General features: G+C 60.8%; 51 protein-coding genes and 3 pseudogenes (1 of these 54 running past the window's edge). 24 read left to right on the top strand and 30 right to left on the bottom strand.

All coding sequences use genetic code 11. The features are described from left to right. Nucleotides 1–715, top strand: the 3' portion of a protein-coding gene (locus AB4Y34_RS01030; RefSeq protein WP_368714970.1) for an IclR family transcriptional regulator. It extends 98 nt beyond the left edge of the window; 715 of the gene's 813 nt are visible here — the last part of the coding sequence; the start codon falls outside the window, past its left edge; it ends in the stop codon at nt 713–715. An 87-nt stretch (nt 716–802) separates the two neighbouring features. On the opposite strand, the gene AB4Y34_RS01035 is transcribed toward AB4Y34_RS01030, so the two are convergent. From AB4Y34_RS01035 to AB4Y34_RS01060, 6 genes and pseudogenes are all read right to left on the bottom strand, one after another. Further along, entirely contained in the window at nt 803–1018 is a 216-nt protein-coding gene (locus AB4Y34_RS01035; protein ID WP_368714971.1) for an Arm DNA-binding domain-containing protein, read from the bottom strand. A gap of 31 nt (nt 1019–1049) precedes the next feature. Further along, nucleotides 1050–1383, bottom strand: a pseudogene (locus AB4Y34_RS01040) (fatty acid desaturase); the annotation flags it as partial. A gap of 242 nt (nt 1384–1625) precedes the next feature. Beyond that, nucleotides 1626–2819: a porin gene (locus tag AB4Y34_RS01045; protein ID WP_368715161.1), complete on the bottom strand. Its 1194-nt coding sequence runs from the start codon at nt 2817–2819 to the stop codon at nt 1626–1628. Nucleotides 2820–2943: 124 nt separating this feature from the next. Then, a complete protein-coding gene (locus AB4Y34_RS01050; protein WP_368715162.1) occupies nt 2944–4236 on the bottom strand; it encodes a c-type cytochrome in 1293 nt (430 codons plus the stop codon). Between the two features lie 133 nt (nt 4237–4369). Beyond that, the gene (locus AB4Y34_RS01055; RefSeq protein ID WP_368714972.1) at nt 4370–6145 is read right to left on the bottom strand and encodes a GMC family oxidoreductase; all 1776 of its coding nucleotides are present in this window, start codon (nt 6143–6145) and stop codon (nt 4370–4372) included. Beyond that, nucleotides 6146–6901 (bottom strand): gluconate 2-dehydrogenase subunit 3 family protein, encoded by a 756-nt coding sequence (locus AB4Y34_RS01060; RefSeq protein ID WP_176379571.1) that lies wholly within the window; start codon nt 6899–6901, stop codon nt 6146–6148. It abuts the gene before it with no gap. Nucleotides 6902–7814: 913 nt separating this feature from the next. Here AB4Y34_RS01060 and AB4Y34_RS01065 point away from each other — a divergent pair. Together AB4Y34_RS01065 and AB4Y34_RS01070 are read left to right on the top strand one after the other, a co-directional pair. Next, nucleotides 7815–8150: a DUF3331 domain-containing protein gene (locus AB4Y34_RS01065; RefSeq protein WP_176379478.1), complete on the top strand. Its 336-nt coding sequence runs from the start codon at nt 7815–7817 to the stop codon at nt 8148–8150. Between the two features lie 242 nt (nt 8151–8392). Beyond that, complete coding sequence (locus AB4Y34_RS01070) at nt 8393–8830, top strand: hypothetical protein (RefSeq protein WP_368714973.1); 438 nt, start codon at nt 8393–8395, stop codon at nt 8828–8830. 271 nt (nt 8831–9101) lie between these two features. Here AB4Y34_RS01070 and AB4Y34_RS01075 read toward each other — a convergent pair whose 3' ends face one another. Both AB4Y34_RS01075 and AB4Y34_RS01080 read right to left on the bottom strand, forming a co-directional pair. Then, nucleotides 9102–10877 carry a winged helix-turn-helix domain-containing protein gene (locus tag AB4Y34_RS01075; protein ID WP_368714974.1) on the bottom strand — a complete coding sequence of 592 codons (1776 nt, stop codon included), beginning with the start codon at nt 10875–10877 and terminating at the stop codon, nt 9102–9104. Between the two features lie 348 nt (nt 10878–11225). After that, the gene (locus AB4Y34_RS01080) at nt 11226–11585 is read right to left on the bottom strand and encodes a hypothetical protein (protein ID WP_368714975.1); all 360 of its coding nucleotides are present in this window, start codon (nt 11583–11585) and stop codon (nt 11226–11228) included. 419 nt (nt 11586–12004) lie between these two features. On the opposite strand from AB4Y34_RS01080, the gene AB4Y34_RS01085 reads away from it, so the two are divergent. Continuing rightward, nucleotides 12005–12760: a response regulator transcription factor gene (locus tag AB4Y34_RS01085; protein ID WP_368714976.1), complete on the top strand. Its 756-nt coding sequence runs from the start codon at nt 12005–12007 to the stop codon at nt 12758–12760. Between the two features lie 4 nt (nt 12761–12764). On the opposite strand, the gene AB4Y34_RS01090 is transcribed toward AB4Y34_RS01085, so the two are convergent. Continuing rightward, nucleotides 12765–14576: a winged helix-turn-helix domain-containing protein gene (locus AB4Y34_RS01090; protein ID WP_368714977.1), complete on the bottom strand. Its 1812-nt coding sequence runs from the start codon at nt 14574–14576 to the stop codon at nt 12765–12767. Between the two features lie 89 nt (nt 14577–14665). Here AB4Y34_RS01090 and AB4Y34_RS01095 point away from each other — a divergent pair, with 89 nt between their 5' ends. The 4 genes from AB4Y34_RS01095 to AB4Y34_RS01110 all read left to right on the top strand — a co-directional run bounded on the left by AB4Y34_RS01095 (nt 14666) and on the right by AB4Y34_RS01110 (nt 19139). Further along, nucleotides 14666–14944, top strand: a complete 279-nt coding sequence (locus AB4Y34_RS01095) for a hypothetical protein (RefSeq protein ID WP_368714978.1) — start codon at nt 14666–14668, stop codon at nt 14942–14944. A gap of 220 nt (nt 14945–15164) precedes the next feature. Beyond that, nucleotides 15165–18047 (top strand): PAS domain S-box protein, encoded by a 2883-nt coding sequence (locus tag AB4Y34_RS01100; protein ID WP_368714979.1) that lies wholly within the window; start codon nt 15165–15167, stop codon nt 18045–18047. Then, entirely contained in the window at nt 18047–18418 is a 372-nt protein-coding gene (locus tag AB4Y34_RS01105; RefSeq protein WP_368715163.1) for a response regulator, read from the top strand. The genes AB4Y34_RS01100 and AB4Y34_RS01105 overlap by 1 nt, the downstream gene beginning before the upstream one ends. A 31-nt stretch (nt 18419–18449) precedes the next feature. Then, on the top strand, nt 18450–19139 hold the full coding sequence (locus AB4Y34_RS01110; protein WP_368714980.1) for a response regulator transcription factor: 690 nt from the start codon (nt 18450–18452) through the stop codon (nt 19137–19139). 249 nt (nt 19140–19388) lie between these two features. On the opposite strand, the gene AB4Y34_RS01115 is transcribed toward AB4Y34_RS01110, so the two are convergent. After that, on the bottom strand, nt 19389–19853 hold the full coding sequence (locus tag AB4Y34_RS01115) for a hypothetical protein (RefSeq protein ID WP_368714981.1): 465 nt from the start codon (nt 19851–19853) through the stop codon (nt 19389–19391). A 564-nt stretch (nt 19854–20417) separates the two neighbouring features. Here AB4Y34_RS01115 and cyoA point away from each other — a divergent pair. Genes cyoA through cyoE form a run of 5 tightly spaced genes read left to right on the top strand, consistent with a single transcriptional unit; the run spans nt 20418 to nt 25194 of the window. Further along, on the top strand, nt 20418–21323 hold the full coding sequence (cyoA, locus tag AB4Y34_RS01120) for a ubiquinol oxidase subunit II (protein ID WP_176379486.1): 906 nt from the start codon (nt 20418–20420) through the stop codon (nt 21321–21323). A 7-nt stretch (nt 21324–21330) separates the two neighbouring features. After that, nucleotides 21331–23328, top strand: a complete 1998-nt coding sequence (cyoB, locus tag AB4Y34_RS01125; RefSeq protein ID WP_368714982.1) for a cytochrome o ubiquinol oxidase subunit I — start codon at nt 21331–21333, stop codon at nt 23326–23328. Then, the gene (cyoC, locus tag AB4Y34_RS01130) at nt 23306–23926 is read left to right on the top strand and encodes a cytochrome o ubiquinol oxidase subunit III (protein ID WP_176379488.1); all 621 of its coding nucleotides are present in this window, start codon (nt 23306–23308) and stop codon (nt 23924–23926) included. The genes cyoB and cyoC overlap by 23 nt, the downstream gene beginning before the upstream one ends. Before the next feature lie 2 nt (nt 23927–23928). Continuing rightward, nucleotides 23929–24261, top strand: a complete 333-nt coding sequence (gene cyoD, locus AB4Y34_RS01135; protein WP_176379489.1) for a cytochrome o ubiquinol oxidase subunit IV — start codon at nt 23929–23931, stop codon at nt 24259–24261. 36 nt (nt 24262–24297) lie between these two features. Beyond that, nucleotides 24298–25194, top strand: coding sequence for a heme o synthase (gene cyoE / locus AB4Y34_RS01140; protein ID WP_176379490.1), 897 nt, complete (start codon nt 24298–24300; stop codon nt 25192–25194). Here the strand turns inward: cyoE and AB4Y34_RS01145 are convergent. From AB4Y34_RS01145 to AB4Y34_RS01195, 11 genes and pseudogenes are all read right to left on the bottom strand, one after another. Then, on the bottom strand, nt 25191–25808 hold the full coding sequence (locus AB4Y34_RS01145; RefSeq protein ID WP_368714983.1) for an SCO family protein: 618 nt from the start codon (nt 25806–25808) through the stop codon (nt 25191–25193). The genes cyoE and AB4Y34_RS01145 overlap by 4 nt on opposite strands. 85 nt (nt 25809–25893) lie before the next feature. After that, nucleotides 25894–26535: a DUF6436 domain-containing protein gene (locus AB4Y34_RS01150; RefSeq protein WP_368714984.1), complete on the bottom strand. Its 642-nt coding sequence runs from the start codon at nt 26533–26535 to the stop codon at nt 25894–25896. A 101-nt stretch (nt 26536–26636) separates the two neighbouring features. Continuing rightward, the gene (locus AB4Y34_RS01155) at nt 26637–26969 is read right to left on the bottom strand and encodes a hypothetical protein (protein WP_176379493.1); all 333 of its coding nucleotides are present in this window, start codon (nt 26967–26969) and stop codon (nt 26637–26639) included. A 461-nt stretch (nt 26970–27430) separates the two neighbouring features. After that, entirely contained in the window at nt 27431–27628 is a 198-nt protein-coding gene (locus tag AB4Y34_RS01160; protein WP_368714985.1) for a hypothetical protein, read from the bottom strand. A 109-nt stretch (nt 27629–27737) separates the two neighbouring features. Then, on the bottom strand, nt 27738–28463 hold the full coding sequence (locus AB4Y34_RS01165; RefSeq protein ID WP_368714986.1) for a hypothetical protein: 726 nt from the start codon (nt 28461–28463) through the stop codon (nt 27738–27740). A gap of 242 nt (nt 28464–28705) precedes the next feature. After that, nucleotides 28706–29506: an SDR family oxidoreductase gene (locus tag AB4Y34_RS01170; protein WP_176379496.1), complete on the bottom strand. Its 801-nt coding sequence runs from the start codon at nt 29504–29506 to the stop codon at nt 28706–28708. Nucleotides 29507–29689: 183 nt separating this feature from the next. Next, nucleotides 29690–31246, bottom strand: a complete 1557-nt coding sequence (locus AB4Y34_RS01175; protein WP_368714987.1) for a DHA2 family efflux MFS transporter permease subunit — start codon at nt 31244–31246, stop codon at nt 29690–29692. 76 nt (nt 31247–31322) lie between these two features. Then, nucleotides 31323–32483, bottom strand: a complete 1161-nt coding sequence (locus AB4Y34_RS01180; protein WP_368714988.1) for an HlyD family efflux transporter periplasmic adaptor subunit — start codon at nt 32481–32483, stop codon at nt 31323–31325. A gap of 64 nt (nt 32484–32547) precedes the next feature. Beyond that, a complete protein-coding gene (locus AB4Y34_RS01185; RefSeq protein WP_368714989.1) occupies nt 32548–34059 on the bottom strand; it encodes an efflux transporter outer membrane subunit in 1512 nt (503 codons plus the stop codon). A 126-nt stretch (nt 34060–34185) separates the two neighbouring features. Then, nucleotides 34186–34620 carry a MarR family winged helix-turn-helix transcriptional regulator gene (locus AB4Y34_RS01190; RefSeq protein WP_368714990.1) on the bottom strand — a complete coding sequence of 145 codons (435 nt, stop codon included), beginning with the start codon at nt 34618–34620 and terminating at the stop codon, nt 34186–34188. Between the two features lie 235 nt (nt 34621–34855). Beyond that, a pseudogene (locus tag AB4Y34_RS01195) lies at nt 34856–35284 on the bottom strand ((2Fe-2S)-binding protein); the annotation flags it as partial. 477 nt (nt 35285–35761) lie between these two features. On the opposite strand from AB4Y34_RS01195, the gene AB4Y34_RS01200 reads away from it, so the two are divergent. Next, entirely contained in the window at nt 35762–36748 is a 987-nt protein-coding gene (locus AB4Y34_RS01200) for a GlxA family transcriptional regulator (RefSeq protein WP_368714991.1), read from the top strand. An 80-nt stretch (nt 36749–36828) separates the two neighbouring features. Here the strand turns inward: AB4Y34_RS01200 and AB4Y34_RS01205 are convergent, their stop codons facing one another. Beyond that, complete coding sequence (locus AB4Y34_RS01205; RefSeq protein WP_176379501.1) at nt 36829–37287, bottom strand: MarR family winged helix-turn-helix transcriptional regulator; 459 nt, start codon at nt 37285–37287, stop codon at nt 36829–36831. A 227-nt stretch (nt 37288–37514) separates the two neighbouring features. Between AB4Y34_RS01205 and AB4Y34_RS01210 the strand changes: the two genes are divergently transcribed. Continuing rightward, nucleotides 37515–38864, top strand: coding sequence for an MATE family efflux transporter (locus tag AB4Y34_RS01210; RefSeq protein WP_368714992.1), 1350 nt, complete (start codon nt 37515–37517; stop codon nt 38862–38864). Between the two features lie 466 nt (nt 38865–39330). Then, nucleotides 39331–39627: pseudogene (locus tag AB4Y34_RS01215) on the top strand (lipoprotein-releasing system transmembrane subunit LolC); the annotation flags it as partial. Between the two features lie 40 nt (nt 39628–39667). Here AB4Y34_RS01215 and AB4Y34_RS01220 read toward each other — a convergent pair. From AB4Y34_RS01220 to AB4Y34_RS01245, 6 genes are all read right to left on the bottom strand, one after another. Next, the gene (locus tag AB4Y34_RS01220; protein WP_176379503.1) at nt 39668–40744 is read right to left on the bottom strand and encodes a porin; all 1077 of its coding nucleotides are present in this window, start codon (nt 40742–40744) and stop codon (nt 39668–39670) included. Nucleotides 40745–40831: 87 nt separating this feature from the next. Beyond that, complete coding sequence (locus AB4Y34_RS01225; RefSeq protein ID WP_368714993.1) at nt 40832–41992, bottom strand: branched-chain amino acid ABC transporter permease; 1161 nt, start codon at nt 41990–41992, stop codon at nt 40832–40834. 183 nt (nt 41993–42175) lie between these two features. Then, nucleotides 42176–43126: a branched-chain amino acid ABC transporter permease gene (locus tag AB4Y34_RS01230; protein WP_368714994.1), complete on the bottom strand. Its 951-nt coding sequence runs from the start codon at nt 43124–43126 to the stop codon at nt 42176–42178. A 60-nt stretch (nt 43127–43186) separates the two neighbouring features. Beyond that, nucleotides 43187–44326: an ABC transporter substrate-binding protein gene (locus AB4Y34_RS01235; protein ID WP_368714995.1), complete on the bottom strand. Its 1140-nt coding sequence runs from the start codon at nt 44324–44326 to the stop codon at nt 43187–43189. A gap of 154 nt (nt 44327–44480) precedes the next feature. Further along, a complete protein-coding gene (locus AB4Y34_RS01240) occupies nt 44481–45254 on the bottom strand; it encodes an ABC transporter ATP-binding protein (RefSeq protein ID WP_368714996.1) in 774 nt (257 codons plus the stop codon). A gap of 19 nt (nt 45255–45273) precedes the next feature. Then, on the bottom strand, nt 45274–46068 hold the full coding sequence (locus AB4Y34_RS01245; protein ID WP_176379508.1) for an ABC transporter ATP-binding protein: 795 nt from the start codon (nt 46066–46068) through the stop codon (nt 45274–45276). A gap of 343 nt (nt 46069–46411) precedes the next feature. Between AB4Y34_RS01245 and AB4Y34_RS01250 the strand changes: the two genes are divergently transcribed. The 4 genes from AB4Y34_RS01250 (at nt 46412) to AB4Y34_RS01265 (ending at nt 51059) form a co-directional block, all read left to right on the top strand. Continuing rightward, complete coding sequence (locus tag AB4Y34_RS01250) at nt 46412–47110, top strand: TetR/AcrR family transcriptional regulator (protein WP_176120388.1); 699 nt, start codon at nt 46412–46414, stop codon at nt 47108–47110. Nucleotides 47111–47426: 316 nt separating this feature from the next. Then, nucleotides 47427–47897: a MaoC family dehydratase gene (locus tag AB4Y34_RS01255; RefSeq protein ID WP_176368113.1), complete on the top strand. Its 471-nt coding sequence runs from the start codon at nt 47427–47429 to the stop codon at nt 47895–47897. Nucleotides 47898–47965: 68 nt separating this feature from the next. After that, nucleotides 47966–49102 carry an acetyl-CoA C-acyltransferase gene (locus AB4Y34_RS01260; RefSeq protein ID WP_368714997.1) on the top strand — a complete coding sequence of 379 codons (1137 nt, stop codon included), beginning with the start codon at nt 47966–47968 and terminating at the stop codon, nt 49100–49102. After that, nucleotides 49044–51059, top strand: coding sequence for an AMP-binding protein (locus tag AB4Y34_RS01265; protein WP_368714998.1), 2016 nt, complete (start codon nt 49044–49046; stop codon nt 51057–51059). The genes AB4Y34_RS01260 and AB4Y34_RS01265 overlap by 59 nt, the downstream gene beginning before the upstream one ends. A 141-nt stretch (nt 51060–51200) precedes the next feature. Here the strand turns inward: AB4Y34_RS01265 and AB4Y34_RS01270 are convergent, their stop codons facing one another. Continuing rightward, a complete protein-coding gene (locus tag AB4Y34_RS01270) occupies nt 51201–52076 on the bottom strand; it encodes an SDR family oxidoreductase (RefSeq protein ID WP_368621764.1) in 876 nt (291 codons plus the stop codon). 269 nt (nt 52077–52345) lie between these two features. On the opposite strand from AB4Y34_RS01270, the gene AB4Y34_RS01275 reads away from it, so the two are divergent. The 4 genes from AB4Y34_RS01275 to AB4Y34_RS01290 are packed head-to-tail and all read left to right on the top strand — an operon-like array spanning nt 52346 to nt 56220. Continuing rightward, on the top strand, nt 52346–53278 hold the full coding sequence (locus AB4Y34_RS01275; RefSeq protein ID WP_368714999.1) for an NAD(P)H-binding protein: 933 nt from the start codon (nt 52346–52348) through the stop codon (nt 53276–53278). Nucleotides 53279–53283: 5 nt separating this feature from the next. Further along, nucleotides 53284–54426, top strand: coding sequence for a Re/Si-specific NAD(P)(+) transhydrogenase subunit alpha (locus tag AB4Y34_RS01280; RefSeq protein WP_368715164.1), 1143 nt, complete (start codon nt 53284–53286; stop codon nt 54424–54426). A 10-nt stretch (nt 54427–54436) separates the two neighbouring features. Next, nucleotides 54437–54757, top strand: coding sequence for an NAD(P) transhydrogenase subunit alpha (locus AB4Y34_RS01285; RefSeq protein WP_176120393.1), 321 nt, complete (start codon nt 54437–54439; stop codon nt 54755–54757). A 14-nt stretch (nt 54758–54771) separates the two neighbouring features. Then, entirely contained in the window at nt 54772–56220 is a 1449-nt protein-coding gene (locus AB4Y34_RS01290) for an NAD(P)(+) transhydrogenase (Re/Si-specific) subunit beta (protein WP_368715165.1), read from the top strand. Between the two features lie 183 nt (nt 56221–56403). Here the strand turns inward: AB4Y34_RS01290 and AB4Y34_RS01295 are convergent, their stop codons facing one another. Continuing rightward, nucleotides 56404–57624, bottom strand: a complete 1221-nt coding sequence (locus tag AB4Y34_RS01295; RefSeq protein WP_368715166.1) for a CaiB/BaiF CoA transferase family protein — start codon at nt 57622–57624, stop codon at nt 56404–56406. Nucleotides 57625–57671: the final 47 nt, after the last annotated feature.

Below are 57671 nucleotides of genomic sequence, written 5' to 3' on the forward strand. Positions count from 1 at the left end.
GGCTCCGACGGCCTATCGCTACGTGCGTGAGCTCGTGGATGCTGGCCTGCTCGTCCGGTTTACAGGTGGAGATTACGGTCTCGGTCCTCGCATCATCAGGCTGGATTACCACCTGCGCGCGTCGGATCCATTGCTTGCGGTCGGCCAGCCAATCATGCACGAGTTGGTTGAGCATTCCGGCTTCGATGTAGTGATGTCGCGCTGGTACGGAAACGAGCTTGTTGACACACATAGGGAGACGCACGACGCGGCTCTTGACCTCCGGTACGGTCGAGGCCGTCCGAGGCCTCTGTTTCTCGGAGCCGCTCCTAAAGCGATCCTTTCCAGCTTTCCGAAGGCCAAGCTCGCGACCCTGTTCGAACAGTATCCCGAAGACATTGCGCAAAGCGGCCTTGGGACGACGCTCGAAGAGTTTCGGGCGTCATTGCTCAAAATCCGACGCGCGGGTTTTTATCTTTCAAGAGACGAGCTGGAACATGGAGTTTCGGCACTAGCGTCGCCACTGTTCACGGACGACTCCGGTGAAGCGGTCGGATCGTTGGCATTGATCATTCCGACCCAACGACTCGAGTTCGCAAATCTCGAGCGTCTCGTCGAAACGCTAAGGGAAGCAGCGGGGCGAATTTCACAGCGCACGCGGGCGGCTATCGAAAGCCGGGCGACTGCGACAACTGCGTCGTCGCAGACCGTATCGCCAGTAAAGCGCTCAGCGTAGTTCACTGTCATCTGCTCCCAGGAGCAGCGGTGCAGTTCGATCGCTTTCGAAGACTCAATCCGTTGTCGCCATAACTCGCATTAGCCTTCAGGGAACAGTGTTTCCGAGGGCCGTTTCAAAACCGACTCGAGACGTCTCGTATGCCTTCGGATGGATGCCAGACGCGACCAGCTTGGCAGCAGCGTTGCGAAGTTGACGGGCGTCCGCTATCGAAAGATCGGGGAATCGGCCGAGAGTGTAGCTGCAGTCCTTGCCATCCAACCGGTAGTCAACTTCCCAGACTTTCGAGCCCGAGACCGACACCCGCAACTACATGGAATCGCGATCACGAGGTTTATAGGGCTTGCTCCGCGGTTTGGCGTTCTGCAGGAGTGGGAAGGTGAGCTTCATGGAGTTTTCCTTGGCGGACAACTACCATAAGTTTTACCCGCAAAACCGGCGGGAGCAGGCGGATTTCGTCGGCCTGAGTCGGACGTGCCGATTGCCACTGGATGCGCCACCGCAGCGAACCCATAGCGTCTGACCCATTCGCTGTAACCCTTGACCAGAAAGGCTCCTGAGCGTTCTATGTACTGCTGGCGGGACGTTTGATAGACCGTCCGAAGCGCAAACCACGGCACCTGCGGCAAGTCATGATGAACCAGATGATAGTTATTGTTCAGGAGCAACTTAGGGCGCGCAGATCCTTATTGGTTGGAGATCGGCGGTTGCTTCTTGAATGGAGGCGTGAACTTTTGCCTGCAATTTGCCTGCAGGAAGCGACTGCTGGCTCAGATACAGCCCGACAATGTCGCTTATTCTGTCGCACGCCGCCAGGGCGAATAGGAGCGCCGCACCGAGCATACGGCGGCGGTGTGGCGACGGCACGTTTTGAGACGGTCGGCCCAAATGCCGACGGACATGCCAACAGCTAGAACCGTTGACGGAATCCAAAGCTCACAATCGCCTGCGACTGCGTCGCCGCCGAGTGGCCGTTGCCCTTGTCCGAGACCGAAGCCGTGGCCGGCACCGGGTTGCCGTGTGCATCGAGCGTCATGCCCGAAGCGTGCTGGTAGCCGCCCAGCAGATACACCGTCGAGCGCTTCGAGAGGTCATACAGCGCGCCCAGTGAGACGTTGTGGTATTGCGCCTCGTCTTCGATGCCGTCCACATGGCTGCCGCGCGTGTAGCTATAGCCTGCGAACAGATGCATGTGAGGTTGCACTTTCCACATGCCGAATAGGCCGGCAATATTGAACGTCGCAGTGCCCGAATAGAGCGAGTTCGCACCGGCCTTGTATTGTACGTTGCTGTAGTTCGCGCCCACGGTCGCCGGGCCGAAGTCCCAGGTCACGCCAGCAGCCGCGACCTGCTGCGACTGCGCGCTCGCGAAGCCTTCGTTGATCGACGAATTGAATGTCCCGTCATAGGTGCCTTGCCACTTGCCGGATGTCGGGTCTTGGGGGCCGGTCTTGCTGTTATCCGCGTGTTCATAGCCCACGCCCATTTGTAGAGGGCCGTGCGCATAGCTGCCGCCCACGCTCCACGTGTTCTGGCTCTTGAGACTGCCGGCCTGGCCGCCGAAGCCGTACAGCGCGCCGAACGTAAAGCCCGCATAGTTCGCGCTGGTGTACTTGATCGAATTGTCGACGCGCGTGGTCTGGTCGAGATCGTCGATATCGCCCGGATGCGCGCCGAAGCCGCCGATCGCGCTGACCGGAGCGACAGGGCCGACGAAGTCGTCGAGCGAAGTGTACTGGCGACCCATCGTGAGCGAGCCGTACTGCTTATCGGCGAGGCCCACGAATGCCTGGCGGCCAAACAGGCGGCCGCCCTGGCCCTCGGTGCCGTTGGTGATGTCGAAACCGTCTTCGAGTACGAAGATCGCGGCGAGCCCGTTGCCGAGTTCCTCCTTTCCCCTGAGCCCCCAGCGGCTGCCTGAGAGGTTGCCGCTCGTCACTGCCACATTCGAATGGCCTTGGCTCGTACCGGTGTTGCTGGTGCGTTCGTTGCTGCGGTAGGTAATACCTGCATCGACGATGCCGTAAAGCGCGACGGCGCTTTGCGCCGCCGCTGTTTCCGCTACCGACAAGAGAATTGGTGCAGAAATCAGAAGCTTTTTGATCATGTGCTATCTCGACCGTTAACAATGGACCGTTACACGAGTGGAACGGCCGAGCCGGCCAGCGGCAGGCGCTGGAAGAAAACGCGATTGAAAGCGCCAGCGAGTTACCGCATTGGCGTTAGCGTTAGTGCTTGAACGAGGCGCCCGGCGGCAGTTCGGGCGCGTTGCCGGCCACCATCTTGCGGACCTTGGCGACGTCGTCGGCGATGACCGGCGCGCCGGTGTTGCCCCAGTTGACGCGCACGAAGGTGGCCACATCGGCTACGTCCTGATCGGACAGGCGCCAGCCGAACGCCGGCATCGTGAACGGCGAGGGCGCCGATTTCGTGCCTTCGAGCGTGTTGCCGCTGAGCAGTACATGAATCAACGATGTGGGATCTTTGCCCTGCACCACCGGATTGCCGCCGAGCGCCGGGAACACGCGCGTGTAGCCGCGCCCGTCGCTGCGGTGGCAGGCCATGCAGTTGTCGCGATAGACGGCTGCGCCGCGTGCGCTCGCGTCGCCGCTTTGCAGCGCGTTCGCGGCGATGGCGTTATAGGCGTAAGGCGTTTCCTTCGGGTCGTTCGAGGGCAGTGTCTTGAGGTACCGAGCCATCGCGAGCAGGTCCGCATCGGTCATGTGCTGCATGCTGTGCTGAACCACGTCGGTCATGCCGCCGAAAGCGGCCGTGTGCAGATTGCGGCCCGACTTGAGGAACTGCACGATGTCGTCCTCGGACCACGCGCCGATGCCCGTGCGCGCGTTGCCGCGCAGGTTCGACGGCACCCAGCCGTCGATCGGTCCGCCGCCCGCGAGGAAGGCGTCGCCTTCGAGGTCAGTGAGCGCGAGTTCCTGCATCGTGCGCGCCCGTGGTGTGTGGCACGCGCCGCAATGGCCCAGGCCCTGCACGAGATATGCGCCGCGCGCGACGACCGTGTCGCTATAGTGCGAGCCGTCGAACACCTGCACCTTGGGCGCAAATAGCGTGCGCCAGATCGAAAGCGGCCAGCGCATCGAGAGCGGCCAAGGGATGTGCGCGGCGCGGTTCTGCGCGTGTACGGGCGCGACGCCCTGCATGAAGTACGCGTAGAGCGCCCTCGTGTCGTCGTCGGAAAGGCGCGCGTACGACGGGTAGGGCATGGCCGGGTAGAGCGTATCGCCGTTCGGGCGCGCGCCCTGGCGCACGGCTTTCGCGAAATCGTCGTAGCTCCATTTGCCGATGCCGCTCCCGGGGTCGGGCGTAATGTTCGTGGAGTAGATCGCGCCGATGGGCGTATCCAACTTCAGCCCGCCCGCGAAGGGCTTGCCGCCCTGGGCGGTATGGCAAGCGATACAGTCGCCAGCGCGAGCGAGGTACTCGCCGTGCGCGACGAGCCCGGGGTCTGCGGGCTTAGCAGTGGCGTTGGCGGCACGGGCCGTGAGCAGCGCAAACGCCATAGATAACACAGCATAGACGGCGAGCGTGATCGCCGCCTTCGAAACGGGGTTCAGGCGGCGCAGTGCGCCGCGTGCGCTTTTACGAGCGAATCGCACGGGGACCAGGTTTTTCTTCATGATCGTCATGGGCTTCTCACACGCTCACCAAGGGGCCGGGGTTCTTCAGATACTGGCTGCGAATCGCTTTCGCGGACCAGTAGGCGAGAGCGGCGACGAGGCCGGTGGGGTTGTAGCCGATGCCCTGCGGGAACGCGGATGCGCCCATCACGAACACATTGGGCACGTCCCAGCATTGCAGATAGCGGTTGATGACGCTCGTCTTCGGATCGGTGCCCATCACGGCGCCGCCCACGAGATGAGTGGTCTGATAGCGGCGTGAGTCGAAGTGGGCGCCGAATTCGCGCGTGTAGACGTTGATGGCCTTTGGGCCCATCGCCTCGGCGATCTTCTGCATCTGGCCCGTCACGTACCGCGCCATCTTGATGTCGTTGTCCTTCCAGTCGAAGGTCATGCGCAAGAGCGGTTGACCGTACGAGTCGCGATAGGTCGGATCGAGGTCGAGGTACACGTCGCGGTACGACATATTGGAGCCGTGCGCGTCCATCGAAATGGTGTGCGCATAGTGGTCCTTCACGGCCTTCTTCCACCCGGCGCCCCAGTTCGGCGTGCCCGCGGGTGTGGCGATGCCGCTGATCGGCTTCACGCCCGCCTGGTTCACCCAGAGCGGCGAGCCGCCGACGAAGCCGAGCGGCCCGTGGTCGAAGTTGTCAGCGTTGAAGTCGTCCACGGCCACGCCATTGCCGCCCGCGCCGATGAACGGGTTCGTCCACGTGTCCTTGTCGAAGAACGCCGTGATGGTCGAGAGGTTCTGGTATGCGAAGTTGCGGCCCACCACGCCTTCGCCCGAAATCGGGTCATAGGGCTTGCCGATGCCCGAGAGCAGCAAGAGGTGCACGTTGTGATACTGGAACGCGGCGACGATCACGAGATCGGCGGGCTGGAACACTTCCTGGCCCGCGGGATCGACGTAAGTGACGCCCGTGGCGCGCTTTTTCGTATCGTCGAGCTCCACGCGCAGCACGTGGCACTTTGAGCGGAGCTCGAAATGCTTCTCCTGCTTGAGCGCGGGCAGGATGTTGAGGTTCGGCGAGGCCTTTGAGTACATGTAGCACGCGTAGCCGCTGCAGTAGCCACAGAAGTTGCATGGGCCCATCTGCACGCCATAGGGGTTGGTGTATGGGCCCGAGGTATTCGCCGATGGCAGGCGGTAGGGATGCAGGTCGAGCGATTTCGCTGCGTCGTAAAAGCGCTGCGCCGAATACGTGTTCAGCTGCGCGGGCAACGGAAAGTTGTCGCTGCGCGCCGCCTCGAACACATTGCCGTCGCCGACCACGCTGCCCTGCACCTTGTACGCCTGGCCCGAGGTGCCGAACACCTTCTCGGCGAAGTCGAAGTGCGGCTCCAGTTCGTCGTAGCTCACGCCGTAGTCCTGGATCGTCATGCCTGCGGGGATAAACTTCTTGCCGTAGCGCTCCTCATAGTGGCTCTTCATGCGCAGCTCTTCCGGCGTGATGCGGAAATGCACGCCTGACCAGTGCAGGCCCGCGCCGCCCACGCCTTCGCCGGGCAGGAACGCCGCAAGCTGGCGGTAGGGCAGCGCCGTGTCGTTCACGCCGTGGCGGATCGAGACCGTGGTCTTTGAAAGATCCAGGAAGAGCTTCTTGCGGACGTTGTGCGTGAGCTCGTCGATGGTGTTGGGGTATGCGCCGTCCGGGTAGGTGTCGCGGTACTCGCCGCGCTCCAGCGCCACCACCTTCAGGCCCGCTTCGGTCAGTTCCTTTGCGAGGATCGCGCCGGTCCAGCCGAAGCCGACCACCACGGCATCGACATGCGGTTTCTTCTGGGCCATTTACGCACGCTCCCCATTGATCGAAACGGGGCCATACGGATAGGGCTTGCCGTTCTGGTTCACGAAATCCATGAAGTCGGCGCGCGCGCCGGGGAAGCCGATCATCTTCCACGCGGCCATGTCGCGGTTGCCGCCGTGGATCGGGTCGCAGAAGTAGCCCTCGCGCGTGTTCTGCAGCAACTGGCCGAAGAACGCGGAGGCGGGTACGCCGTCCAGGTCGACCTTGCCCGCTTCGAGCGCCGTGAGCACGCTGTCGCGCGTATTGGCGTCGAGCGCGTCGAAGTCCTTGCCGTAGGCCTTCGAGCAGTACACGTTCACGGCCTTGATGCCGAGCCGGTAGATGTCGCGCGGCACGAGCTTCAACTGATAGCCGAGTTCGGGCACGCCTTGCGGGAATGGCCCCTGCATGTACCAGAGCGCGCCGTGCGCGTAAGGCGTATCCATCTGCCGGTCGATGAATTCGGGCACGCCCGCTTCGAGCGCGCCAGGGCCTTCGGAATCCGCGGGAATCATGCGGTCCACGGCCGCTTGGAGGAACGCCCATTCACGGGCGTCGAAAAAGCGCGGCTTGTAGTCTCCATGGGCTTGATGCGCCACACCCGCGGACTCGGAAGGCTGGCCGCCTTGCTGCGCAGTACCGGGGGAAGCTCGCGAGCCCCGTTCGCAGCCGGCAAGTGCTCCTGCAGGAACCAGTACTGCCGCTGTGCGCAGGAAGCCGCGGCGTGACGTGAGAGGAGAGTCTGACATAGTTGAAATCCGTATCAAAACTGCGCGGCCTGTTTCGACTGACGCGGCAAGCGGAGACTGGCTCATATGAACTGCGTGAAATGCTCAACGCGTGGCGCTGCATCGTGTGCGTGGATGCATGTTGCGTTCGCTGCCGCATGCCTCCTCACACCTGGAACGAGTATTAACGACAGGCGCCTGCTTGCCTGAGACGCTCGGAGCTGTTCAATTCGTAAACTCTTCTGTTCTTTTCCTCATTCATTTAGGATGTCTTAGACAAAAGGATAATCGGAGATTTCAAGACGCACCATTATCCGATGGTGTGTAAACGCTCGATGTTCAAGCTCACCAATTGGTGAAGCAGACCACCGATTGCTCCGGTAATCAGGAAGCGATAGCAACGAGGGTTAGATCGTGGTCACAGTCAGCGGTGCGCCGATGAGCACGACCTCGAACCCAATCCGTATGTCCGGAAGCAACGGAGACGATACCCATTGCGGCACGAGGTTGCCCACGAATCTCGGTGGTATGTGCATGACGAGCTGGCCGAGAAGATCCAGGCCACCAAGCGGGGAGACACTGCACGCCGCCGCGTCAATGGCTTTAAAGAAAATTAGTCTCTCGGGTTGAGCAGGTCAGCCGCTTTCCTGAAATCCACAAGAAGGCTTTCCGCCTACGAGCCAATCTAGAGTAGGCCACGCGAAGACGCAAATACACTTTGGGTTAGATATGACATGACGCTACTTCCCATCGACACATAGATGCAGGTAAGCCATTGTGCAGTGGACCGCCACACCGCTTGCATCCTAGAGTTGCTGTCATGTCGCGCTGTTCACTCACGGCATCGAACACATGATTCGCCGTTCCAGGATGAATTGGATGAAGTGTCTCGAACATGTGAATACGCGAATGATTGAAACGGGCCCGATTTCAGGAGTAGCTAATGATGACGAGAGAGTGCTCTGAAGTAGAAGTAGCGCGTGTCCAGATCGAAGTTCTTGAACAGTTTGAAGATGCTCTCATCATTCGGTGGGTGGAGCCAGGGCGATGCCACTATGGCGAGCAGCGCTGGCGTCGTCGTTTTGCGAGGGCCCCCGGTGTGTGCGTTGTGTCGCAACGTGCAATCCGCCGCGGTGATGCCGTGTTTAGTCCCGCCGAACGCCCTGCTCGGGCTAACGCGTCTGCGATGATATCTGTGGAGGCGTTGGGGCTATTCAACTTGGCATCCCGAGAATATCAGTGGACGCGCGACCTCCGGCGAATGACTCACCGGCCGTAGCGAGAAGGCTATATTGGCGCGCTCTGATTTTGACGACTGACAAAACGTTGGCTCCGCCGCTGCGGAAGTGTGAACTTGGGCTATACCATAGTGCAATTGAAACGCGTACCGGCTAACGGTTAATCTTCGTTTTGAAAATGAACGATCAGGAGAGTCAAGAGATGATTAGCAGTGAGGCAACCGCGATCGTGCGCCGATGGGACTATTTAATAAATGAACCGATCTTCCAAAGGTAGGTATCCATGAAAGTCTCTCATTTCATTCGATGCGCAGCCATCGGAACAACCATCGTATCGAGGGTAATACACGCACACGAGATCGGTGCAAACTTCGATTGCCGAGCTGGTCCGCACACATTCATTGAACAGTTGGTCGAAGGAAAGGAGATCGATCCGCTACCGATGAGAGTGTCGGACAATGCGGTCAACGTGTATCGGGTGAGACCGAATCAGAACTTCACCGCTTTTGGATTCAGGGTGCGGGCTGTTTTTGGCTACGCCCATAACGACGACATGTTCATTCACAGGCGAGGCGGAGCTGAAGTGCCCCACCAGGTCTATGGGGTCGTCGTGATGGCCGGCAAAGATGTGGTCAACAATCGCATCAGTGAAGCTGGAAGCCCGGCGACAGTGAGAGAAGTCATGCCGCTTGTCATGTCGGCCGTCGTTTGTGAGAAATAGCTTGACTTCGACGGCACTCGAAGGCCAACTCTGTTCTCCCCTTTTCCAGTTCATGTCCGCTGCGTATGAGATCGAGTTTCGTGCTGGCCTGCATGCCGTGCCGCGTCGTGCGCAGTAGTCACTGGCGCTGCTGAGCGCCTCTCGATAGGCTCCAGCCCACGACAGCCGAGCGCGTCGCGTACTGTCAGAGACGGCAAATACATTCGGCTTGTCCGTAGAGATGACATCTGCTGTAGTGGTGCAGGCAGCCATGCGCAGCCTAAATTCATTCCTATGCACGTGGCTCCTGGCTAGCCGTCAGTGGCGGTCGATCTTGCAACCAATCGCTGCGCCCCATCTGTGCGATGATTTCGCAAAACCGCGGATAGCGATACAAGCGGGACGCCATGGGAAAGTATCTGGATAATTGCAGGTAATTGGGGTCGCGGATTTCGTAGGCTTCGCGGGCGTAGCGAATCGCCTCATCCTCCCTCGCCACCGCGCAAGCCGCGATAGCGAGTACCGTTGGCGTAACATATTCACGACGCACTCGGGCCTGCATTTCGGCGTAAACCGCGTCGGCCTCAGTGGCTTTGCCCCATTCTGCGAGGGCCACGACAAGCCAGGCCATAGGCCAAGGGTGCCGGCCAGACATCGCCAATGTCGCTTCTCCCGCCGCGACGGACGCTTCGAACTGACCGTTCACCAGCAGTGCCGCCTGCAGCACTCCATTAGCAAGCCAGCTCTCGGGATCGAGTTGGACGGCGCGCCGGCTGACCTCCACACCTTCCCCGGTCTTGCCTGCGACAATACAAGTCAGAGCGTATATGGCGTGCGCGTAGGCCGATAGCGGGTCCGTTGTCAGTGCTAACCTCGCTTGGTCCATTCCCTCCGCCAGCCGCCCTTCCGAGTACTGGAGATAAAGAATTCCGTACCAGCAGAGTGCCGGGATGTACTTCGGATTCAGCTGGAGTGCGCAAAGAAACTCATGCTCGGCTTCCGCCGTGTTCCAGGCCCCGATCAGGGCGGCGAGAGCCAGGGCGCAGTGTGCTTCGGCAAGCGATGAATCCAGTGCCACTGCGTGTCGAGCGGCCTCTATGCCCTTTGGCATGAAAGACCGAGGATCTACAAACCCGTACCAGCAAAGGGTCGTGTAGCAATCGGCAAGACCGGCCCACGCCAATGCATAGTCTGGATCGAGATCCACTGCCCGCTGGCAACAGGCGAGGGCACGGGTAATCGCGGGCCCCCTTTTGTAGAGCAGAGCGTGACCCTTCAGGTAGGACTCGTAGGCCTCGAGATTCGGGGTTCGAGGGTTCACCAGGTTTTTCCTACCCCACGGGAACGTGATCTTCAAGCGCTCCACGATCGCTTGCGCAATCTCCTCCTGAATTGCGAACACATCCTTCATCTCACGGTCATAGTGCTCCGACCAAAGATGATATCCGTCCACTGCAGACACGAGTTGTGCCGTGATCCGCAGCCGATTATCCGCTCTGCGCACGCTTCCCTCGAGAACGGTGCGCACGTTCAATTGGTCGCCAACAATGCGCAGGTCGATGTGCTTACCCTTGAACGAGAAGGCGGAGCTTCGTGCCACGACATGAAGCTCCTGGATCTGGGCTAGCGCGTCGATGATTTCCTCAGTGATTCCGTCGGCGAAGTATTCGTGCTCCGGATCTGCGCTCATGTTGACGAACGGCAGTACCACGATGGAATCGTTTATCACACTCTCGGTGGGGGCTGGCGTGGCGCTGCCTGCGGTTACGGGTGCGACCAGCCGGTAGCCTCGTTTCGAAATGGTCTCGATGACGCGTGGATCGCGGGCATCGTCGTCAAAGGCGCGACGCAACTCGGCGATGCAGCGCTTCAATACATCCTCGGTCACCACGGTCCTGGGCCACACGGCCTGAAAAAGCTGCTCTTTGGACACCGTGTCTCCCGGGTGCTGGGCCAGGCACACCAGGACTTCCATTACTTTGGGCTCGAGGCGAGTGGTCCTGCCCAGGGAAGAGATGCTGTTGAGGCTCGGGGTCACCACCCAGTTCCCCACTCGGAGGTCGTCCATCGGGTCTCTCCTCCAGCCGGTCGGTTGTCAGAATTATAGCTTTGCTGAATACCGCTCGCATGAGCATTCGCGGACGCAGAGGAGCTGTACGGCGATCTCGCCGTGGAGCGCGTCTGTCGCGGTTGTTGCGATGCAATTCGCGCTGGTCGATCAGACCGGCGCACACACCCTAAAGCGGTGTTTGAATGCGTGCTTGCAAGGCGCCTGGATCTCCCCGTGCGCATCTCCCGATGCGCTGATGCGCGGCTACGGAGACGCGCTTGCATAGCTCCCTGGCGAGCTGGGCACTGATCTCCAGGTTGTCGCAGAGGAATTTGCGCCCCTGTTGCAGCGCGACGCGTCTGAAAGTCATCGGTTGCCAGCAGCCGGATCCGGATGCGAGGCAGCCTTGGCATCCCGGATTTCGGCGAGCAATACGCCGGCATAGAGCGCCTCGGTTGCCGCCAGCGGGCTGGTCGGGGTGCGGCGAGCGGGCACCCTCGAGCGCGTGCGGCGCTTCGAGCAGTTCCCGCAAGAGGTGCGCACGCCAAAGGCTGGCGAATGATTCCATCGAACGATAGTACCGTCCTCACCAAAATTCCACCGCGACATTACCGTCTTCTCACGACTTTCGGGCACATCCACACCAATAATGCTCCCGTCGTAACCATATTTTTGAAGGAGATGGTGTGGACGCGGCGGGATGATCAAGACCGGACTGTTGACCATAGCCTCATATTTATCGAAAGGACCATGATGAGCATGTACGCAAGAGATTTGCTTGAACTACGCCGAGATGATCCGGCGTCGATAGAACTACGGAAGATGGCGATGAACATCATCGCCGTCGGCACCCGAGATCAACGTGAAGGCTGCTGACATGAACGCTCTCGAACGGTGGCGCTCACGACCGTTGCAGGTCCGTGCCTTGACTCGCTGCGATGAATGCGGCGAGTTGAAGGAGGACGCCAAGAAGCGCGTGAACTCTATTGCTCGAATATGACGGTCGTCTGTTGTGCAAAGTGTACCGCGGAGATGACTGAAGTTCATGAGGCATCCGATCTGGACGTCCGTGGGCATGACGGCTGCGACCGCATCGGACTGCAAGATCGAATGATTCATCCAGGTGCCTGTGAATGGAGCTTGTAATGACACCCTGCCACGCAGTTGAACGTGAATCGGAATCATCGTCGGCGCACGTCACGCCTGTGGTATTTGTCGTCGATGATGACGCTTCGGTGCGTGAGTCGCTCGAAGCAATGGTTCGCTCTGCCGGCCTCATTCCTGAGATTTTTGCTTGCGCGCAGGACTTTCTTGGGCGCCCGCGCCCGATGGTCCCGAACTGCCTGGTGCTGGACGTCAGTCTTCCCGAACTCGGTGGCCTCGACCTGCAGAAACTGATTGCAACCGAGCGTACCGACATGCCAATCATCTTCATGACCGGCTTCGACGAGGTGCGCACGGCGGTGTGGGCCATGAAAGCCGGGGCGTTTGATATTCTCACCAAGCCCTTTGACGACCATGTCCTGCTCGATGTCATTCGCCAGGCTATCGAGCGCAGCCGTGCGGCAATGCGGGAGGAGGCCGAGTTGCAGGCGATCCAGGATCGCTACGCCGCGCTCAGTCAACGCGAGCGCGAGGTCATGGCGTTGGTGGTGACCGGTCTTCTGAACAAGCAGGTGGGGGGCGAATTGGGCATCTGCGAAATCACCGTGAAGATGCACCGCAGGCACGTCATGCGAAAGATGAGCGCCCGCTCGCTCGCCGATCTGATAAGCATGGAGTGGAGACTTCATCCTGAATGCGGGCCCACGGGCGGTGCTACAACGCAGCTTCGTGAGCGATGGGGGGTATTGCGCCGTAGCAGCAAGTCCGTTATTCGAATAGAGCAGCCAGTTGCATGACCATCTAAAGAGCCTTGTCAGGTGGAGCAGCGCGCAAAATTGTGCTGCGTGGCTCCTGCGTAACCGTTAGCGGCGGCTGATCGCGCAACCAATCACTGCGCCCCATCTGTGCAATGATTTCGCAAAACTTCGGATAACGATACAACCGATATGACAAAGGAAAATATCTGGAAAAATAAAATAAATTGGTGTCGCGGATTTCGTACGCTTCGCGGGCGTAGCAAATCGCCTCATCTTCCCGCGCCACCGCGCAAGCCGCGATAGCGAGTGACGTCGGCGTAACATATTCACGACGCGCTCGGGCCTGCATTTCGGCGTAAATCGCCTCGGCCTCAGTGGCTTTGCCCAAACTTGCGAGGGCCACGGCAAGCCAGGCCATGGACCAAGGGTGCCGGCCGGACATCGCCAATGCCGATTCTCCCGCCACGATGGACGCTTCGAACTGACCATTCACCAGCAGTGCCATCTGCAGCACCCAGTTAGCAAGGAAGCTCTCCGGATCGAGTTGGATGGCGCGCCCGCTGACCTCCACACCTTCCCCGGTTTTGCCTGCGACAGTACAGGTCAGTGCGTATAAGGCGTGTGCGTAGGCCGATAGCGGGTCCGCTGCCAGTGCTAACCTCGCTTGCTCCATTCCCTCCGCCAGCCGCCCTTCCGAGAACTGGAGATAAGCGCTTCCGTACCATCCGAGTGCAGAGATGTACTTCGGATTCAGCTGGAGTGCGCAAAGAAACTCACGCTCGGCTTCCGCCGTGTTCCAAGTCCAGAGCAGGGCGGTGAGAGCCAGGACGCAGTGTGCTTCGGCGAGCGATGAATCTAGTGCCACCGCGTGTCGAGCGGCCTCTATGGCCTTTGGCATGAAAGCCTGAGGAGCCGCAAACCCGTAGAAGCAAAGCATCGAGTAGCAATCTGCAAGATCGGCCCACGCCAATGCATAGCCTGGATCGAGATCCACTGCTCGCTGGCAACAGGCGAGGGCACGGGAAATAGCGGGCCCCCTCTTGTAGAGTAGAGCGTGACCCTTCAGGTAGGACTCGTAGGCCTCGAGATTCGGGGTTCGAGGGTTCACCAGGTTTTTCCTACCCCACGGGAACGAGATCTTCAAGCGCTCCACGATCGCTTGCGCAATCTCCTCCTGAATTGCGAACACATCCTTCATCTCACGGTCATAGTGCTCCGACCAAAGATGATATCCGTCTACCGCAGACACGAGTTGTGCCGTGATCCGCAGCCGATTATCCGCTCTGCGCACGCTTCCCTCGAGAACGGTGCGCACGTTCAGTTGCTCGCCAACAATGCGCAGGTCGATGTGCTTACCCTTGAACGAGAAGGCGGAGCTTCGTGCCACGACGTGAAGCTCCTGGATCTGGGCTAGCGCGTCGATGATTTCCTCAGTGATTCCGTCGGCAAAGTATTCGTGCTCCGGATGTGCGCTCATGTTGACGAACGGCAGTACCACGATGGAATCGTTTATCACACTCTCGGTGGGGGCAGGCGTAGTGCTGCCTGCAGCTACCGGTGCGACCAGTCGATAGCCTTGTTTCGAGATGGTCTCGATGACACGTGGATCGCGGGCATCGTCGTCAAAGGCGCGACGCAACGCAGCGATGCAGCGCTTCAATACATCCTCGGTCACCACGGTCCTGGGCCACACGGCTTGGAAAAGCTGCTCTTTGGACACCGTGTCTCCCGGGTGCTGGGCTAAGCACACCAGGACTTTCATTACCTTTGGCTCGACGCGAACGGTCCTGCCTAGGGAAGAGATGCTGTTGAGGCTGGGGGTGACCACCCAGTTCCCCACTCGGAGGTCGTCCATCGGGTCTCTCCACCAGCCGGTTGGTTGTCAGAATTATAGCTTTGCTGAATACCGTCCGCACGAGCATCCCCCCTACGTCGAGGCGCTGTATGGCGAATGACGACAACTACCGTCAAGGCTCCATCGAAATTATCAAAGGCAGGCCGCAATACCATGCGATGTCGAACGCGTTCGAAATTGCGAACCGCGTCGCGCAGTACGGGAGGATCGTCGTCGGCAAGAACCTCAGGTGCGGGATCGATGCCGAGATCTCCGCGCATTGGATTCGAGTTACGCCACCGGGGGCTCCGATCGCCGAAACCCGTCCTCACCAAAACTCCACCTCGACATCACCGCCTCCTCACGACTTCCGGGCAGCTTCTCGCTAACAATGGTCCCATCGGAACGATTTATTCTGAATGGAATACTTAATATTTTTCGAGCCATAGGCGCGTGCGCCTCTTCGGGGAACGTCCAGAAGCGCAGCACGAGTACGCAGAACGTCGACCCGGCTGTTGGTGCCGACCGAAGCCCGCCAGGCCGTCATACTGCGCGCCGAAATCCTGGATGCTTGGGCCGGCTCCCACCCGGTTTGGCTGCGGGAAATCGATGACAGTCAGACGCACCGCGCGCCATCACGGGCGCAGATTGGAAAAGTTCGCGCTGGTAGCGCGCCTGCAGAGAAGAACCGCGATGGAAAATGAGCTCAGTCGTACCGTGGATGCGCTTCCAGGCCTGGTATGGACCGCAGTGCCGGACGGCCGCATTGAATTCGTCAACCACCGCTGGTGCGAATATACGGGGCTTTCCGTAGAGCACGCGTGCGGCGAGGGTTGGCAGTCGGCATTTCACCCCGAAGACCGGCCCGCGCTGCTTGAAACTTGGAAAGCCGTCGTTGCTTCTGGCATGCGGGGCGAGGCAGAAGCGCGAATGCGTCGCTTCGACGGCACGTATCGCTGGTTTCTGTGCCGTGTCAGTCCGGTCGTCGACGCTGCAGGCAAGATCGTGAAGTGGTGCGGGATCAATACGGATATCGAAGACCGTAAGCTAGCCGAAGCTTCCCTGCGCGCACACGAAGCGCGCTTTCGGCTAATCGTAGATGGGCTGCCTACTCGTGTGATTCTTTTTACGCCGGAGGGGGAGGTATTCCACGCCAATCGCCATACGCTCAACTATTCAGGCGCGACGGTTGACGAGCTGAAGCAGTGGACTAGCAGAGATCTTACCCACCCGGATGATCGACCCGCGACTATTGCCAGATTTTATGCGTCGATCAGAACCGGCGAGCCATACGATTTTGAGTCGCGCCATCGTCGCTTCGACGGCGTTTATCGATGGTTCCGCGTACAAGGCTTTCCGCTACGGGATGAGGAAGGGCGAATCGCTCTCTGGTACTTCTTGCAGACGGACATCGACGACCGTAAGCGGGCCGAGGCGTTGCTTGCAGGCGAGAAGCGCCTGCTCGAAATGGTCGCCATGGGCCTGCCCCTGCCGACGGTTCTCGATGACTTATGCCAGCTAGTCGAACAGATCGCGAGCGACTGCTTCTGCAGCATTGCGTTGATCGGTCCCGGCGAAATGACATTCCAGCGGGTGAACGCGCCAGGCCTCGCTTTGACCTACACCTATCCTTCGAGTGGCGGCCGCGTCCACCTGGACATGGGACCCTGCGGATTAGCAGCGTCCCTCAGCGAGCAGATAGTCGTATCAGATATCGCGTCCGAGTCACGCTGGCCACGGGCATGGCGCGACCTGACTCTCGCGCACGGTCTGCGCGCGTGTTGGGCGACGCCGATTCTCTCGCGTACAAACGAAGTGCTGGGAACATTCGCGATATTCCGGTCGGAGCCTGGAACCCCCACCCCGTTTCAATCCGATCTCACAGGACGGCTTACACACCTCGCGAGTATCGCGATCGAGCGTGCACGGAGCGAACTCGCGCTGAAGCGGAGCGAGGAGCGTTTCCGTGCGATCGTGGACACGACACCGGAAAGCGTGACGGTCGTCGCTAACAACGGAACGGTATTGTGGGTCAATTCGGCTGGACGCCGCGCTTTGGGATCGGTGCGTGCGGAAGGCGTGATCGGTGTGTGTTACTTCGATTTCGTTGCTCCTGAACATCGCGCGCGGTATGTCGAGTTCAACAGAAACATTTGCTCGGGAAGGGATGGCGTCCTGGAGTTCGACTTAATTTCGCCACACTGCGAGCGAAGGCACCTCGAAACCCATGCCGCGCCGATGCACGACAGCGACGGCGCGATCGTGCAACTGGGCGTCACACGTGACATCACCGCACGCAAACAGGCGGAGGAGCAATTGCGCAAGAGCGCGGCGCTGATGGCCAAAGTGGAGCAACTCACATTGAGCGGAAGCTTTAGCTGGCGCCCAGAGACTGGTTCATTCACCTGGTCGGAACAGCTCTATCGAATCTTCGGCCTCGAGCTAGGGGTAAGAATCACGCTGGACACGATCGCCGCGCGAGTCCACCCTGGCGACCTCCATCTGCTGCATGAAATGATCGAGCGGGCGCAAGATGGCCAGCACCTGGAGTTCGAGCACCGCCTGCTGCTGTCCGACGGCTCGGTCAGGTATGTGCGCATACAGGCTCACGCCACGCGTAACGCGCAGGGCCGGCTGGACTACATCGGCGCCGTACATGATGTCACCGAACGCCGCGAGTCCGAAGAAGCGCTCTACGGCCTGCGCGCCGAATTGGCGCACGCAAGCAGGGTCAACAGCCTGGGAGCGCTGACCGCCTCGATTGCGCACGAGATCAACCAGCCGCTGGCCGGCATCATGACCAACGCCAACACAGGCTTGCGCATGCTGAGCGCACAGCCACCGAATGTCGAGGGCGCGCTCGGGACCATGAAGCGCACGATCCGGGACGGACAGCGTGCCTCGGAGATGATGACACGTCTGCGCGCGCTATTCGGCAAGAGGGCGGTAACGACGGATGCCGTCGATCTCGTCGAAGCCGCGAACGACGTCATCGAACTGCTGCGCGCAGAGCTTCGCAAGAAGCGGATCGTGCTACGACTGGAGACGGCCGACAACCTGCCGCCGGCCACAGGCGACAGGGTCCAGCTCCAGCAGGTGGTGCTGAACCTTCTTCTCAACGCCGTCGAGGCGATGAATGGCATCGATGACCGCTCACGGCAAATGCTGGTCAAAATAGAGCGCGACGATGACGACCACGTACGACTCGCTGTGACTGATTCCGGCGAGGGCATCGCCCCGCAGCATGCGGGCAGGCTCTTCGACGCGTTTTTTACGACCAAGAGGGAAGGATTGGGCATCGGGCTGTCCGTAAGCCGCTGCATAATCGAGCGCCACGGTGGCCGCTTGTGGGCCACCTCGAACGAGCGCTTTGGTGCCACCTTTTCATTCTCGATCCCGTGTCGAGCCGAACGCATGGCGGACGCGGACGGTTCTGCAGACAAGGGCCTGCAGCTGCGCTCGGACATAGAGCAGATCGTGAGCGACCCGTGATGGTCGAACGCTCGCTTATCGCGGTGGTCGACGACGACGAGTCGGTACGCGAATCTCTACCTGACCTGTTGCGTGAGTTCGGCTTCGCGTCGCGCGCCTTTTCTTCGGCGGAGGCGTTCCTGGCCTCCAGCTGTGTTGGCGAGGCGCGCTGCCTGATCCTCGATATGTGCATGCCCGGTATGTCCGGCTGGGACCTGCAGCGCAAACTGCAGCAGCGCCGCCAAACCGTTCCGATCATCTTCATCACGGCGCATGGCGATGAAGCCCTCCGCCTGCGCGTGTTAGAAAAGGGCGCCGTTGAATGTCTCTTCAAGCCATTCAGCGATACCGCTCTGCTCCGGGCGATCCGGGCCGCGCTCTACGCCAAATGATTCATCCAGGTCCCTGCGAATGGAGTTCTCAATGACACCAGCATATGTAGCCGAACGTGAATCGGAACTCTCGCCGGCACAAGCCATGCCGGTCGTCTTCGTCGTTGACGACGATGTCTCGGTACGTGAGGCGCTCGAAGCCATGATCCGCTTTGCTGGTTTCAGGGCAGAGACGTACGCCTGCGCACGGGACTTTCTCGAACGTCCACGGGTCAGGGCCCCGAGTTGTCTGGTGCTGGACGTCATGCTTCCCGATCTCAGCGGCCTCGACCTTCAGAATCTCATCGTCGCCGAGCGTACCGATACACCGATCATCTTCATCACAGGCTATGGTGACGTGCCGATGACAGTGCAGGCCATGAAAGCCGGAGCGGTTGAATTTTTCACCAAACCCTTTGACGACCAGGTCATGCTCGATGCTATTCGGCACGCCATCGGGCGCAGCCGCGTGGCATTGAGCGAGGAAGCCGAGATGCAGTCTATCCGGGATCGCCACACCTCACTCAGTGGACGCGAGCGCGAGGTCATGGCGTTGGTCGTGACCGGACTCCTTAACAAACAGGTGGGAGCCGAGATGGGCATCGCCGAGATCACTGTGAAGATGCACCGCAGGCAGGTCATGCGAAAGATGAACGCACGCTCGCTCGCCGAACTGATAAGCATGGCGCGAAGACTTCATCACGACCGCGCGCCCAACGCCGCGCTGCAAAAAGTCGCGTAAAGCGGTGGGCAAATCGCCGGAAGACTACGCGAGCGACCCGACCATGCGCCGGGAAGCCGTGTGCGCGCCAGCTCCCGCTGCTCCCGATCGGCTAGCGACGAATCGAGCATCGATCCGGGGGTGTCTAGCACTGATGCTGCGCCGCGTTCGTATGAGCGATTGCACGTAAGCGCCTTGCGTCTGACCCGCAAAGGGTCGGCGCTGGCCGCCTGGCGCTCTGATTTGGCCGATACAATGCGGCTCACAACCTCATGTTTGGTCGTTGGTCGTGCGTTTTCTTATGCTCAAGTGAACGCCAACACTGTCTCCCGCCAACGACGCGATGGCGAATGATGCAACGCACGCTGCTTTGGCAATGCACTCAATCGTCGAGAAGATTGCGATGGCAACGTAGCGCGTGTACTCAAGGGGTAGCGCTGGTGCCAAGGCGAATACGCTCACTCCACAGATGAACGTAAAGAACTGACGGGCAAAGCGCAGGTTGGCTACGGCAGCCGTGCCAGTGATGCTGAGCAGTACCTTCGACGCCACCAAGGCAAGCAGCGCGGTTGGATCAAGCGCGCCACCAAGCTCCAAAGGTGTCTCAATCACTGCCCAGACGCATACCGCGATGACAGATGCGCTGAAAAGCAGGTCCCATTTTTTTGCTAACTCGATGGGTTCTTTGGGAATACGTTCGGATAAGACGTCCTTGTAGTCCATCGGGTCGATCATGTCGGCTGCTTTCTTGGGATGCACGAGATATCCTCCTCTGAGCGGGACACGTGTCCTCATGGCGCACCCGCCATGAAGAAAAGTCACGTTCAACGCACTAAGCGGGCGTTGCGGTTAAAGGTTGATAGTTCTGCTGCCACGACTCTAGCGGCACTGCACGGTGCATATACATATCGCGTGCATTTACGAGGAATCTTTCGCCGACTAGGGGGTGTCATGCGTGGGCGTGCGGCAGACCTGCGTTTGAAGCGTTGGCCTCTGAACGAATTTAGGCCATGCCCAATGTGGCCGCAATGACACTTTAGGTGAGGAGTGGAAAGAGATTCACTCGCGTCGATGCGGCGATGTTCCTACACCATTGTGCAATTGAGTTGCGCACCGCTTTGCACCTAATCTTCTCTGGAAGGCGACTATCAGGACGACTCGAGACGTAATCGCGGCGACAAGGCGGCTCGATGATTCGGTAGGACGAGCAGGTACATCGATGGCTCCATCGAATGAAGTTCCTCTTCCTTCAACCCTTTCCCTGCCGCTTTCAGAGCCGCCATAGAGCAAGGTGCCTGTATGAGAGAAATCTGCCGGAAAGTTCTTCGTCCCGCTGCAATAGTCGCGGGGCTGTCAAGCCTCGGTGGCTGCAGCTGGGTCGTGTTCAACACGAAGGGCAGTGTCGGCCTTCAGGAGCGCGACCTCATCATCTTGTGCATCGGGTTGATGCTGATCGTGGTCTTGCCGGCCATCGTGCTGACCTTTGTCTTTGCGGGGCAGTACCGGTCGTCGAATCACAACGCCACGTATATGCCCGAGTGGGCACATTCAACGCGGATCGAAGCAGTGGTGTGGGGTATCCCGATCCTGATCATCGTCACACTGGCAATCATCGTGTGGAAATCGACACACGAGCTGGATCCGTACCGGTCGCTCGACGTGCCCGGCCAGCCCATCAACGTCGAAGTCATCGCAACCGACTGGAAGTGGATCTTCATCTATCCAGAGCTGGGAATCGCCACGATCAATCAACTGGTATTTCCCGCACATCGCGAGGTGACGTTCAGCATCACCTCCAACTCAACAATGGGGACGTTCTTCATTCCCCAGCTCGGCGGCCAGATCTATGCGATGGCAGGCATGCGGACCCAGCTGCACCTCATGGCAAACGAGGAGGGGAAATTTCGTGGCATGTCGGGCAATTTCAATGGACCCGGTTTCTCCGACATGAAGTTCATTGCGACCGCCACCAGCGAGGCTGACTTCCAGCACTGGGTGAAGCAGGTCCAGACGTCGCCGAACAGGCTCGATTTCAACACCTTCCAGAAAGTGGCAAGGCCCAGCCAGGGTACTGCGATCGTGCAATTCTCGCAGGTTCAGCCGGGCCTTTTCAAGGCGGTGATCGACCAATACGTTGGCCCGGGAGCGGACGCCGCGGCGCATGCTGCTCTCGACGTCAGCGCTTCGTCGAAAAGAGAGGAGTAACACATCCATGTTCGGCAAATTGACATGGGCGGACGTGCCGCTGCACGAGCCCATCATCGCGGTCACCCTGGCGGGCATCGTGCTCGGGGGCGTGGCGGTTCTGGGCGCGATCACCTACTTCAGAAAATGGACGGTGCTCTGGAACGACTGGATCACCTCGGTCGACCACAAGCGCATTGGCATCATGTACATCTTCGTGGCGATCGTGATGCTGATCCGCGGCTTCGCCGACGCCATCATGATGCGAACGCAGCTTGCGCTCGCCGGTCCCGGGCACCTGGGCTACCTGCCGCCGCATCACTATGACCAGATCTTCACGGCGCACGGCGTGATCATGATCTTCTTCGCGGCGACGCCGTTCGTCGTGGGCCTGATGAACATCGTCGTGCCGCTTCAGATCGGGGCTCGCGACATGGCGTACCCATACCTGAACGCCTTCAGCTTCTGGCTGTTCGTCGTGGGTGTCGTGCTCGTCATGCTGTCGCTCGGCGTCGGCGAATTCGCGCAGACAGGCTGGGTCGCCTATCCACCATTGTCGGACATAAAGTTCAGTCCGGGAGTGGGGGTGGACTACTACATATGGTCGCTGCAGGCATCGGGTCTCGGAACGCTGTTGACGGGCGTTAACCTCTTCGTGACCATTCTCCGGATGCGCGCGCCGGGTATGACGCTGATGAAGATGCCGATCTTCACGTGGACGGTGTTCGTCACGAGCGTAATCATCATTGCCGCCTTCCCGATCCTGACCGTTGCGCTGGCTGCGCTGGCGCTTGATCGCTACCTGGGCTTCCATTTTTATACGAACGAGTTCGGCGGTAATCCGACGATGTACGTGAACCTCGTATGGGCGTGGGGGCACCCAGAGGTTTACATACTCGTTCTCCCGTCATTCGGAATATTTTCCGAGGTTACCTCGACGTTCGCCCGAAAGAAGCTGTTCGGCTACAAGTCGATGGTGGGCGCGACGCTGGCAATCGGTATCCTGTCGTTCCTCGTCTGGCTGCACCACTTCTTCACGATGGGTTCGGGCGCGGACGTGAACAGCTTCTTCGGCATTATGACGATGATCATCGCGGTTCCGACTGGCGTGAAGATCTTCACGTGGTTGTTCACGATATACCGCGGGCGCGTCGAGTTCACGACGCCTATGCTCTGGACGCTGGCGTTCCTCGTAACGTTCACGATCGGCGGCATGACCGGCGTTTTGCTCGCGATTCCGGGGGCCGACTTCCTGCTTCACAACAGCCTGTTTCTCGTCGCCCACTTCCACAATACGGTCATCGCAGGCGGGTTGTTCGGCTATTTCGCCGGCTTGAACTACTGGTTCCCAAAGGTCTTCGGCTTCAGGCTTAACGAGCGTCTCGGCAAATATTCGTTCTGGTGCTGGGTCATTGGCTTTTATCTCGCGTTCATGCCGCTTTACATGCTCGGCTTCATGGGCATGACGCGGCGCCTGAATCACTACGACAACCCGGCCTGGACGCCGTATCTCCAAGTCGCGTGGGTGGGCGCGGTCTTCATCCTTGCGGGGATTGGACTCCTCATCGCGCAGATTCTCGTCAGTATCCGCGAGCGCAAGCAGAATCTCGACGTCACAGGCGATCCGTGGAATGCGCGCACGCTGGAGTGGTCGACGTCGTCGCCGCCGCCGTTCTACAACTTCGCCGTGGTTCCGCGCGTGGATGCCGTCGACGCATTCTACGCGGCGAAGAAACGCGGACTTCCGCCGCGCCCGAAGAGGTACGAGCCGATTCATATGCCGCGCAGCACCGGCGTGCCGTTCATCCTCGGTGTATTCATCCTGCTGCTGTGCTTCGCGCTGATCTGGCACATCTGGTGGCTGGTGGGGGCCAGCTTCGTTGCCACAATCGCGACGGTGATCGTCCGCTCTTATAACGACGATATCGACTATTACGTTCCGGCCGACGAAATCGCACGGATCGAAAAAGCACCCGTTACTCTCATGAAACGAGATCTGAACCATGTCTACGCAAACACTGATTGAAACAATCGGGACTGAGGACGAGCACGCGCAAGACGGCCACGACACGGGCTCGCGCAAGGTGCTGGGCATGTGGATCTACCTGATGTCCGACTGCATCCTGTTCGGTTCGCTGTTCGCGTCGTACGCCGTATTGAGCGGCGCGTTTGCAGGTGGCCCCGGCCCGAAGGACATCTTCGAGCTACCGTACGTGCTGGCCGAGACGTTCGTGTTGCTGCTTTCAAGCATCACCTGCGGCTACGCGATGCTTGCCGTGCACCGCCGCGATCAGGACACCGTGCTCCGATGGCTGACCCTGACCTTCATTTTGGGCGCCGTCTTCATCGGCATGGAAATGCACGAGTTCCATCACCTCGTTTCGCGAGGCTTCGGACCGCAGCGCAGCGGGTTTCTGTCTGGCTTCTTCACGCTGGTCGGCACGCATGGACTGCACGTCGCGTCCGGCCTGCTCTGGATGGCGGTGATCCTGCATCAGGTGGCGATCAAAGGACTGACACCCACGAATGTGACACGCCTCTCATGCCTGAGCCTTTTCTGGCACTTTCTGGATTTGGTCTGGATCTGCGTGTTCACGATTGTCTATCTCATCGGAGCATTCTGACCATGGCAAGCGATGCGACTACCCGCGCCGGCCAAGCCCACGGCAGCGCGAATTCCTACAATACGGGCTTTATTCTCTCGATCGTCCTGACGGCGATCCCGTTCGCGCTGGTCATGCATCCGATGCTGCCGCGTGCGACGACGCTTCTCGTGGCGGTGATATTCGCGGTTTTGCAACTGGTGGCGCACCTCGTGTACTTCCTGCACATGAGCCGTTCCTCGGAGGGCGGCTGGAACCTGATCAGCTTCTTGTTCACGCTGGTGATCCTGTTCATTGTCGTGGCGCTCTCGGTCTGGATCATCTGGAGCATGCACTTCAACATGATGATCCACTGATCTACCGCGCACATCCGACGAACAACGCCCCGGACTATGTATCCACCTTACCTGCAACTGACGAAGCCCGGCATCGTGATCGGCAATCTTATCGCCGTCACGGGCGGTTTTCTGCTGGGTTCGCACGACAGCGTCGACTGGCTCCGGGGCGCTCTGGTGGCCGTCGGCGTCATGCTGGTCGTCGCGTCCGGGTGTGTGGTCAACAACGTGATCGACCGGGATATAGATGGCCTGATGGCCCGGACACGCAATCGCCCAATGGTGACCGGCAGCGTATCAGTGCCGTTTGCCTTGCTGTATGGCGCCGTGCTCGTCCTCGCGGGCATGAACGTGCTCTACGCGGGCACGCGGTGCGTCCTGCCCCTCGCGCTGATGCTCGTCGGCTACGCCGTGTATGTTGGGCTATATAGCCTGTACATGAAGCGCAATTCGATTTACGGGACGCTGGTCGGCAGCATTGCCGGTGCGATGCCACCAGTGGCCGGATACTGTGCGGCGAGCACCAGGTTCGACGCCGCCGCCGTCACATTGCTAGTCATGTTCAGTCTCTGGCAGATGCCGCATTCGTATGCAATCGCCATCTTCCGGGCCCAGGATTATCGCGCGGCTTCGATTCCCGTTTTTCCGGTTGTCCGGGGCTTTGCGGCCGCGAAGCGCCACATGTTGGCCTACATCGTCGCCTTTACGGCGGCCACCCTGACACTCGGCTTCCTTGGCTATGCCGGCAAGATCTATATGCTCGCCGCGCTAGTGGCGGGGTTGTACTGGTTCGGGCTGTGCGTTGCGGGATGTACCGCGTCAAACGAGGGCAGATGGGCACGCAAGATCTTCTTTGCGTCGATCATCATCGTGAGCGTATTGAGCGCTGCGATGTCGGTGGACAGTTCCCGGCCCCAACTGCCGACCAATCTCGCGCTGCTCGCGAGGAATTAAAGCAGAAGTTTCAGATCTTTCGCGGTGTCCTCGGCACTTTCCTCATACTGCAGCGCGAAGCGCACCACGCCCTTGGTGTCGATTATGTAATCAAGTGCCGAGTGTTCCATCGTATATGAGTTGCCGGATGAGACTCTGCGGTAATACGCTCCAAAGGATTGGGTGGCCTCAGCTGTTTGCTGAGCGTCTCCGTATAGTCCGATGAACGTCGGGTCGAACGAAGCAGTGTAGGTCTCCAGAATCGCCGGCGTGTCCCGCTCCGGATCGACCGTGATAAAGATCACCTTCAGCCTGTTACCCTGATCTCCAAGCAGACGCTTGGTCTGTGCCGCACGAGCCAGAGTCGCCGGACACACGTCTGGACACCGTGTGTATCCGAAGATAAGCAAGACCACCTTGCCCCGGAAGTCCTCCAGCGTTCGCGGATTGCCGTCGGTATCGCGCAGATGGAACGTCCCGGGTAGCTTCATCGAGGACAGGTCGACACCGTGTAGCTTCGATGAGATTCTTTTGCCGCACGCCGCCAAGGCGAGCAGGAGCGCAGCACCGAGCAGACGGCGGCGACGTGGTGACGGCGCACTTTGGGACGGGCGGCGCTTCATGGTCTCGGACATGCTGAAACTCCATGAGAAGGAGGCAGGGGCGAAGCTGGTCGCGTGCGGAGCACAGCGTGTCGTTAGCGCGACCAAAGTTACACTTCTATGCGTGCTGGCCGCGGCCGATATTCCACGGGCAATAGCAGCCGACGGCGACCATTGGAGCAGGTTCGACATGTGCCCCCGCGACCAGCTTGTCGAGAATCGGCTCCACGAAACTGTTGTTCGAACTACAGACAAGACCCGCGCTGTAGGGTCCCGCGTAGGCGAGCTTTCCATCCGCAGCCCAAATGGCGATAGCGGGACTGGCCGGTATGCGCTCCATTCCTTCGATTCCCGGTAAAGGCTTGAGCTTGCCTCGGAGGAAGGCCGGTAATTGTCCGTGGGTACCGGGCTTGCGCACGCTGTAGAAGTCGATATCCGCGCCTCTGAACATCGTGATGAGATAGTGCAAGTGGGCGTCGGTGTTCTCATTACAGCTTGCGCAGTCGGGGTCCCAGAAATGCACGACACGAATGCGTCCGGTATTGCCTGCCAGGTCTGGCGGCAGACGCAGGTCGGAGTCTCGGAAGAGAACAGCCTGATTCGAGTAACTAATCACTCCACCAACGCCGAAGTATCGCCACAGTGCAACGCCGGTCCCGACCAGGATGCATACAGCTGCACAGAGAAACACGATGACCGGGCGGCGTCGCAGCAGGGGAACGGTTGATTGAGGGGGGGCCCCGGTATTGGCTGGAAACATGTGCGGCAGGCGAAGTATCGAGGCTTGTGATCAGCGGCGGAACCGGCGGTTGCCGCTCGCAAAGCGCAACAGGGCAGTGCGGCTGGTCGAAGAAATATTTCCTAGCGGTCACGATCCCGAGGCTTGCGAACGAGGTCGATAGCCTCTCTCAAAGTCATGGCGGTTGCACCATTCTTCTGCGTCTTGATGCGGGGCAGTGTTATGTAGGTGCGGCATATGTCACGGTAAAACTCGTCATGGGCCTGCTCACTTAACCAGTTGAGTCGTTCGCTGTCGGCATTGCTGGTATGGGCCTCGACCAGGTGTTTGCGAAGCAGCTCGATCTCGTTGGCGACTTGTCGAAGGGTATCGGCCACTTCACCGGTCATCAACTCCGCCTGTTTTCTTATCTGTTCAAGATCAACGCACATGATCGGGTATTTGAAGTATTGCAACAATGTCGCCGGATAAGGTCCTCTTCTCGCGCGGACTGAGAAGACCAATCTGGTCTACTCACGCAGCTCGCGGAACAGCACCGCAGCCACAATCAACGGTGCTGTTTTGATGAAGTCCACAAGAAAGCTTCCGTCTACGAATGAATTTAAAGTAAGCCCGGCGTAGTCGCAATTGCACTTTGGGTTAGATATGAGATGGCACTCTGACCTGCATGCCACGTTGTGCGCAGTAGTCTCGGGCACGGCTGACTGCCGTTCGATATGCTTCCGCCCACGAGAGCCGAGCGCCCCGTGTGGTGACGGCGACGTCAAACACAGCCGCCTTCTCCGTATTGGTGACACCGGACGTAGTCGCGCAGGCCGCCATCGATAGCGAACAGGCAGCGAGCGATAAGCGCATGAGTGGGTATGAGTGGCGCGATATCGGCATTGCTGGGCAGATCTCCCGGAAAGCGACGAGATCAGTTTGCAGGCGAGGTCACATGCATATGCACGGTCGCGGGGGCGAGATTGCCTGGGTCGCTCGCGAGGTGAAAATACAGCAACGCAGTAGCGATCGCAATGCACATCGCGATTCCCGGGTATTTCGCATTGACGCTGTCGATCGCGCGAATCAGAACACCCCGCCGGCGCGCGGTCGTGTGAGGGCCCGAAGTCATGCTCCGTGGAATCCAATTCTTGCCAACGAGCACGCGCGCAGTGACGCGCTGCCGCGCCAAAGCAGCCTTTGCCGCTTTCGACTGGTCCACCATGCACACGCCACGCACGTCACAAGTGCGCCGCTCTGCGCGAGATCGCGTTACATACCGCATCCCCACCTCCCCGGTTCAGGTAAATCGGTGCATAAAGCACTTTAATGCCGTCGTGGTGGACCTCGATGGTGCCGTTGAACGACTGATGGTTGTAGACATAGTGAGCCGCCCCTGATCCAGCGGATATGTCCACGTCGTAGTCGTGCCGTCTCAAGAGGCCCTCATCGTCAAAATAGAAGATCTGCTCGGTAGAATGAGTGGTGATCGATCTAGGGAAGCGGACTCGAAGCGCTCGCCATGTTTCACCATTTTCTTGCCACGGCTCTACTTCTGCCGATTCGAAGCCTTCTGTGACCAAAGAGAACGGCGATGTGAGGTACGTCCACATCGCATATCCCGCAAAGTAGGCAAGCTGAATACGATCCCACGGCGTCTCGAGCTTATGACCGGCAAATGACCCCCGCGTGTTTTCTCGAGCCTCGACAAGAAGTCCGTCCTGCGTCTCAATAGCCACGTGCTCGGCGTTGAAGGCGGTACGGTGCGCGGGTTCCAGGAACGGGGAGTGCGACGCCCACTGGTAATGTAAGGATGCAGCGATGCGCGATGGTCCGACGAATCCCTGTTGTCCTTTAAGTCCCCAGAGTACTCCGCCAACATCCAGGTCGGCCGATACTTCCGATAGGTCGTTCCATCGTTTTAGGCCGCCATGGGCCTCAATAGCAAACGTCAGCAGGTCCTTCATAACCTTACACTCCGAAAAAATTGCTTCGGCCAGCCGAATGGTGGTTTTCGGCAATAACAGCAACTTTTGTGGGTGCAACGAACGGCATTCGAGCGCTAAATCTCAGGCCTGTCGCCGCGGTGTGCCGCCGGGTGCCACGGAAGGGCAATCACCCGAGGGGACTTTCTCCGGGGCGCAAGATTTGGAGGCGGCCGGGCGTCTTCCTCGGAGGTTGGATAGAGTGGAGGTTTGACTTCTGCGAGTCATGGTGCCGTTGCATACCGCGGTGCAGGGACATCGCTCGACAGATCCCGTGACATCGTGCGCCGTGCGGCTTCATAGGCCTCCCATTTTTCGCCGGCATGCAATGAAGGGATGGTGACGAGCTCGCGGCGGTCGAAGCCCGTCAAAGCCGCATCGACCATGTCGGAGGCAGACATGACGATTCCCCCGGGCAAATGCTCGAGTGGGAGGCCGCCGGTCTGCCAGAATTCGGTGGCGGTTGCTCCAGGCAGCACGGCTTGCACCTGTACGCCCTTGTCAGCGAGCTCGTGGTGCAGCGACTGGCTGAAGGCGAGAACAAAGGCCTTGCTGCCGCCGTAGACGCCGTTGAGCGTCTCCGGCGAGAGCGCGACGATCGATGAGATGTTGATCACGGCACCCGTGCAGCGTGCAATGAAGCCTGGGACCGCCGCATACGTAAGGCGGGTGAGCGCAGTGACGTTCAGGTCGATCATCCGCGTCATCGCATCGACATCGCTTTCCAGCAGCGGCGTATGCGTGCCTACACCCGCGTTGTTGACCAGCAGTGTGATGCTTGCGTCCTGTTTCAGTTTCGCTTCAACGCTAGCAAGCGCTGCGCGGTCGTTGAGGTCTGCGTCGATGATTTCTATGCTCTGGCGCGTGTCGTTCGTGATGCGGTCGGCGAGGGCGATCAGCCGGTCGCGGTTTCGGGCGACCAGAATCAGGTCGTAGCCGCGGCGTGCCAGCCGATCAGCGTAGACTGCACCGAGACCCGACGACGCGCCGGTAATGAGGGCTGTACCTTGGTGTGCGTGGGCCATGATTTCACTCCGTTTCGAAGGTGAATGTTGAACGCGTGATTGCATTCTGGCTTCGTTTCGTCGGGACAGAAATGACGGAATTCAGGTTGGTTTAGGACATCGTCCGGCGGAAGCCGGACATGTACCGCCCCGGCTTTCTGATTCGCCTCGAACGGTTTTTTCTGCTCGAACCTCAGGCCGTTGTCAGTGCGAGCCCGCAGCGGCGTCGTTCGATCTGCCACCGTCGCCCGGCTTGGTGATCCAGATGAGCGGGATGATGAGTATCATGATGACCGCGGCGGCATGGAACACGTCATTCAGCCCTAACATAGCCGCCTGTGTCTGCACCGTATGATCGAACATCGCATACGCCGCACCTTTTCCCAGACCAAGCAACGAATGGTAGGTATCGATTTGCGCGTTGAACATCGGGTTGGTCGGACTTGACTGCTGCGTCAGGATTTCATGGTGCATGATCGTCCGGTTGTTCCACACGACACCCGCGATAGACGTGCCGACGCCACCGAAAAACATGCGCGCAAAGGTGGATAGGCCGGCGGCGGCGGGCACTCTTTCAGGTGGTTGTCCTGACAGGATGATCGTGGTCAGCGGGGCGAAGAACAGCGCCATCGGGATGCCTTGCAGCAGGGTCGGCAGGACGATGTGACCTTCGCTGATATCCGTGTAGAAGAACGAACGCATGTAATAGACGATCGCGAAGCTGACGAACGCGCACGTGCCGATGATGCGTGCATCGGAACGCGGCAGAATTTTCCCCATGATGGGTGCACCGATCACCGCGAAAATGCCCAGTGGCGCCGTCGCGAGCCCCGCATCCAATGACCGGTAACCCAGATACTCCTGCATCCACTGCGGAAGCAACACCAGCGTTCCAAAGAAGACGCCATACGCGACGGCAATCGAAACCGTGCCGCCGAGGAAATTACGCTGCTTGAAGAGCGTCAGGTCTACAATCGGGTTCTTGTCCGTCAGCTCCCAGACAATGAAAAACGCCAGCCCCACTGCGGCAACGATAGTCAGGACGATGATCGTGTTCGAAGAGAACCAGTCGAGATCCTTACCCTTGTCCAGCATGACCTGGAGCGACGCCACCCAGACGATCAGCAGCAGCAGTCCGACGACATCGACGGGAAGCTTTTTGGTCGGCGTGTCGCGATGGCGATACAGCATCCACACCATTGCGGCGGCAAATATCCCGACCGGGACGTTGACATAGAAGATCCATGACCAGCTATAGCTGTCCGTCACCCAACCGCCGAGTGTCGGCCCCACGATCGGCCCGGCCACCATGATCATCGAGAACAGCGAGAGTGCCAGTGAGGATTTCGCCCTGGGCCAGGAACTGATTAGCAGCGCCTGGGACATCGGAATCAGTGGTCCGGCCACGGCGCCCTGCAGCACGCGCGCAAAGAGCAGCATCGGTAGTGACGGCGCAATTGCGCACAGCCACGACGCCATGACGAACAACAGAATCGAACCGACGAACAGGCGAACCTGGCCCAGCCGCTGGGTCAGCCAGCCGGTCAAGGGTATCGATACGGAGTTCGCGGCGGCAAATACCGTGATGACCCACGTGCCTTCATCGACCGATACACCCAGGTTTCCAGAGATGGTCGGAATGGCCACATTGGCGATCGAGGAGTCAAGCACGGTCATGAACCCCGCAAGGCCTACGCTGAACGAGCCCAGGGCAAGTGTCGCCCCCGTAAGCGGGGGGGGATTCTGATGGTCGGTCGTCATGCTGAGCGTCCTGCAATTGAGTGTCTGAAGAGAAAGGCACGATATCTGTCACGTGCCCGTGCCCAATGAGAGAAGCTCATTCGTTTTTGGCGATGATGCGTGCGATCGCCGAGTCCGCTTCGTCGCCGTACTTGGCGAATACGTCAGTCTTGTAGGTCGACGGTGGATCGGTGTCGAGCTGCGGACCGGCAGAGTCCTTGACGTCGACATCCACGTTCATCGACAGCCCCACCCGCAGCGGATGCTTTTCCAGCTCCTCAGGCGGAATCTCGACCCGCACGGGCAGCCGTTGCACCACCTTGATCCAGTTACCCGTGGCGTTCTGCGCCGGCAACAGCGCCAGAGCCGACCCGGTGCCCGGCGTAAAGCCCGCCACCTTGCCGTGATAGACGAACGAGGTGCCGTAGACGTCGGCGGTCAGCTCGACCGGTTGTCCAACCCTGATATGACGAAGCTGCCACTCCTTGAAGTTCGCATCGACCCAAACCTGCTCGAGCGGCACCACGGACATCAACGCTGCACCTGGGGAAACGCGCTGGCCGACCTGAACTGTTCGTTGTGCGACATATCCTGTGACGGGTGCCGGCAACGTGGTGCGTGCATAAGCCAGGTAGGCGTCGCGAACTCGTGCGGCGCTCGCGAGTACGTCCGGATGGTTTCCGATCGAGGTGTTGGCCGTCAATGCGCGATTGGCACCGAGCTGTTGCCGGGCAGCCTCTAGCGCCGCCTGAGCAGACCTGACGGCATCGCGGGCGTGCGAGATCTCCTCGTCGGACACGGCACCGGTCATGCCCGTGGAAAGTCGGCGCTTCAGGTCGTCCTGTGCCTTCGAAAGATCCGTCTGGCGTTCGGCGATATCTGCACGAAATCTGTCATCGTCGACATACAGGCCATGGACTCTGCGAACCGTTTGGCCCAAATTGGCCTCGGCCTGTTGCAAGGCAATTCTGGCGTCCGCGGGGTCGATCTGGACGATCGGGTCGCCCTTCCTCACGATTTGCGTATTGTCCGCATTGACCCCGATGACGGTACCGGTGATCTGGGGCGTGATTTGCACGACATTACCGTTCACGTAGGCGTCGTCGGTATCCACGTGATAGCGAGCGTCGAGGAAATAGTAGGCGCCATAGGCCGTCCCCGCGATCGCCATGGAAGCGACGAGCAGTACGATCAGAAATTTGCGCTTACCGGGTTTCTTTCCCGGCTCATTGGCCGACGGTGGCTGAGGGGTGTTCATCGATAGCTCCAGCAAAGTTGTGCGTGTGCGGTCCGTCGCCATGCTTGACGGCTAGTGGTTCGATTCAGTGGGTAGCCGCGTTATCGGAGGGCGCGGGAATCGGTGTTTCGGTGTTTGCCGCGAGGCCCGTTCCCGCTGCATTGAAACCGCCGCCGAGCGCCTTGATCAGGCCGATATGCTTGTCGCGGCGGCCCATCTCGAGGTCGACGACTGCCGTTTCGGCAGCGAGACGGTTGTCGTCCGCATTCAGCACCTGCAGTTGCTGATTCAACCCCGCCTTGTAACGAACCAACGCCAATTGATACGCCGTCGTCTGCGCATCCAGTGCCTGCTGCGCGTCCACCAGTTGACGGTCGTCCGAGCGGATCTGCGAGACCTGCGTGGCCACATCGGACAGCGCATTGATCAGCGTCTGGTTGTAGGTCGCGACGTCGTAATCGAAATCCGCGTAACGGCCCTTCAGTTGGGCGCGCAAAGCGCCGGCATCGAATATGGGAAGATGAATCGCGGGTCCCGCCGACAACTGACGGCTACTGGCCGTCAGGAATCGTCCCCAGCCGAGCGCGTCCAGTCCGATCGATGCTGAAAGATTCACGTCCGGATAGAACTCGGCCTTTGCTTCTTTCACATCGTGGATTGCCGCTTCCACCTGCCAGTAGGCCGCCACGATGTCTGGGCGGCGTGAAATGAGGTCGGCGGGCAGGTTATCCGGCAACGCGATATCGGCTACGTCTCCAAGCGATGGCTGCGTGATCGTCAAGCCACGGTCCGGTCCCTTGCCGAGCAGCGCACCCAGCTGGTAGCGCACTGTCGTGATTTGCCCATCGAGATCGCTGACGTTCGACCGGCTCGTCGCGGTTTCGCCTTTTGCGGTCTGCTGTTCGACGTTGGTGTCGAGTCCCGCGCAAACGCGCCCATGGGTGATCTGCGTGATCTCCTCGCGATTCTTCACTTCGCGGACCTCGATATCACGCAACGCATAGAGCTGCGCGAGATGGTTGTAGGCGCTCGCGACCGATGCGGCGAGCGATATGCGCACCACCTCGGCTTCGGCGTCGGCGACCTTCTCCTGCGAGATGGCCTGACGAAGCCGCTCGCGATTTTTTCCCCATAGATCGAGGTCCCACGAGGCAGTGGCGAGCACGTTGTTCTCGCTCTGCCACGTGCCGCTGTACGGCGGCGGAACCAGACCGTTGGCGCTGTAGCGCTCACGCGTCCATGAATAGCTGCCTGTCACGTTCGGGTACAGTGCGGAATTGGCCGTGCCGATATAGGACGACGCTTTCTCGATGCGGGCCCGCGCCTGATCGATCGTCGGATTGCCTGCCAGCGCCTCGTCGATCAACGTGGACAATTGCGGGTCGCCGAATTGGCTGGGCCAGTCCATTGCCGGCCACCGTCCATCCTCGGCAGGCAAGCTCTTCTTCGTCTCGTAGATTGCAGGCGGGACAATCTGCTTGTCGCTTCTGATGCCAGCGTAATTGACACACCCAGCCAGGCTGAGTGCGGCAACCGCCGCGGCTGTCGAGGCCACCCATATGCTCCTTCTCAGCTGGCGTCGGTATTGATCCGTCATGGTTTCCATTTCCTTTCGCTCATCTGGATGACCAGGGTTCATAGGATCTATAGTGCGATTGCACTTTATTGCCTTCGGTAGCTCACGCATCAATGCATCGAAATGCACGCGTTTTGTGCCTCGTGACTACCCTTCGGGTGCGTTGGCCGTCATGCGGAACAGTTCGGTTCGCAGATGAGCGGCCTGTTGTTTCCCAAAGCTTCGCTCGAAGCGGGCCTGCGCCGTTGCCCAGTGAACGACCGCTTCGTCAAGCTTCGTCAAACCTCTTCTTGTAAGTACAACCCGCAGTCGCCGATAGCCTTGCCCTTCGGAAGATGCCATCACAAGGCCACGTTGGAGCAAAGGTTTGAGTGCGCGCACGAGCGTCGTTCTGTCCATTGCCATCGCCTTGGCGAGCCTGATCATCGTCAAGCCCGGACAGTGGCCCAGCGTCCTGAGAATACTGAACTGCGTGGGCGTGATGCCGGCCTTGGACAAGTAACGCTCGTAAAGCTTCGAGATGTGTCGAGAAGCTTGACGGAGGGCGAAGCAGTCGTCGTCTTGCAGGTCATCTAACCGCATGGACCGTTGCCTCGCGCAATTTCGCCACATCGGACGCACTTACAGCCGTCGATGCGTTGTTCCAACGCGACCGTACGACCGTCAGGACGTCTGTGACCTGCTGGTCTGTCAGCACGTTCGAAAATTTCGGCATCGGATACGCAGCCGGTAGCCCGTTGATCACGAGCGCTTGCGCCCCGTGCAAGGTGACATTGATCGTCGAGGTTGGGTTGGGCTCCAGCACCGCCGGATTGCTCGCCGCGCGAATCCGGTTGTGCGTGCCGCAGCGGCAGATATTGCCGGCCATTGCCGCGTCGATGTCGGGGTCGCTCGGGTTCGGGTTCGACGCGATCAGCGCGGCGGCCGCCATCACCTGGCCCGACTGGCAGTAGCGGCACTGGACGACATCGAGCGCTCGCCACGCCTGCTGTACCTTGCGGCCGGCCTCTGCGGTGCCGACTGCTTCCATCGTCGTGATTTGCCTGTTGCCGACCGCCGCGACCGGAAGCACGCACGAACGCACCGCGACGCCGTCGAGGTGCACGGTGCATGCGCCGCCTTGCGCAATCCCGCAGCCGAACCTGGTGCCGGTCAAGCGGACAATATCGCGAAGACCGCAAAGTAGCGGCATGTCATCAGTCTCGTCGACGGTACGGGTTGTGTCGTTGATGTTCAGGCTAACCACAGAGCACTCCATGAATAAACCGTTGAAATAGCTCTTTCGTGTACGGTGTATTAGTGGCCTCGACCTTGTTAAAGGAGATTCAAAGCGCGCTGTCGAAGGTGATTGACGAACACGTGATCGCATTCTGGCTTCGTTTCGGCGCGACAGAAATGACGGAATTCGGGTTGGTTTAGGACATCGCGCGACGGAGAACGTACATGCACTGGTTTGGCTTTCTGATTCGCCAGGATGCGGACAAGATCTGAACGCTTGATGATGTCGCGGTTCCGCGGAACCGTGATCAGGCTGTATATCCGCCAATCAGCCCGTAGTAGTGGTCATGCATTGATGTGTTTGCGCGAGGGCGTCACTACGGAGGTGATAGACGAATGGCACCTTGGTATGTACACCTTGGTATATATACCTTGTTTATCTATTCAGCCGCCGGGCGCGGCGCCTATGATCATGGCTTATTCCACGAGGCGATGGAGAACGGACATGTGCCGGATTGGCTTTCTGATTAGCGACGGTTTTCTGTCCATGGATCTCGCGATGCAGTCGGTGTTCGAGTGCGCGAACGTCGTGGTCGGAGAGTCGTTCTACGCGCTCGAAACTTTTTCCGAGGACGGCGGAGAGATCCGCTCGTCACTTGGCCTGACAGTGAGCACACGATCATTGCACGGGCATGTTGACGTGGACACGTGGATCGTCGGCGGGGTTATTGATCCGCTCAGTTCTCCGCCTCCTGACACCATAGTGGCGTTCCTGCACAAAGCTTGCATCAGCGCGAGGCGCATAGGCGCGATCTCCACCGGCGGATTCGTGCTCGCGGAAGCAGGCTTGCTGGCGCAGCGGCGCGCCACGACGCATTGGGCGTATGTGAGCGCAATGCAGGAACGTTTTCCAGATATCCACGTCGAGGAAGACCAGATCTACATTGTCGATGGTCCGATCTGGACGTCCGCGGGCATGACGGCTGGCCTTGACCTAACACTCGCGATGGTGGAAAAGGATCTGGGTGCGGAAACGGCCCGTGCAGTGGCGCATAGGCTCGTCATGCCTCAGCGGCGGGCGGGCGGCCAGTCGCAGCATTCAGAAATGCTGAACCTCGCCCCGAAATCCGATCGGATCCAGAATGCCCTGAACTATGCGCGCCAGAATCTGAGGTGTTCGCTATCGGTGGAGGAGTTGGCCAGAATCGCCCACCTGAGTCCGCGCCACTTCAGCCGTGTGTTTACGCTCGAAACGGGAGCGTCCCCGGCCAAAGCCATTGAAAGACTTCGACTGGAGGTAGCGCGGCAGATGGTCGAGCAGAGCCGGCATCCGCTTGATGTTATCGCCAGAGAGACCGGTTTTCGTGACTGCGAGCATATGCGCGACGCTTTCATGCGCGAGGTTGGCCGTCCGCCCCAGGCCGTCCGGCGCCACAAGCGCACAGGTGTCCGAGGGATTCTGCGGACTGACCAGGTCGATGCAACACCATAGAAGCTGGCGAGCCCAGCGTTTGCAGGTGGGGTAAAGGTAGAAGAATTCGCCAATAGACATTTCTTTTCAGCTACCAGTCGTCACGGCTGCCCGAAAGCTACCGCAAATTCATCCGAATAAATCTCCGCGAGTGCAACGCGCAGCGCGGCCGCTCGTTCCTCGCCGTATACCTCTTCAAAGCGACGCTGCGCTTTTCGCCAAAGGCGATTGGCCTCAGCAAGCTTCGCACGGCCGGCGGCTGTCAAATCGACGCGCCGGCTTCTGCCATCGTCTTCGTCGGGTCGCAGCGCAAGATACCCGTCGCGTTCGAGCGGCTTGACGTTTCGTGCAAGCGCCGATCGGTCAAGCACCATTGAGTAGGCGAGCTCGGTCATGGTTGGGCTGCCTTCACGTTCGACTTGAAGAAGGATGGACCGCTGGGCTGCGCTGAGACCGCTTGGCGCCAGAACAGCATCGTAGAGCTGCGAAAGTCGTCGGCTCGCCTTGCGCAGTGCGGAGCCATTGCAAACGAGTGGGGCGTTGGGGTTTGTCGGTGACATTGGTCGTTACTCCGTGACTTCCGAGAGTCAGCCGGGACACTTCCCGTCCCGGCGTAGAGACACAGTTTAAATCACCTTGACCACTACGGGCATATGCAAGTACATTGCATTCCAATGTATTTGCATATGCCCGTAGTTTTAATCGAGGAAAGCAAGAGATGGGTACGATCCAACCTCAAGGCCTGGCAGCGCCCAGAATCAATCCGCGCCTTCGAGCGATGCTCGAGATGCCGATAGCGCCATTGCTTGCGCAGATGGGCTGGTCGAACATGCTGATGATGTTCGCTCAGGCATCGACAGGGCTCGTCGAAACATGGTTTCTCGCAAAGCTCGGCACGTCGATACTCGCGGGTGTCGCGGTAGTCGTGCCCGTATTGATGCTGATGCAGAACATGTCGCAGGGTGCGATGGGCGGCGGCATCTCGTCGGCGGTTGCGCGCACGCTGGGTTCCGGCGACGCGGACTTGATCGCTCAGCTCGCACGCCATGCGCTCGTTCTGAACGTGTTGATCGGCGTTGCGTTCTCGGTGGTCTTGCTGGCAATCGCGAAGCCTCTATTCCAGACGCTCGGAGCCCACGGCGCCGCACTCGATGCAGCCGGCACTTACGGCCACGTCCTGTTTCTTGGTCTGCCGCTCCTGTGGGCAATGAACGCACTTGCGAGCGTGATTCGCGGTACCGGCAACATGATCGTGCCCGGTGCGGTGATCTGTGGCGGAGCGGCGCTCTTGATCCCACTGTCGCCGTGCCTGATCTTCGGCATCGGGCCAGTGCCACGACTTGGTGTCGCAGGTGGGGCGTGGGCGCTTATTGCGTACTACGCGGCAGGTACGATGATTCTCGGCTGGTATTGCGTAAGCGGGCGTAATCCGGCGCGTTTGGTACGTGGCCCTCTAGGTTGGGCGACGATGCGGGAGATACTCGTTGTCGGGGGGCTCGCCTGCCTTAATCCGATACTGACGAACGCCCTGATGGCGTTGACTGGCGCGGCGGTCGGCGCGCATGCTGGCACGGCCGCGCTCGCAGGTTACGCCACAGCCGCGCGCCTCGAATACCTGATCATGCCAATTGCTTTCGGTCTGGGTGCGCCCATGGTTGCGCTCGTGGGGGCCAATATCGGCGCAGGGCAGTACGAACGCGCGCGCAACATCGCGCTGACCGGTGGGGCGATGGCGTTTGCCATTTCCGAACTGGTCGGAGTCGTGGCCTCACTTTGGCCGCACGCGTGGCTGAAACTCTTCGGTACGAACGAGCAGTTATTGCAGACAGGATCGATCTGCTTGCACATCATCGGGCCGTTCTATGGGTTTTCCGGGCTCGGGTTCTCGTTGTATTTCGCGGCGCAGGGTGCGGGCCGCCTGCAATGGCCGCTCGGGGCGGGGGCACTGCGGCTGGCACTGTATGTGGGTCTCGGAACACTATTACTGCGCCTGACTGGATCGCTCCCGCTGTTTTTCGCGGTGGGCGCGGGGGCGATGGCGGCGTATGGTGGGATAAATCTCTGGTCGGTTGCGACAGGGCGTTGGTTCGTCGCGAAGACCGTTCATAGCGGCGCCCGAGACTCGGCGAAATTTTGAGCTTTGGCACACCCTCAGCCGCACGCTGACGTCTCGATGGCGCAGGTGAGAAGTGCTTCAATAGCTACCGGCCGCCTGGTCGACGTTCGGCGAGCCGGCGCCAAAACGCTGCACTTCGAGCAGTTCTCGGAAGAGGTACACTTGGCCAAAAGTTCGCGAATGCCTTCATCGGACGATAGTACCGTCCTCACCAAATCTCCACCTCAATATCACCGTCTTCTCACGACTTTCGGGCACTTCGATACTAATAATGCTCCCGTGGTAACCATCTTTCTGAAGGAAACGATATGAACCCGTCGTGATGATGGACGGCGAGATCGACCGGATTGGGCGCAACTTCAGTTACGAAACGCAGAGGAAATCATGCACCGGGAACTAAGCAATTGGATTTACATCGGAAGCAACGCATACGACGAGTACACGTTTGTTTCGTGGCTGAACAGAAACGTCTATCGTTGTACCGTCGATCTGGGACGCGTCTGCTTGCTGTAGTGCGAAGCCTCGTAAGCTTTCCTACGAATGGCAGATCGGGGTGCGCTCTTTCCGCCCGGACGAGCGCGCGACTGATAAGGGCGTTGCTTCATCCATCGCCTTTGTGTCGATGGCGGGCATCGCGCGTGGCATGGCTGCGCTGATCATCGTGCTTTCTGTGATGAACGGATTCGGGAGTGAAGTGCGTGACCGCATGCTGTCGATGCTCCCGCACATCGAAGTATCCTCCCTAACGGGAATAATGCCGAACTGGAGACGAACCGCGGACGAGTCGCTGTAAAAACCAACGGTAGCGCCTCCATCCGGAGCCTCTAGAACGCGTGGTGCATCCCGACGATCGCCCCGAGTTGATTCTTGCCCGCGACGCCGACGGGCATCGAGTTCTGGATGCCGAACGTGCCGAGCGAATTGTTCTTCACGTAGCCAACGTCGGCATATAGCGCGGTACGCTTTGACAGCGAATAGTCGGAGCCGATCTTGTAGAGGGTTCCGCTCATCGAGCCATTCGTTCGATCGTCCAGGCGGATACAGACCGCCGAGAACTCCAAGGCCGGGCTGAAATGGTAGTCGATTTCGCCCGTATAGAAGTTGACGCTCGATCCCTTGGCTTCATCCTTGAAATTGGCGAAATTCAGTGCAAAGCGGAACTGCGCAAGCTTATAGTTTGCGCCGACCGTATAGGCTTGCGCGACTTCGTTGTTGGTCACGCCGGTCGGATCGTTGCCGGAGAAGTATGCGCCGCCGACAAGGAGGTCACCGATGTGCCAGGTGAGCCCCGCGGACAGCGCACGCTTCGTCTGGAAGTCGCCGGCGGTTCCTCCGAAGCTGTACATGGCGGACCCATGAAATCCATACACATCCGGCATCTGATACTCGACCGAGTTGTCGACCCAGGAGTATTGCCATCCCGAGTAGCCGGTGAGGTTCTGGTAGAGCAGGTTGTTCAACGAGCCGAAATTCGAGTAGCCGGTGACGTCCAGGTCGACAAGCGTCCTGAGCAGAGGCGATTGGTTCTTCCCGAGCAGCAGGCCGCCGAATTGCCCGCTTTTCAGGCCGACGGTAGCGCCGCGATCGAACAGCACGGTTGACCCGCTGCTCGGCAGTCCCCCGTTGATGAACGTACCGTTATTGACGCGAAAGCCGTTCTCCAGCGCGAAAGTCGCTTGCCAGCCGCCCCCGATATCTTCCGCGCCAAGAAAGCCGAATCGGCTCGTGTACTCGCCCCCGGAAACCACCTGCCAGGAGTTGCCGCCAGGCCCGGCATGCGTCTTGTACAGAATGCCGCTGTCGACGATGCCGTAGAGCGTCACCGAAGACTGCGCGTGCGCGACGCCGAGCCCTGCCAAACCGATGCAAAACCCAAGCGCGAAAACCGAACTCCGTTTCATACAGCTCTCCGAGGATAAATGTCTTTTTAATCTAGGGCTACTGAATATTGTTATGAATTCGTCAGGACTGTGTCGTTGTTGATGCTTCTACCGTGGGAGGGAGGGCCTGCGCCTGGAAAAACGCAGCCCGCAGAAACCGCACAGGAAGATGAAAATCGCCGCGATCCAATGCAAGGAACGGTGGGGATTGGCGACGATTTCGAAACCGAATGCCTTGAACAGCGTCACGGGGGTGCTCATGCTTTCGGAAAGCGCGCCGGTCAACTCGATCATTGCGGCGAAGCCCGCAACGCTCAGGAGGCCGCACAAACAAACCAGAGAGAAATGCGCGATCAACATCGGGGTGCCGTGCGCTGCGCGATAGATCGTTGCATAACGCGCCACGGTCGCGGGAGCGTCAATGAGACCGTTGCGCATGAACATGACGACAAGCACGAAGCACGCGCCGAGATAGAGCGGCCACGCATGCGTGAGCGACGCAAGGCAGATGGACGCCAACGTGATGAGCGCTGCCCCGACAACCGGCCCAAAGAATGAGGCATAGCCGCCGATGAATGCGTGAAGCAGGCCTGCTGTGCTTTGCGGCAGGGAGAGCGAATCCATCGTGACCACCTGGAAGCCGAGCGCATAGAGGGCACCTGCAACGCCTGCGAACCCTGCGGAAACCGTCGAGGCGATACCACGGATGAGGGCCGGGCTGAAACCGATGAACTCGACCCGCTCGGGGTTGTCGCGAGTCGCGAGCATCAGCTGCCCGAGTGCGGAGCGGCTCAGAGCGAACATCAGCACCGTCGACAGCCATGTCCAACCGGCAATCAGCAGATAGATGGCGACCGGCGAGCCGAAATCGATGCCCCATTCGTTGGACTTCGCGGGATCCAGCGAGATGCCCTCGTCGCCACCGGACCAGCCTGTCAGGACGGTGGCGGCGGAGAACGCCAGCTGGCCGATCGCCAGCGTGATCATCGCGTAGGTGAGCGCGCCGCTGCGCACGGTGAACGACGCCAGGAAAGCGCCGGCCACGACGGAAACGGCCCAACCGACCAGCGGCGCGAGCACGAGCGGGAAGGCACCGCCGAAGTGATTGAGCGCATGCGCTGTCGCGTAGGCACCGAGGCCGAAGTAAAGCGCGTGGCCGAACGAGAGCAGACCGGTACCGCCGAGCAGCATGTTATAGGCGACTGCGAACGTCACCGCGATGCATATCTGAGCCAGAAGCGATACCGCGAACGGCGAGGAGAACAGCAACGGTAACGCGGCAAGCAGCGCCAGTGCGGCGATCCACGCCGTGGCCTGCAGAGAGAGGCGTCGCTCGGCAGGCAGATAGCGCGAGTAAGCGGTGTGGCCGGCGGTGCTCGCCGATGAGGGTTCGGCGAAATGGCACGCGAGCGTGTTGGGTTGACGTTTCATCAATGACATGATCCGGGTTGTTCAATGACGGGCGCCCATCAGGCCGCGCGGGCGAAGGCCCAGCACCACGACGACGATGACAAAGGGAACCAGTGGCGCAAAACGGCTGATCGGCTGATCCAGTGCGGCGGTGGCCGCGGCCGACCATGAGAACAGCGCGTGCAAGGGTCCGAGAAGACTGCTCCATGGCACCTCGGTCGATGTCGCGAGCGTCTGCAGCACGCCGATCAGAAGCGACGAGACGAGCGCGCCGCCCAGCGATCCCAGGCCGCCGACGACGATCACGATCATGAGAATCGCGTCGAGTTCGCCTGCCATCCCGGGCTCCGTGCCGAGCAGATTTCCCGACAGCGCGCCAGCCAGTCCGGCGAGCGCGGCGCCCGCGGCGAACACCATGTTCCGCAATAGCGGCAGGTTGTGGCCGAGCGTGTTCACGATGTCGGGATGTGACAGTGAAGCGCGCACCGTCGTGCCGATGCGAGTGCATTTGAGCGTCACCACGAGCAGCGCCAGCACTGCTAGTGTCATGACCAGCGTGAACGCGCGATACGCCGAGTAGTCGATGCCATACAGCGAGAAGAGTGGAACATTGAGGCTTGCGGGCATCGCATAGGCGACGGGGCTTTTGCCCCAGATCAGGCCGACCAGTTCGATCAGGGCGATATGAATGCCGAACGTGAGCAGGAGCGGACCGAGCAGGCCGTAGCGCAGCACATGCCGGATCCCGAACCGTTCGATGAGCGCGCCAAGCAGTGCGCAGCATGCGGGGGACACCACCAATCCCATCCAGAACCCGAGTCCGAGCAGTTGCGACGCCGTATAGGCGAAGTACGCGCCGAGCGTATAAAAGGCGGTATGTGAGAAGTTGAGCACGCCCAGCATGCTGAATACCAGCGTCAATCCCGAGGCCATCAGGAAGAGCAGCATGCCGTACGTGAGCCCGTTGAAGAGGCCGAGCAGAATCGATTGCATAGCAGTGGGTTCCGGGCGAAAAGGAGCGGTATGAAAAAGGGCGGCGCTGCGACCTCGGCATCAGGCGCCGGGAGGCCGTTTCATCTGGCAGGTCGTGGGCTCGCTCATCTGCTCGCTGCCGAACGTCTTCAGCACTTTGAAGCCCCAGGGCGTGCCGTCCTGCTTGAACTTGGCGTCCGGGCTCATCACAGACAGGTAGACCGGCATCTGCGCCTGATGGTCGCTCGCGCGGATGGTGGCGCTATAGTTGTCGAACGCCACGGTGGTCGTCTCCATCGCTTTCGCCACGGGCAGCGGCTGCGTGGTGCCCGCTTTGCCGACCGCGTTCGTCAGGAACCGATAGGCCCGGTACATGCGCACGCTTTCGAAGTCACCGTAGCCGTCGGCGCGTGACTGCTCCACCAGTTTGTCGATCGTCGGCAGGTTCATGCTCATGACAGAGTCGGACGCCTGATACACACGGTTGACACCCTTTGGCCCGATTGCGGGTAGCTGCCCGTGCTGTGACGCGTAGACCGTATACCAGCGCGCGTCGAGCCCCACCTCGTTGCCGGCGCCGATGAGCCGGTTCAGGTCGGTGCCAATGGCCGCGGTGATGACCACATCGGCGTGTGCAGACTTGATCTTCGCCACATAGGGCGTGAAGTCCTGAACGCGATCGGGGGGGAAAAGCTCGCTTCCGATCACCTGAATGTCCGGCCTGAACTGCTTGAGCATCCGCTTCGTGACGGCGTCCGCATCCTGTCCGGACGAGTAGTCCATGTTGATGAGGTAGACCCGCTTCACACCAGGCTCGAGCGACAGGATCGCGCCTTTCAGCTCCATGCCGAGATGGGCCTGGGTGCGGAACTGCCAGAAAGAGCAGTATTGGTTGGTCGTTTCCTCGTCGAGCCCGGCCCAGTTGATCAGGACCATCTCCTTGCCGGGATTTCGCGCGTTGTATTTGTCGATGGCGTCGAGCAAGGTCATCGTGACGTTGTTGCCGACGCCCTGCAGGATGTAGTGAATGTCGCTGCCGATTGCACGGTCGAGGCAGCTCTTCGCGTCCTTGGGATTGAACTTGCTGTCGCAGGTCGTCAACTCGATCTTCTGACCGAGCAGGCCGCCGGCATCGTTGTCGCGCTTGACCGCGTACTCGAGATTTCGGCTGGTGGCCTGCATCGTCGCCGATTGCGGGCCGGAAAGCGGATCGATGAGCATGATCCGCAGAGGTTGCCCCGCATGCGCGAGAGCGCAGCACATCAAGGGGGCGGCAATCGCGGCGGCGGCCGCGAGGCGTTTGTATCGGGTAGCTGCCATGTTTGTCTCTCTCCTGCTTGTTGCGCAATCGCGCGTCCTCGGTTTGTTGCGGGCTTCAGACTTCGAGCCATTCGTTGCGAATCGCCGGGTCGCTCCGAAACGCCGGGACGCTGCCGTCGAAAACGATCTGGCCATGCCCCATCACATTGACGCGCTGACAGAGGTCGAGCGCGATAGTGAGCTTCTGTTCGACCAGCAGAATGGCGACCCCTCGTCGCGCCGCTTCGCGAATCAGCGCCGCGACCTGGTCGATCATCGCGAGGCTCAGCCCTTCGGTCGGTTCATCGATCAGCAGCAGGCGGGGCTCGCCCATCAGCGCTCGGCATATCGTCAACATCTGTTGCTCGCCCCCGGACAGCACACCGCCGGCGACGTTCGCGCGTCGCTGCAGATTCGGGAAAAGCTCGAAGAATTCCTGCTCGGTCCAGTGCGGACCGCCTGTACCGGGACGCGATGCGCGATTGCGCTGGGGAAGGCCGACCGCCAGGTTCTCGCGCACCGTCAGATCGGGGAAGATCGCGCGGTTCTCGGGGACATAGCCGATACCCGCACGGGCGACCTCGTGCGGCTTCGCGCGCGTAAGCGCCACGCCGCCCATCGTGATGCTGCCGGTGCCGTCGATGAGCCGCATGATGGTCTTTAGCAGCGTCGAGCGCCCGGAGCCATTGCGACCGAGCAGCGCGACCGTCTCCCCTTCGGCGACGCGCAGCGTGGCGCCGTGGAGCACCCGGCCGTCGCCATATCCCGCGACGATGTCTCGCGCTTCGAACAGCGGCGTGCCCGGCGTGGGGCTGACGGTTGACGTGCTGTGATTCGTGATGGCTGACATGTAATCGGTTCCTTTGCGCTCACTGTGGGATCCCGACGTACGCCGTCTGCACGCGCGCATCCGCGCGCACGCTGGCGGGGTCGCCGCACGCGATGATTTCGCCATACACGAGCACCGAAATCCGGTCGGCAAGCTCGAACACCACGTCCATGTCGTGCTCGATGATGACGATCGTCCGGTTCGGATCGGCGTCCCGCAATCGCCTGAGCATCGCGATGATGCGATGCGTCTCCTCGCGGTTCATGCCAGCCGTGGGTTCGTCGAGGAGCAGTACCTGTTGCCCGCCTGCCAGCGCGAGCGCGATTTCGAGCGCGCGCTGATCGGCGTACGGAAGCAGGCCGGCCGGCTGGTGGCAATGCTCGAGAAGACCGACTTCCTCCAGCACGCCCAGTGCGCGCCTGTCGGCAGCACCGCCGCGCGGCACGCGCCGCCAGAATGACGGCCCATAGCCCACGGCCCGAAGCGCGCCCATGCGGGCGTTCTCGAAGACGCTCAGACGGTCGAACAGATTGTTGGTCTGGAAGCTGCGGCCGAGCCCGGCCCGGCTGATCCGGCTCGCGCTGTGTTTCGTGATGTCTTTACCGTGCAGACGGATCGTTCCCGAGCTTGCCGTGTAGCGGCCGCTGATCAGGTGGAACAACGTCGACTTGCCCGCGCCGTTCGGCCCGATCAGCACATGGCATTCTCCCCGGTGGATCGACCAGTCGACACCGCGAATGATCTCTGTCGCGCCAAACGCCTTGCGTATTGCCGTCAGACGAAGTACGGCGTCTTCGGCGTGGTCACTACTGTTCGAGGGGGTCGCGGCATTCATGCTGTTGCCCAAAATGTGATCTCACTGTGAACCCGACGGACTTCCCAGCCCCCGCGACACCTGCGGCATATCGGAGCCCGGCCCAGAACTTCAGCGAGAGCCGGCTGCTCGCCTAAAGTTGTCATCGTAAAGATGACGGTGTAAATATTAGGTTTGCGGCATGGTTGCTGGCAACCTGTTTTGAATCAGGGATTTCCCTTTGATGGCATTTCGGATCGGGCCGTTTTTTGATCCGTATGGGTGCATGGCTTCTACCCGGAACGCGGCGGCGTAAAATGTGGCTGCTCCGGCCGCTTGCGGATCACGGCCGGGTATCGGCGGATAATTACTAAACGGTGACAACATGTCTTCAGTACCTCTCGACCTGAAACCGACGAAGAAGAGCACGTGGCATCACGGCAACCTTCGTGAGGAGATGGTTCGGCGCGGCCTCGAGTTGCTCGAGCTGCGTGGCGCAGCCGAGCTTTCGCTGCGGGAAGTCGCACGTCTGGCGGGCGTCTCGCAGACCGCGCCGACGCATCATTTCGGCGACAAGGAGGGACTCCTTGCCGCGATCGCATCGGAAGGATTCCGGCAGTTGATGGCTGATCGTCTGGCGGCACTCAAGGACGGCATGACGAAGGAAGAGCGCTTGCGCGTGGTGATGCGCGCCTACGTGGGATTCGCGCTGCGGCGCCCCGAGCTGTTTCATTTGATGTTCGGCCCGCGGATTGCGGACAAGACCCGGCACGCCGAGCTGATGGACGCGAGCGCGGCATCGTTTCAGTTCCTCAGCAACTCGATTGCGGAATTTCAGGCGGACCAGAAAAATGATGAGCGGCCGCCACGGTATTCAGCGATCGCGGTGTGGTCCGGCATGCATGGACTCGCGACCCTGCTGTCCGATCGTAAGAGCGGACTGTGCCAGGTACCGGACGATCGGATCGACGATGTTTGCCTGTCGGTGACTGGCGTCCTGCTGGGCGGCCTTCTGTCGCCTCACGTCAGCGCATCGGCTCCGGCCCGCAAGACAGTGGGCCGCGCGAAGAAAAGCGCCGCTTGACCCTCCGGCCCGTACGGCACGATGGCAAACCGCTAACTGCGTGCCGCCTCGCGGCATGCTGATATCAGGCGCCGCATTGTTGGCGTCTGCCATGCGTCGCACCGCGGCATGGTCCCGCCTTGCGGCGCCTTCCTCGCAAGCATTCCACATGTTCAACTCGCGGGAAAAGTCGACACCATCCTGTTGACGAAGAAACTTGACAGTGTAACAATCAGCTCACGGTAACCCTTGCGGGCGGCAGCAGCGGAGCATGCGAGGGCTTGGCAAAAGGTTCCATGGACGGCAGCGCACGCTGCGCGTCCCGCGAGTGAGTGCGATGACGAGGCGATATCTGGAAGATCTTGCGATTGGCGAATCGTGGGGCAGTCGGGAAGTCACGATCGAAGAACAGGACATCATCGAGTTCGGCCGAGGCTTCGATCCGCAACCGTTTCACCTCGATGTCGAGGCGGCCAAGGCCAGCCCGTTCGGCGGGCTGATCGCGAGCGGGTGGCATCTGGCGTCGCTGGCGATGCGCCTGTGCGTCGAGGCGCGTTCATACGGAGACACGCCCGTGGTCGGCATCGGTGTCGATGAATTGCGCTGGTATTCGCCGGTGCGTCCTGGCGACCGGGTCCATGTCGAACGTGAGCTCGTCGAGATTCTCGAGGTGCCGGACAAGCCGCGCCGAGGCACGGTGAAGGCACGTGTGGACCTCGTCAATCAGAACGGGGATCTCGTCATGCGCATGTATGCGCTGAGCAGCGTGCCCAAGCGAAAGCCGGCAGACGGTGAGGGCGCACGTTGAATTCATGGAGCGCTTCGAACGTGTCGAATTGCGCTCTTCCCAATGGTTTTGAGTTCAGGAGATAGAGGATGGCCGATATTGTTGTGGCAGGGTTTGCCCGTTCACCGTTTCATTTCGCACGCAAGGGCGCGCTGATTGACGTGCGCCCCGACGATCTCGCGGCCGCGGTCGTGTCCGCATTGCTCGAACGCACAGGGTGCAAGCCGGAGCAGATCGAGGACCTCGTCGTGGGCTGTTCCTATCCCGAGGCGGAGCAGGGGCACAATATCGCGCGCATCATCGGTTTTCTGGCCGGCTTCGGCGATCTCGTGCCAGGCGCTACCATCAACCGGTTCTGCGGATCGTCGATGTCGGCGGTCCACTATGCCGCGGGCCAGATTGCGCTCGGCCTGGGCGATGCGTTCATCTGCGCCGGCGTCGAATCGATGACGCGGGTCCCACAGGGCGGCTTCAACAAGTCTCCGAATCCGGCGTTGCTGGACACGTTTCCGGCGGCCTATCTGCCGATGGGCGTCACGGCGGAGAACGTCGCGAGGCAGTTCGGCGTGAGCCGGGCGGAGCAGGAAGCGCTCGCGGTGCTCTCGCACGAAAAGGCGGCGGCGGCGCGCGAGGACGGTCGCCTGGCCGCGGAAATCGTCCCGATCAAGATGCCGCAGGGCATCGTCTCGCAGGACGGATGCATCCGTCCCGGGACGAACGCCGCGGCGCTTGCGGAGCTAAAGCCGGCCTTCGCCGAAAACGGCAGCGTGACCGCGGCCACGTCCTCGCCGTTGACAGACGGCGCATCGGCGGTGCTGATCTGCAGCGCCGAGTTTGCGCTTCGCAACGGGATGCAGCCGCTCGCCAAAATCCGTAGCGCGGCGGTGGCGTCATGCGACCCCGCCTTGATGGGTATAGGTCCGATTCCAGCGTCCCGCAAAGCGCTCGCGCGCGCTGGCATTTCGGTGGAAGATCTTGACATCGTTGAAATCAATGAGGCGTTCGCGAGCCAGGCGATCGCCTGCGCGCGCGACCTGAAGCTGGATCCGGCGCGCACGAATGTGGACGGCGGCGCCCTCGCGATCGGCCATCCGCTCGGCGCGACGGGAGCTCGTCTCGTTGGCAAAGCGGCGTCGGTGCTCAAGCGCACCGGCGGGCAGTTCGCGCTTGCGACGCAATGCATCGGCGGCGGCCAGGGCATCGCCACGATCCTCGAAGCCGTCTAGGCATGCTCGCGCCGGCTGCGCGCCGGTGCGTAGCAAGATACAGAAGAGTCACGGAGACATTTCAGGAAAGCTTATGTCCATAACGCCCCTCAATATTGCCGACTACCCGTTTCGCGAGACGGGATTCCGCACACCGTCGGTCGTCGTCGAGCCGCGAACATCTGAGATCCTGTTGCTGCGCTCGGGGCATTCGCTTCCCGCGCAACCCGGGTGTACGGTCGACTGGCTCGAGCACTGGGTCGCGAAGCGGCCGGATGCCCCGATGCTGGTCGAGCGCGACGCGAACGGCGAATGGCGGACCATGACCTGCCAGCAAGTGTGGGATGCCGTCCGTTCGATCGCAAGCATGCTGTTGTCGTCGGGCGCGTCGCGCGAGAAACCGGTTGCGATCCTCTCGGAAAACTCGACCGAACAGGCGCTGCTGACCTGGGGCGCGCTATACGCCGGCGTCCCCGTGTCTCCTGTTTCGCCCGCGTATTCCTTGATGGGCGGCGACTATGCACGGCTCCGTGCGGCCTTCGATGTGGTCCGCCCGCATATCGTGTTCGTGCAGGACGCCGAGCGCTTCGCGGGCGCGCTGGCAGCCTTGCGGGTGCCTGCCGAGCGCACGCTGGCGGCCCGTCATCCCGCGCCGCGGATGCTCTCTTTTGCGCAGTGGCTCGCGGCCGCCCCGAACCCCGAGCTCGCGTCATACCACGCGAGTCTCACGCCGGACATGCCCGCGAAATACATGTTCACTTCGGGCTCGACCGGCATCCCGAAGGCAGTGGTGATCACGCGGCGCATGATGGCGGCGGCGCAGGAGATGGCGGCCCAGGTGTTCGAGCGCGATCCCGAGACGCAACCCGCGTATCTGGAGTGGCTGCCCTGGCATCATGTGATGGGTGGCAACATCGTGATGAATCGCGTGCTGCGCTTCGGCGCGACGTTGTACATCGACGAAGGGCGCCCGCTGCCGGGCCGCTTCGACGCGACGCTCAAGAACCTGCGCGATGTCGCGCCCTCGCTTTATTTCAACGTGCCGGCCGGTCTGTCGATGCTGATTACCGCGCTTGAGCGCGACGAGGCGTTCGCGCAGCATTTCTTTTCGAGGCTCATTTACGCCTACTACGGTGGGGCGGTCCTCTCACGGGAGCTTTACGACCGCTTCCAGGCTGTATCGATCAGGACGACTGGGCACCGAACAGTATTGACCTCCGTATTCGGTGCGACCGAGACTGCAGGGCCTGCCGTCACCCAGTACTGGGCAGTCGACGACGTCGGCTGCATCGGCCTGCCGCTGCCCGGCGTCGAACTCAAGCTGGTCGAGGACAGCGCGTTGCCGGGGCGGTACGAAATGCGCATCCGCGGCGACAACATCGTTCGCGAGTACCTGAACGCGCCGGCGCAAAGCCGCGATGCGTTCGACGAAGATGGCTTCTACAAGCTTGGCGATGCGGTGAGGTTCGTCGATCCGAAGTGCCCTGAACGCGGTTTGCGTTTTGCGGGCCGCTTCGCCGAGGACTTCAAGCTGGCGAACGGTACCTGGGTGCGCACGGCCGCGCTGCGCACGCGACTGCTCGACTCGTGCCTCCCGCTGCTGAAGGAGGCGGTGATCGCTCACGACGGTGATAACGCACTCGGTGCGCTCGCTTGGCCCGACCTCGACGCATGCCGCGAATTCCTGGGCGCACCGGCCGGCGCGCAGGTCGAGCAGTTGCGCAGCGATCCGAAATTGATCGCGGAACTCGCGCGCCGTCTCGAACTGGTCAATGCGGGGCAAACCGGCGCATCGATGCGTATCGAGCGCGTGGGGCTGCTATCCGAACCGCCGTCGTTGCAGGCATACGAAGTGACGGACAAAGGCAGCCTCAACCAGCGAGCGGTGATTGAAAGGCGTGCCAGCGACGTGAACGCGCTGTTTCGCGAGCCGTATCCGGCGCATGTAGTGGTGCCTGGGACCGTGCCGAGCCGATAGCTTCATCGATGAGTCATGGATGACTCATCGTCGACAATCAGCGCGCCGGGACTTCGGTCTCAGGCGCGCTTTTTCTTGAGGGGAGCACGAAAGCTGGCGGCCGCGCCGGCGACGTATCGCAGCGCGGACCTTGCAGGCGCTTCAGACAGTGCGAGCGGCGCGGTCGCGGTCGTTCAGTTCGCGGATCGAGTCGCGCGCCTTGACCCAGTCATCGTCGGTCCAGTCCTTGAAGTGATAGAAATTGCCGCCGGTCGCGAGGCTGTTTGCACCATCGATCGTCAGCGTCTGGCCGGTTAGCCATTCGCATCCATCGGCCATCAGGAACGTGGCAAGGTTCTGCAATTCGTGCATCTCGCCACCACGGCCCATCGGACTGCTGCCGTCGGCGCGGCCGGCGTCGGAGCGACCCGGATAGAGCCGTTTGCTCATGCCGTCAGTGGGAAACACACCCGGGGCAATGGCGTTCAGGCGGATGCCGAAGCGTCCCCACTCGATGGCAAGAGACTTCGTCATCACGTTGACCCCGGCCTTGGACATCGACGACGGCACAACGAACGGCCCGCCATTCAGTACCCATGTGACCAGGATCGAGACCACGCTGCCGCGATGGCCGCCCTTGATCCAGCGCTTGCCGATCGACTGGGTGACGTAGAACGTCCCATGCAGAACGATATTGGCGATCGCGTCGAAACCGCGCGACGACAGATCTTCCGTGCGGCTAACGAAGTTGCCCGCGGCATTGTTGACGAGACCCGTGAGCGGCCCGTCTTGCCAGATCGACTCGATCATCTCGTCGACCGCCTCTGCGTTGCGTATATCGACGGCGTGACATTTGACGCTGCCGCCGTACTGGCTCATCAACTCGTCGGCGGTCTCTTGCAGCACCGCTTCGCGGCGACCGCAGATGTAGAGATCCGCACCCAGCTGCAGGTATTTGGCGGCGATCTCCTTGCCGAGTCCCGACCCGCCTCCGGTCACGAGAATCCGTTTGCCCTTCAACACGTTGTCTTGAAACATTGCCTCTCCTTTGCCTCTGAAAGGAACACGCTGGCGGTGCGTATTCAGGTGGGTTTGCGTCCTGCATGTCGCCGAACGGTCAGGCACGTGAACGATCTGCACGCTCACGTCTTCAAACTTGACACTGTTATGTTACTTGTGGATACTGGGTCGCGCAACAGGAATTCCACGACCCGGCGCTGGTTCGGGACTCGATGCCTTAATCGGCATGAAACGTGGCGCCGCGCGTGAAGCGTGATTAGCCGTCGGAGAGAGCGAAGGAGATGAACATGGAAGGTAAAACCCCAATTCTCGTTACAGGGGCTGCGGGACGGATGGGTGCGGTGGGTCGCACGCTGACCCAGTATCTGATCGAGCAGGGTCAGAAGGTCCGCGCGCTGGTGCGCACGGAAGACGAGCGCTCGGATGCGTTGCGTCAGATGGGTGCCGAAGTGCTGGTCGGCGATCTGCTCGATCTGGAGTCGATGCATCGGGCGATCGCCGGCTGCGAATCGGTGTATTTCAGCATGTCGGTTTCCGACGCTTATCTCGCGGCGACGGTCAACGCGGCCGCGGTTGCGAAGCATCACGGCGTGAAGGCTTTCGTGAACATATCGCAGATGAGCGTCGCTCAGATGAGCGTCATGGAGACCACGCCAAGCCCGCAGCACAAGCTCCATTGGCTTGCAGAGCAGGCATTGAACTGGTCCGGACTGGCGGTCGTACATGTGCGGCCCACCGTGTTCGTCGAAAATTTCTTCTTGCGCTTTGCCGCACCCTCGGTGAAGGCGGACAACGAAATCCGACTGCCTTTCGGTCAGGGCAGGACGTCTCCTGTCGCGGCGGACGACGTAGCGCGTTCGGTCGCGGCGATCCTCTCCGATCCGGCTCCGCACATCGGCGCCACCTACCATTTGACGGGCCCGGAAGTCGGCGACATGCATTTCTACGCAGCCGAATATTCAGCCGCGCTTGGCCGGACGATCACTTACCGGGACATTCCCGTTGGCCCCTGGCGCGAGACGCTGGTCGAGCGCGGCATGGCCCCGCACTTGATCGCACACCTCACGGCGATGGCCGATTTGCATCGAGCAGGCCGCTATGACCGGATGACGGACGATGTCTTCAAGCTGACGGGCCGGCAACCGGCGAGCGTTCGCGATTTCGTGAAACAACACGCGGATGCCTTTACCTCCAACCCGGTCCAGGAGTCTCAAGCTTGAATACCCTGCACATTGGAGTGCCAGCCGAGACGCGCCCGTATGAAAGCCGCGTGGCCGCGACGCCGGAGACGATCAGGAAATACGTGTCGCAAGGGCACCGGGTCACGATCCAGGGCGGCGCCGGCACCGGCGCAAGCTTTCCCGACGAGGCTTACGCCGCGGCCGGCGCCGAGGTCGCCGACGCGGCCACCGCGTTCGGCGCCGATCTCGTTCTCAAAGTCCAGCCCCCGACCGAAGCCGAGCTGCCGCTGATGAAGCGCGGGACGGTGCTCGTCGGCATGCTCGATCCGTTCAACACCGCGAACGCCGAGGCCCTTGCCGCCGCGGGGCTCACTGCGTTCGCGCTCGAATCGGCGCCACGCACGACTCGCGCGCAGAGTCTCGACGTGCTGTCGTCGCAGGCGAACATCGCTGGTTACAAGGCGGTGCTGCTCGCGGCGACGCTGTATCCGCGCTTCGTGCCGATGCTGATGACCGCGGCCGGCACAGTAAAGGCCGCGCGCGTGCTGATCCTCGGCGCGGGCGTCGCGGGCCTGCAGGCGATTGCAACGGCACGGCGGCTGGGCGCTGTCATCGAGGCGTCCGACGTGCGGCCGGCCGTGAGGGAGCAGATCGAATCGCTCGGCGCGAAGTTTCTCGACGTGCCCTACGAAACCGACGAAGAGCGAGAGGCCGCACAGGGCGTCGGCGGCTATGCACGGCCGATGCCACCGTCGTGGCTCGCGCGCCAGTCGGCGCTCGTTCACGAGCGCGCGAAGCAGGCCGACGTAGTGATATCGACCGCGCTGATTCCGGGCCGCGCCGCGCCGACGCTGATTTCGGTCGAGACGGTTCAGGCGATGAAGCCGGGCTCGGTTATCGTCGACCTCGCGGCCGGACGCGGCGCCGAGTATGAAGGCCGGCGCGGCGGTAACTGCCCGCTCACGGAGCCCGACAAGATCGTCCAGAAGCACGGCGTGACAATCGTCGGCTACACGAACCTGGCGGCGCGGGTGTCGGCCGACGCGTCGTCGCTGTACGCGCGCAACCTGCTCGACTTCCTGAAGCTGATCGTCACGAAGGAAGGCCAGTTGAACATCGATCTCGCGGACGACATCGTTGCGGCCACACTCTTGGCCCGCGACGGCGAAGTCGCGCGCAAGTCCTGAGGGGGCGCAGATGGAAGTCATCAATCACACGGTGATCAACCTGATCATCTTCGTGCTGGCGATCTACGTCGGCTATCACGTGGTCTGGAACGTCACGCCCGCGCTGCATACGCCGCTGATGGCGGTGACCAATGCGATCTCGGCGATCGTGATCGTCGGTGCGATGCTCGCGGCGGGTCTCACGGTCGGCAACGCGGGCAAGTTCTTCGGCACGATCGCGGTGGCGCTCGCGGCCGTCAACGTGTTCGGCGGCTTTCTCGTCACCCGGCGAATGCTGGAGATGTTCAAGAAGAAAGAGCCTAAGAAGCAGATGGCAAAGGAAGGTGCATGATGGGGCTGAACTTCGTGAGCGTGAACGTCGTGACGCTGCTGTACCTCGTGGCGTCGGTATGTTTCATCCAGGCACTCAAGGGTCTGTCGAACCCGAAGACCGCGCGCGCGGGCAACGTGTTCGGTATGGTCGGAATGGCGATTGCAATTCTGACCACGCTGACGCTGATCGTGAAGGAGTCCACCCAGTTCGGCTCGAACCTCGGGCTCGGGCTCGCGTTGCTTTTTGCTGCACTCGTGGTGGGCGGCGGGTTGGGCGCCTATGTTGCCGCGCGTGTCGAGATGACGAAGATGCCCGAACTCGTAGCGGCGATGCACTCGCTGATCGGTCTCGCGGCCGTGTGCATTGCGTATGCGGTGGTCTCCGAGCCGGCTGCGTTCGGACTCATCGAGCCCGGTGCGCCCGAGGGCTTCCTGCCCTACGGCAACCGCATCGAGCTCTTCATCGGCACGTTCGTCGGGGCCATCACGTTCTCGGGCTCGGTAATAGCGTTCGGCAAGCTCTCCGGGAAGTACACGTTCCGGCTGTTCCAGGGGGCACCCGTCGTTTATCCGGGGCAGCATCTGATCAACCTGATACTTGCCATCGCGATGATCGGCTTCGGCATCCTGTTCTTCATCACGCAATCGTGGCTGCCGTTCGTCATCATGACGCTGATCGCGTTCGCGCTCGGCGTGCTGATCATCATTCCGATTGGCGGCGCGGACATGCCGGTGGTCGTGTCGATGCTCAATTCGTATTCGGGTTGGGCGGCAGCGGGCATAGGCTTCTCGCTGAACAACCCGATGCTGATCATTGCCGGGTCGCTCGTGGGCTCGTCGGGTGCGATCCTCTCGTACATCATGTGCCGGGCAATGAACCGCTCGTTCTTCAATGTGATCCTGGGCGGTTTCGGCGCTGAGCCGGGCACGGCGGCGGCTGGCGGCGCGGTCGAGCAGCGGCCCGTGAAGTCGGGCTCGGCCGACGATGCGTCATTCATGCTCGGCAACGCCGAGACGGTGGTGATCGTGCCGGGCTACGGTCTGGCTGTGGCGCGCGCGCAGCATGCGCTCAAAGAGCTGACCGATAAGCTCGTCGAGAAGGGCATCGAGGTGAAGTACGCGATCCACCCCGTCGCGGGCCGGATGCCGGGGCACATGAACGTGCTGCTCGCGGAAGCGGAAGTGCCGTACGAAATCGTGTTCGAGATGGATGACATCAACAGCGAGTTCGGCCAGGTCGACGTGGTACTCGTGCTCGGCGCGAACGATGTGGTGAACCCCGCGGCGAAGAACGATCCGAAGTCGCCGATCGCGGGGATGCCGATCATCGAGGCTTACAAGGCGCGCACGGTGATCGTCAATAAACGCTCGATGTCGGCCGGTTATGCGGGCCTCGACAACGACCTGTTCTACATGGACAAGACGATGATGGTGTTCGGCGACGCGAAGAAGGTCATCGAAGACATGGTGAAGGCGGCCTGATCGGAACAATCCGGTTGTCGTGACGGGAAACGCGAATCAGCGCAACGTTGTTGCGCTGATTTGCGTTTGCGGAAGCGGTTCGTGCTGCGGAACATGGAATAGCGCCGGGCCTACTATGCAAAGACTGTCGCTCGTGGCCGAGCCCCGCCTCGACCATCGTCGACGGCAGGGCTCGTGTCTGTTTCAGGCGCGTTCGGCGATGCGGGTGGCGCCGAGGGCAGCCAGGTGCTGGATCTCGTCATCCGTGTATCCCGCCTCGCGCAGCACCGAGGCGCTGTGCTCGCCAAGGCGCGGCGCGGGAGCGGCGCCGCCGGTGGGGGTTGCCGACCAACTCGTCGGCGTGCCGAGGGTCCGTATGCGACCTTCGGTCGGATGCGTCTCTTCGGCAATGAACCCTGTGGCAAGCAGATGCGGGTCGTCCATCAGTTCGTCGATCGAGCGCACCGTTTGATGGGGAATATCGGCTTCATCGAGCAAGACCTGCCACTCGGCGGTGGTGCGCGTCAGCATGATCTCCGCCACCCACGCGTAGACTTCACGAATATTGCGTGAGCGGTTTTGCTGCGTGGAAAAGCGCGGATCGTTTTCGAACTGGTCGGTTCGCCCGATGCCCTTGAAGAACCCGCGCCAGTGCTTGTCGTTGTAAATGAGCACGCACAGATAGCCGTCCGCCGTCTTGTAGGGGCGACGGTGGGGTGAGAGCAGGCGGTCATAGCCGGCAGGACCTTGTTGAGGCTCGAACGTGCGTCCCCCCATGTGATCGGCGAGGATGAAATGCGCGACGCTCTCGAACATCGACACTTCGACATGCTGCCCGCTTCCGCTGCGCTCGCGCGCGAACAGTGCCGCACTGACCGCGTAGACGACATGCAGGCCGGTGAGCCGGTCGGCAAGTGTAATCGGCGTATAGCAGGGCTCGGGGGCGCCGTACTGCTGCATGAGCCAGGGAATGCCCGCGGCCCCTTGTATGAGATCGTCATAGGCGGGCAAATCAGCGTAAGGGCCGCTGCTGCTGTAGCCGTTCGCGGTCACATAGATGAGCCGGCGGTTGATTTCGGCGAGCGCCTCGTAATGCAGCCCCAGCCTTTTCATGGCGGCGGCCCGGACGTTCGAAATCAGCACGTCGGCGTCCGCTGCAAGGCGCAAAAGCGCTTCGCGTCCTTCAGGCCGCTTCAGGTCCAGGACGACACTTTTCTTGCCCCGGTTGTTATGGAGAAATACGTGCCCCATGCCGGCATGCTTCATCACACCGGCGTTGCGGGCGTTATCGCCTTCGGGCGCTTCGATCTTGATCACTTCGGCGCCGAGTCCCGCGAGCATCGTGGTGGCGAGCGGCCCCAATACGACCGACGTCAGGTCGAGTATCCGGATCCCCGACAGCGGGCCCTTGTTTGATGTACTCATGCAATGTCTCCACAGATTCAATTCAGTTCCGTAGTGGCTGGCTGCGT

The sequence above is a fragment of the Paraburkholderia sp. BR10954 genome (assembly GCF_040965775.1).
Lineage (GTDB): Bacteria > Pseudomonadota > Gammaproteobacteria > Burkholderiales > Burkholderiaceae > Paraburkholderia > Paraburkholderia youngii.

Coding starts and splice junctions, on each gene's coding strand:
- AB4Y34_RS01050 (WP_368715162.1), bottom strand. CDS start 4,236: ATGGCGTTTGCGCTGCTCACGGCCCGTGCCGCCAACGCCACTGCTAAG.
- AB4Y34_RS01055 (WP_368714972.1), bottom strand. CDS start 6,145: ATGGCCCAGAAGAAACCGCATGTCGATGCCGTGGTGGTCGGCTTCGGC.
- AB4Y34_RS01065 (WP_176379478.1), top strand. CDS start 7,815: ATGATGACGAGAGAGTGCTCTGAAGTAGAAGTAGCGCGTGTCCAGATC.
- AB4Y34_RS01070 (WP_368714973.1), top strand. CDS start 8,393: ATGAAAGTCTCTCATTTCATTCGATGCGCAGCCATCGGAACAACCATC.
- AB4Y34_RS01075 (WP_368714974.1), bottom strand. CDS start 10,877: ATGGACGACCTCCGAGTGGGGAACTGGGTGGTGACCCCGAGCCTCAAC.
- AB4Y34_RS01080 (WP_368714975.1), bottom strand. CDS start 11,585: ATGGTCAACAGTCCGGTCTTGATCATCCCGCCGCGTCCACACCATCTC.
- AB4Y34_RS01085 (WP_368714976.1), top strand. CDS start 12,005: ATGACACCCTGCCACGCAGTTGAACGTGAATCGGAATCATCGTCGGCG.
- AB4Y34_RS01090 (WP_368714977.1), bottom strand. CDS start 14,576: ATGGACGACCTCCGAGTGGGGAACTGGGTGGTCACCCCCAGCCTCAAC.
- AB4Y34_RS01095 (WP_368714978.1), top strand. CDS start 14,666: ATGGCGAATGACGACAACTACCGTCAAGGCTCCATCGAAATTATCAAA.
- AB4Y34_RS01100 (WP_368714979.1), top strand. CDS start 15,165: ATGACAGTCAGACGCACCGCGCGCCATCACGGGCGCAGATTGGAAAAG.
- AB4Y34_RS01105 (WP_368715163.1), top strand. CDS start 18,047: ATGGTCGAACGCTCGCTTATCGCGGTGGTCGACGACGACGAGTCGGTA.
- AB4Y34_RS01110 (WP_368714980.1), top strand. CDS start 18,450: ATGACACCAGCATATGTAGCCGAACGTGAATCGGAACTCTCGCCGGCA.
- AB4Y34_RS01115 (WP_368714981.1), bottom strand. CDS start 19,853: ATGATCGACCCGATGGACTACAAGGACGTCTTATCCGAACGTATTCCC.
- cyoA (WP_176379486.1), top strand. CDS start 20,418: ATGAGAGAAATCTGCCGGAAAGTTCTTCGTCCCGCTGCAATAGTCGCG.
- cyoB (WP_368714982.1), top strand. CDS start 21,331: ATGTTCGGCAAATTGACATGGGCGGACGTGCCGCTGCACGAGCCCATC.
- cyoC (WP_176379488.1), top strand. CDS start 23,306: ATGTCTACGCAAACACTGATTGAAACAATCGGGACTGAGGACGAGCAC.
- cyoD (WP_176379489.1), top strand. CDS start 23,929: ATGGCAAGCGATGCGACTACCCGCGCCGGCCAAGCCCACGGCAGCGCG.
- cyoE (WP_176379490.1), top strand. CDS start 24,298: ATGTATCCACCTTACCTGCAACTGACGAAGCCCGGCATCGTGATCGGC.
- AB4Y34_RS01145 (WP_368714983.1), bottom strand. CDS start 25,808: ATGTCCGAGACCATGAAGCGCCGCCCGTCCCAAAGTGCGCCGTCACCA.
- AB4Y34_RS01150 (WP_368714984.1), bottom strand. CDS start 26,535: ATGTTTCCAGCCAATACCGGGGCCCCCCCTCAATCAACCGTTCCCCTG.
- AB4Y34_RS01160 (WP_368714985.1), bottom strand. CDS start 27,628: ATGACTTCGGGCCCTCACACGACCGCGCGCCGGCGGGGTGTTCTGATT.
- AB4Y34_RS01165 (WP_368714986.1), bottom strand. CDS start 28,463: ATGAAGGACCTGCTGACGTTTGCTATTGAGGCCCATGGCGGCCTAAAA.
- AB4Y34_RS01170 (WP_176379496.1), bottom strand. CDS start 29,506: ATGGCCCACGCACACCAAGGTACAGCCCTCATTACCGGCGCGTCGTCG.
- AB4Y34_RS01175 (WP_368714987.1), bottom strand. CDS start 31,246: ATGACGACCGACCATCAGAATCCCCCCCCGCTTACGGGGGCGACACTT.
- AB4Y34_RS01180 (WP_368714988.1), bottom strand. CDS start 32,483: ATGAACACCCCTCAGCCACCGTCGGCCAATGAGCCGGGAAAGAAACCC.
- AB4Y34_RS01185 (WP_368714989.1), bottom strand. CDS start 34,059: ATGACGGATCAATACCGACGCCAGCTGAGAAGGAGCATATGGGTGGCC.
- AB4Y34_RS01190 (WP_368714990.1), bottom strand. CDS start 34,620: ATGCGGTTAGATGACCTGCAAGACGACGACTGCTTCGCCCTCCGTCAA.
- AB4Y34_RS01200 (WP_368714991.1), top strand. CDS start 35,762: ATGTGCCGGATTGGCTTTCTGATTAGCGACGGTTTTCTGTCCATGGAT.
- AB4Y34_RS01205 (WP_176379501.1), bottom strand. CDS start 37,287: ATGTCACCGACAAACCCCAACGCCCCACTCGTTTGCAATGGCTCCGCA.
- AB4Y34_RS01210 (WP_368714992.1), top strand. CDS start 37,515: ATGCCGATAGCGCCATTGCTTGCGCAGATGGGCTGGTCGAACATGCTG.
- AB4Y34_RS01220 (WP_176379503.1), bottom strand. CDS start 40,744: ATGAAACGGAGTTCGGTTTTCGCGCTTGGGTTTTGCATCGGTTTGGCA.
- AB4Y34_RS01230 (WP_368714994.1), bottom strand. CDS start 43,126: ATGCAATCGATTCTGCTCGGCCTCTTCAACGGGCTCACGTACGGCATG.
- AB4Y34_RS01235 (WP_368714995.1), bottom strand. CDS start 44,326: ATGCTCATCGATCCGCTTTCCGGCCCGCAATCGGCGACGATGCAGGCC.
- AB4Y34_RS01240 (WP_368714996.1), bottom strand. CDS start 45,254: ATGTCAGCCATCACGAATCACAGCACGTCAACCGTCAGCCCCACGCCG.
- AB4Y34_RS01245 (WP_176379508.1), bottom strand. CDS start 46,068: ATGAATGCCGCGACCCCCTCGAACAGTAGTGACCACGCCGAAGACGCC.
- AB4Y34_RS01250 (WP_176120388.1), top strand. CDS start 46,412: ATGTCTTCAGTACCTCTCGACCTGAAACCGACGAAGAAGAGCACGTGG.
- AB4Y34_RS01255 (WP_176368113.1), top strand. CDS start 47,427: ATGACGAGGCGATATCTGGAAGATCTTGCGATTGGCGAATCGTGGGGC.
- AB4Y34_RS01260 (WP_368714997.1), top strand. CDS start 47,966: ATGGCCGATATTGTTGTGGCAGGGTTTGCCCGTTCACCGTTTCATTTC.
- AB4Y34_RS01270 (WP_368621764.1), bottom strand. CDS start 52,076: ATGTTTCAAGACAACGTGTTGAAGGGCAAACGGATTCTCGTGACCGGA.
- AB4Y34_RS01275 (WP_368714999.1), top strand. CDS start 52,346: ATGGAAGGTAAAACCCCAATTCTCGTTACAGGGGCTGCGGGACGGATG.
- AB4Y34_RS01285 (WP_176120393.1), top strand. CDS start 54,437: ATGGAAGTCATCAATCACACGGTGATCAACCTGATCATCTTCGTGCTG.
- AB4Y34_RS01295 (WP_368715166.1), bottom strand. CDS start 57,624: ATGAGTACATCAAACAAGGGCCCGCTGTCGGGGATCCGGATACTCGAC.